Source organism: Streptomyces hygroscopicus subsp. hygroscopicus, from assembly GCF_030269125.1.
Taxonomy (GTDB): Bacteria; Actinomycetota; Actinomycetes; order Streptomycetales; family Streptomycetaceae; genus Streptomyces; species Streptomyces hygroscopicus_C.
Map to the genome: position 1 here is coordinate 344073 of NZ_BSSM01000006.1, position 54341 is coordinate 398413.

Consider the following 54341-nt stretch of genomic DNA (forward strand, 5'->3'; position numbering starts at 1 on the left):
GCCACGGCGGAGCTGGTCGAGGACCCGCCGCCGTACCGGCAGAACGCGATGCTGCGGGGGCCGCGGCACCTGTCGCTGCGGCTCTGAGCGCCGCTGTCCGGGGAGTCGCTGTTCCGACGGCCCGTCCTCCGGCGCCGCGGGGCCGCGGGGCCGCGATGATCGGCCCATGGCTGAGATCGTCTTGATGTCGGACCCGAGGGTCGCCGCGGTGCCCGTGCGGGAGTGCGGCGAGCGGCTGGTGGATGTGCGCCGCGGCGGCCGGCTGCCCGTCGACGGGCGGAAGGCGGACGCCGACGGCGCGTTCGCCCATCTGCGGCAGGGCGTGCTGGAGCGGCTGCTCAAGGCACAGGAGACGCTCCCGGAGGGACTGCGCCTGCTCTTCGTCGAGGGGTACCGCCCCCCGGCCCTCCAACGGCGCTGTTTCGACGGCTACGGCGCCGAGTTGCGCGCCGCCCACCCCGGCTGGCCGGACGAGCGGATCCGCTCCGCGGCGAGCCGCTACGTCTCACCGCCCGGCATCGCGCCGCACAGCGTCGGCGCGGCCGTCGACCTGACCCTCGTCGACGCCGACGGCCGAGAGCTGGACATGGGAACGCCGTTGAACGCGAACCCGGAGGTCAGCGCGGGCGCCTGCTACACCGGGGCCACCGGCATCAGCGCCGAGGCCCGCGCCAACCGGCGAGTCCTCGGTACCGCGCTCGGGAACGCCGGGCTGGTGAACTACCCCACGGAATGGTGGCATTGGTCGTACGGCGACCGGTACTGGGCCCTGGTCACAGGGGCGCCGGCGGCGCTCTACGGCCCGAGCGAACCGGTCCGACGGGACGGACGGGCCTAAGCCGTCAACCGCTGCCGCAGGAGCTGGGACAGTTCGGCGATCCGGTCGGTGAGGTAGAAGTGGCCGCCCGGGAAGACCTTGAGGTCGAAGGGGCCGGTGGTGTGGGTGCGCCAGGCGCGGGCCTCGTCGGGGGTGACACGGGGGTCGGTGTCGCCGGTGAGGGCGGTGATGGGGGTGGTGACGACGGTGGAGGGGGTGGCGCGGTAGGTCTCGATGGCGGTGTAGTCGCTGCGGAGGGCCGGGAGGACCATGCGGAGGACCTCCTCGTCGTCCAGCAGACGGGCGTCCGTGCCGCTGAGGCGGCGCATCTCGGCGATGAGGCCGTCGTCGTCGCGCCGGTGGACGTTCTCGGACGCGGCGGCGGACGGGGCGCGGCGCGCGGAGGCGAAGAGGTGGACGGGGGCCTCGCCGTCGCGTTCGAGGCGGCGGGCGACCTCGAAGGCGACGATGGCGCCCATGCTGTGTCCGAAGAGGGTCAACGGGCGGTCCGCGTAGGGCAGCAGGGCCTGGTGGGCCCGGTCCGCCAGCTCCGCGATGGTCTCGATGCCCTTCTCCTGGTGCCGGTCCTGCCGCCCGGGGTACTGCACCGCGACCACGTCGGCCGTACCGCGCAGCGCGGCGGACAGGGGGAAGTAGAAGGTCGCCGAGCCGCCGGCGTGGGGGAAGCACACGAGTCGGGCGGACGCCCGCGGCGCGGGATGGAAGCGGCGCACCCACGGGTCGCCGGTCGGGCTCGCTGTCGTCATGGTGTGGTCCAAGAGTCCGGGAGAGGGGTGGGGGCAGGGCGGCCGAGGGCCCTCGGCAAGACCCTGTCAGGCGGTCAACCAGCCTTTTTCCCGGGCCAGTTCCACGACCCGCTCCCTGACCTGGCGGATCTGCGCGGCCGTGAGGGTGTCGACCGAGGTGACCAGCACCTCGGTCAGCTCGGTGCGGAAGCGGCCCGTGCTGGTGCCCTCGGCGGACGGGGCGGCGGGGCGTTCGGCGGCGGAACCGTCGGAGAAGACCGGGCGGTTGGGGAGGCGGTGCGAGGAGGGCTGGTAGACCAGCCGGATCTGGGACGCCTTCGGGCCCTTCTCCCCCATCTCCATGTGGAACTCGACCTCGCTGCCCTCGTGGTAGAGGTACTTCTCGTCCAGCAGGTCGTTCGCGTGCATGAAGACGTCCTCGCCCGGTTCCGAAGGGGCGATGAACCCGTATCCGCGGACCTCGTCGAAACGCAGCACCTTGCCGGTCATCAGCACAGCCCACACACCTCCAACAACACCAGCACAACGACGACGCAGGTCGAACTTACACAGCTTCGGCGGCGGATTCGACCCCGCGGGAGGCGATCACGGCGGCCGGCGCGGCGGCGGTGCCTGCACGCCGGCGCGGAACTTCGGAATCCGCACGGTGACCCTCGTGCCCGCGCCGATCCCCGTCTCCACGACGAGGCCGTGGTCGTCGCCGTAGACCCGGCGCAGCCGGCGGTCCACGTTGCTCAGGCCGATGCCGGCCGACGGTCCGGCGGTGCCGCGCAGCACGGCGCGCAGGTGCTCGGGGTCCATGCCGACGCCGTTGTCCTCGATGACGACCCTGGCCTCGGTGCCCTCGTCCTCGGCGGTGATCGTGACGGTGCCGCGCTCCACGGACTCCTCCAGGCCGTGCTTGAGGGCGTTCTCCACCAGGGGTTGCAGAGACAGGAAGGGGAGGGTCACGGGCAGCACCTCGGGGGCGATGCGCAGGGTCACCCGCAGTCGGCGGCCGAAGCGGGCGCGGGCCAGTTCCAGGTACTGCTCGATGGAGCGCAACTCCTCGGCGAGCGTGGTGAAGTCGCCGTCGCGGCGGAAGGAGTACCGGGTGAACTCGGCGAACTGCTGGATGAGTTCGCGGGCCCGCTCCGGATCGGTGCGGACGAAGGAGGCGATGCTCGCGAGGGAGTTGTAGACGAAGTGCGGGGAGATCTGCGCGCGCAGGGCCCGCATCTCCGCCTCGCGGACGTCGGCGCGGAGCCGGTCGAGTTCGGCGAGTTCGAGTTCCGCCGTCAGTCCCCGGGCGGCCTCACCCGCCGCCCGGACCAGGGCGGTCGACCCGGCCGCGGCGAACACCGCGAGCGCGCCGACGGTCACGCCGTCCACCCTGAGGGGGACCAGGACGGCCCAGTGGAGCGGGCAGCCGTTCACGTCGCAGTCCGGCGCGATGGTGCGGAGGCGGCCCAAGTCGTCCAGCTGGACGAGGAGTTCGTCGCGGTGGTGGGCTCCGGTGCCGTCCCAGGCCAGGACGGACTCCGGGCCGGTGAGTGCCACGGCCGGGGTGCCGAGCAGCGGGCGCAGCCGTCGTACCGTCCTGCGGGCCGTGTCCGGGGTCAGGCCGGCGCGCAGCGGGGCCGCCGCGGTGTGCGCGGCGCGCGGGCCCCCGGCGCCCGTGGTGTGCTCCAGCTGACGGCGCGCCGCGCGGTGCCCGAGGGCCGCGCCGAGCGCGAACAGGGCGAATCCGGCCAGGACGAGGGCCGTGACGGCCAGCACGGTCATGATCGGCGGCCCGCGGAGGTGCGGCCCCCGCGCACGGGCTCTTCCGGCGGGTTCGGCCCGGGTTCGGGCCGGTGCAGCCGGGCCAGCGTGGCTGCGGTGCCGGGCGGCACCCGGTCCCGGGTGGCCAGGGAGGTCAGGACCATCGCGGCGAAACCCAGGGGCACCGACCAGACCGCGGGCCAGGCCAGCAGTGTGTGCGGCCAGCCCGAGCGGGCGCCGCCCGCGAGGGTGAGCGTCACCGCGGCGAGCGCCGAACCGCCGCCCAGCACCAGGCCGGCGAGCGCGCCGGGCGCCGTCAGGCCCCGCCACCAGATACCGAGGACCAGCAGCGGGCAGAAGGAGGAGGCGGACACGGCGAAGGCGAGTCCCACCGCGTCGGCCGCCGGGAGGTCGCCGGCCACCGCGCCCGCCGCCGCGGGCACCGCGACGGCGGGCAGCGCGGCGAGCCGTACGTGCCGGACGCCGAGGGCGGGCAGCACGTCCTGTGCGAGCACCCCCGCGACCGACAGGGTGAGCCCGGAGGCCGTGGACAGGAACGCGGCGCAGGCGCCCCCGGCCACCAGGGCGCCGAGCAGGTCCCCGGTGACGCCGCCGACCAGCCGTTGCGGCAGGACCAGGACCGCGGCGTCCGTGTCGCCGGTGAGCAGCAGGTCGGGGGCGTAGAGCCGGCCCAGCACGCCGTACAGGGGCACCAGCACGTAGAAGGCACCGAGCAGACCGAGCACGATCACGGTGGTGCGGCGGGCGGCGCGGCCGTCGGGGTTCGTGTAGAAGCGGACGACCACATGCGGCAGGCCCATGGTGCCGAGGAAGGTGGCGAGAACCAGCCCGTAGGTGGCGTACAGGCTGTGCGTCTCGCCGCTCGACGGCGGCGCTTCCGCCCCCTCCGAGGGCGTGGTGCGCCGGGGCGAGCGGTCGGAGAGGGGGACGCGGGCGCCGGCCGGGAAGCGCAGGGTGGCGGGTGCGCCGATCCGGTGGCGGCCCTCGGCGAGGTTCAGCGAACCGCCGTGCGCGGCGACGCCGTCGACGATGCCGGACGCGGTGACACGGACCGGCTCGCGCACGGTGAGGGTGAGCGGCCGGTCGACGCGTACGGTGGTGGCGCGGTGGAAGACGGGGCGTTCGTCCCAGGCGGGGACCGGGGCGTGGTCGGCCCGCCAGGCGAGCAGCAGGAAGGCCGCGGGCACCAGAAGGGCGGCGAGTTTCAGCCAGTAATGGAACGCCTGCACCAGGGTGACGCTGCGCATCCCGCCCGCCGCCACGGCCGCGGTCACCACGGCGGCCACCACCAGCCCGCCGAGCCATCCGGGGACGCCGGTGAGCAGCCGCAGGGTGAGTCCGGCGCCGCGCAACTGGGGCAGCAGGTACAGCCAGCCGATGCCGACGACCAGCACCCCGGCGGTGCGGCGGACGGCACGGGACTCCAGCCGGGCCTCCGCGAAGTCCGGCAGGGTGTAGGCGCCGGAGCGGCGCAGCGGGGCGGCGACGAAGACCAGCAGGACGAGGAAGCCCGCGGTGTATCCGACGGGGAACCAGAGCATGCCGGCGCCCTGGGCGAGGACCAGCCCGGCGACGCCGAGGAAGGAGGCGGCGGACAGGTACTCGCCGCTGACGGCGGTGGCGTTGAGATGGGGCGCGACGGTGCGGGAGGCGACGTGGAAATCCGATGTCGTCCGGGAGACGCGCAGCCCGAGCGCGCCGACGAGGACCGTGGCGAGGACCACGGCCGTCACGCCCGCGACACCGTACGTCTGGTTCAACGGGTCGCCCCGGCGGGGGTGCCGGCATCGGCACAGGCTGTTCCCACGGCTGCTCCGCGCCTGCTCAGCGGCGTCCCGCGCCCAGGGAGCGGTGGCGGCGACGCATGTCCACGTGCGGCTGACGGTATATCAACCGGCTTGCGGCAAAGGTTAGTTGGTCGCGGACGTGACGCGCGCCGGACGGCGGCGCCGCGCGGCCGGTCCCGCCCCGGGCGACGGCCTCTTCGCGGGGGGACGGGTTCCGCCTCCCTCACACGCTCCCGGACACCGCGCCGCTCACCCGGTGTGCGGGCGAGTGTACGCGCCCTGGGCGAGCAGGTCGCGTACTTCGCGGGCGTTGCGGCGGCTCACGGCGAGCAGCCGGTCGCCGACCCGCACGGTCAGGTTGCCGCCGTCCACGCGGAGTTCCTCGATGCGGCCGAGGGCGACCAGGCGGCTGCGGTGGATGCGCACGAATCCGTGCGGACGCCACTGCTCCGCCAGCGCGGACAGCGGGATGCGCACCAGGTGGCTGCCGTCGCGGGTGTGCAGTCGCGCGTAGTCGCCCTGCGCCTCGGCGTAGGCGATGTCGGCGACGGGCACGAACCGGGTCACCCCGCCGAGTTCCACCGGCACGTGGTCGCCGAGGACGGTTCCGGTGCCGGGGCTCGCCGGGCGGGGCCCCTGCCCGGCGCCGACCAGTTCGGCGACCCGTCGTACGGCCTCGGCGAAGCGTTCCTTGCCCAGGGGCTTGAGGAGGTAGTCGACGGCCTTGAGGTCGAAGGCGCGGACGGCGTAGTCCTCGTGGGCGGTGACGAAGACGATCAACGGCGGTGCGGTGGACTCGCCGAGGGTCCGGGCCAGTTCGAGGCCGCCGAGTCCGGGCATGCTGACGTCCAGGAAGGCGACGTCCACGGCGTCCCGTCCGGCCGGGTCCGCCCGTCCGGCGCGGCCGAGCCGGTGCAGCGCCTCGGTGGCGGTCGAGGCGGGCACCACCTCGCCGACCCGCGGGTCCTCCCGGAGCAGGTACAGCAGTTCCGCCAGCGCGGGTTCCTCGTCGTCCACCGCAAGGGCCCGCAGCGGGGCCGTGTGAGCGCGCAGGGGCACGGCGGACAGCTCCTTTCTCCTTCAACCAGGTGCATGGTGACCCCGCGGGCCCGCCGCCGTCGAGTGGCCGGACCTCACTCCGGGAGCACCAGCCGCGCCGTGCGCCCCGGTCGCACCGGCACCACCCGGTCCGGCAGCCGTACGTCGACGGGCTCCCGGTCGGATTCGGGCACGGCGATCTCCAACTGGCGCCTGGCCAGGCGGACGGCGATGCCCCAGTGGCCCAGGTAGCGGATCGAGAAGCTGTAGGAGGAGACCGCGGGGAGCGGCACGGGGTCCAGCCAGAGGGCGCCCACGCGGGTCTCCAGGCCGGTCAGCCCGCGCTGCACGAGGTCGAGGGTGCCGGCCATCGCGCCGAGGTGGATACCCTCGCCGGTGGTACCGCCCTGCACGTCGGCGATGTCGCCGCGCAGGGTCTCCTGGACGAACCGCCAGGCGTCGGCGCGGCGGGCGCGGGCCAGGATCCAGCCGTGGACGAGGCCGCTGAGGGTGGAGCCGTGGCTGGTGCGGCCGAGGTAGTAGTCGACGTTCGCGGACCAGGCGTCCTCGTCGACGTCGTGACCCAACTGCCGGAACAGAGCCCGCAGTTCGCGGGGTGAGAAGAGATAGCGGAGCATCAGGAGGTCCGCCTGTTTGGAGGCCTTGTAGCGGTTGGCCGTGTCACCCTCGGCCTCCAGGATCCGGTCCAGGCGCCGGATGTCGCCGTAGCGCTCGCGGTAGGCGCCCCAGTCCAGTTCGGCGAGGTCTCCGTACCCCGCGAACTGGCTGATCATCCCGTCGTGCCGAGGCACGTGGAGGGTGTGCGCGACCTCCTCCCAGCGGTCGGTCTCGCCGGGTTCGAGGCCCGCCTTCTCGGTGAGTTCGCGGCGGCGCGGCTCGGGCAGGCAGCTCAGCAGTTCCAGGGTGCGGGCGAGCACCCAGGCGGCGGTGACGTTGGTGTACGTGTTGTCGTCCAGTCCCGGCCGGTCCGCGCCGGGATAGGCGTCGTGGTACTCGTCGGGGCCGACCACGCCCCGGATGCGGTGCCGGCCGAGGTGGTCGTCGTACTCCGCGGAGTCGGCCCAGAAGCGGGCGATGTGGAGGAGCATCTCGGCGCCCTCGCCGGCGCGGAAGGCGCTGTCGCCGGTGGCCTCGCAGTACTGCCACACGTTGTAGGCGACCGCGGAGCCGACGTGGTGCTGGAGGTGGGAGTGGTCGGGCAGCCAGCGGCCGGAGCGGGGGTTGAGGTGCAGTTCCTGGGTCTCCTCGTGGCCGTCGCTGCCGCTCTGCCACGGGTAGCACGCGCCGCGCCGGCCGAGCCTCGCCGCGGCGCGCCGGGCCGCGTCCAGGCGGCGGTGCCGGTAGCGGAGCAGGCCCCGGGAGACCTCGGGAAGGTGGAGGTTGAGGTAGGGCAGCACGAAGAGTTCGTCCCAGAAGACATGACCGCGGTACGCCTCGCCGTGCAGTCCGCGCGCGGGCACGCCGACGTCCAGGTCGGCGGTGTGCGGGGAGAGGGTCTGGAGTACGTGGAAGAGGTGCAGGCGCAGGATCCGCCCGGCCTCGCCGGGGACGTCGAGCACGGTGTGCCGCCACAGCATCTCCCAGGCGGCGCGGTGGGATTCCCGCAGGTCCGGGAAGCCGGGCGCGTCGGTGAGCCGGGCGAGGGCCGCGCGCAGCGGGTCGCCGATGGCCGGGTCGTGGGAGGTGTGCAGGGCGATGGTCTTGTCGACGGTGGCGGTGCGGCCGGGAGGCAGGGTGAGGCGCAACGTCTGTACGGCGCGGCGGGGCCCGGGGGCGGCGGTGGCCCTGGCCGCCGGGGCGGTGGCGTCGGCGGTCCCCGGGGTTTCGGCGGTGAGCCGTCCCGCCAGCGCGATCCGGATGTCGGAGGTGCGGGTGCGGCAGTGCAGCCACACGGTGTCGGCGCCGGCCGCTCCGGTGCGGACGTCGGTGAGGTGGCGGCCGTCCAGGTCGCGATAGCGGGCGACGCCGCAGTTGGTGACGTCGCCGTCGAGCGCGGCCTCGACGTCCAGCTCCAGGGCGCCGCCCTCGGCGGTGAACTCCGTGCGCAGGGCGGCGAGATGGGGGTCGCCGAGGTGGACCAGGCGCAACTGCCGTACGCCGAGGGCCCGGTGCGGGCCGAGGGCGTAGCGGGTACGGCGCTCCAGCAGGCCCGCGTCGAGGTGCAGGGTGAGGTGGTGCTCGGCGACGGTGGCGGTGTCCGGGGTGAGCCAGTCGGTGCTGTCGGCCGCCGGACGGAAGCGCAGGGGCAGCCAGTTGGGCAGGTTGACCATGTCCTCGTTCTCGACGCGGCGGCCCGCGACCTCGGAGGTGAGCCGGTTGTAGCAGCCGGCCGCGTAGGTACCCGGGTAGTGGATGTCGTCGGCGGTGCACTCGGGCAGCGCGCCGCGGGTGGCGAAGTAGCCGTTTCCCAGGGTGCACAGGGACTCCCGCAGGCGTTCCTGCCCCGCCTCGTATCCGTGGTACTCCCAGGTCGGCCCGGCCACGGTCACCCCGCGGCGGGCAGACCGGCGAGGATCCGGTCGGGGGTGAGGGGCAGTTCGCGGCAGCGCACACCGGTGGCGTGGTGGACGGCGTTGCCGATGGCGGCGGCGGTGCCGACGATGCCGATCTCGCCGATGCCCTTGGCGCCCATGGGGTTGAGGTGGGTGTCGTCCTCCTCGATCCAGTGGGCCTCGACGGCGGGCACGTCGGCGTTCGCGGGTACGTGGTAGGAGGCGAGGTCGCACTCGGTGAAGTCGCCGAAGGCGGGGTCCAGGGTGCTGCTCTCGGTGAGGGCCATGCCCAGGCCCATGATCATGCCGCCGGTGAACTGGGACCGGGCGGTACGGGGGTTGAGGATGTGCCCGGCGGCGAAGACGCCGAGCAGCCGGCGCACCCGGGTCTCGCCGGTGACGGTGTCGACGGCGACCTCGGCGAAGTGGGCGCCGAACGCGTGCCGCGCGTAGGGGACTTCGGCATCCGCCTTCCCCGCGGTGTCGGCGTGGGCGTCGAGACCTTCGGCGGGCAACGGGCCGGTGTGTGCCGCGAGTCGCGCGGCGAGATCGGCGCAGGCGTCGTGCACGGCCCAGCCCCAGGAGGCGGTGCCGGTGGAGCCGCCGGCCAGCCAGGCCGGGGGCAGGTCGCTGTGCCCGATCTCGGTCCGCACCCGGTCCAGGGCGGTGCCGAGGGTGTCGGCGGCGATCTGGGCGAGGACGGTACGGGCCCCGGTGCCGATGTCGGTCGCGTTGATGCGCACCGTGAAGGTGCCGTCGGGCAGGGCGCGGGCGGTGGCGGTGGCCGGGACCGCGGAGGACGGGTAGGTGGCGGCGGCGACGCCGGTGCCGAGGAGCCAGGGGCCCTCGCGGCGCGAGCGCGGGCGCGGATCACGCTCGTCCCAGCCGAACCGGCGGGCCCCTTCGCGCAGGCACTGCACCAGATGCCGGCTGCTGAACGGCTTGCCGGTGCCCGGCTCGTGCACGGGCTCGTTGCGGATGCGCAGCCGGATCGGGTCCATGCCCAGCGCCTCGGCGAGTTCGTCCACGGCGGACTCCAGGGCGTACATGCCGGGCGACTCGCCGGGGGCGCGCATCCAGGAGGGACTCGGCACGTCCAGGGCGACCACGCGGTGGACGGTGCGCAGGTTGGGCGTGGCGTACATGACGCGGGCGGGCACCGCGGCCTGCTCCACGAACTCCTTCACGCGTGAGGTGTGGGTGGTCACCTCGTGCACGACCGCCGTCAGGCGGCCGTCGGGGGCGGCGCCGAGGCGCAGCCGGTGCAGCGTGGGGGCGCGGTGGCCGACGACGGTGGGCAGGTACCGGCGGGGGTAGGCCAGGGTGACCGGGCGGGCGGTCCGCAGGGCGGCCATCGCCGCGAGCACCAGGTCGGGGCGCGGGGTGCCCTTGGAACCGAAGCCGCCGCCGACGTGCTCGCTGACCACGGTGACGTGATCCTCGGGCAGCTCGAACATCTGGGCGAGCACGGAGCGCGCCGTCGTACCGCCCTGGCTGGAGGTGTACACCGTGAGCCGGTCGTCGTCCCAGTGGGCCGTGGTCGCGTGCGGCTCCATGGGGTGATTGTGCAGCGGCGGCACCCGGTAGGCGACGTCGACACGAGTGGGCGCGGCGGCGAACGCGCCCTCGGGGTCGCCGTGCTCGACCCGGCCGGGCAGCCCGGCGTTGGCCACGTCCGGCTCGTGGGCATCCGGGTGGTCCTCGGTCAGTTCGACGTCGTACGGCTCGCTGTCGTAGCGGACGCGCACCAGTCGGGCGGCGGCCCGTGCGGTCTCCGGGGTCTCGGCGACGACGAGCGCGACGCACCAGCCCCGGTGCGGGACGCGGGGTTCCTGGAGCACGGCGAGGGTGGCGTCCTCGGGTTCGGCGAGCCTGGGCGCGTCGCCGGGGGTGAGCACGGCGAGGACGCCGGGCAGGGCGCGGGCGGCCGAGGTGTCCACCTCGGCGACCCGCCCGCGGGCCACGGCGGCGGGCACGGGCCAGGCATGGGCGCGGCCGGGCAGTGGGTACTCGGCGGCGTAGCGGGCGGCGCCGGTGACCTTCTGCCGCCCCTCCAGGCGCTCGGCGGGGGCGCCGAGGGCGGTGTCGGTGTGGGGCATGGGTCCTCCTGTGTCACCGGGTGGGGTGCGCGGCCGGGCCGCGGACACGCGGGTCAGACCGCGGCGGGGGCCGGGGTGAGGCGGCCGAGGACGTCGAGCGCGAGATTGCGGGCGAGGGGCACCTTGAAGGCGTTCTCGCCGAGCGGCCGGGCCGCGGCGAGTTCGAGGTCGACGGCGCGTTCGAGGGCGGCCGGGGTGGGCGCGGCACCGCGCAGGGCCTCCTCGGCGCGGCGGGCCCGCCAGGGCTTGTGCGCGAGCCCGCCGAAAGCGAGGCCCACGTGCTCGATCACGCCGTCCGCGAGCCGCAGTACGACGGCCACGGAGGCGAGGGCGAAGGCGTACGACGCCCGGTCCCGGGCCTTGCGGTAGGCGGAGGGCAGCCCGGCGGTCGCGGCCGGCAGGAGCACGCCGGTGACGATCTCGCCGGGGCGGATCTCGCTGTCCCGCTCGGGGTGGTCGCCGGGCAGCCGGTGGAAGTCGGCGGCGGGCACGTCGCGCGTCCCGTCGGTGCCGTACAGCTCGACCCGGGCGTCCAGCGCGGCGAGGGCGACGGCCATGTCGGACGGGTGGGTGGCGATGCACTGCTCGGAGTGGCCGAGGACCGCGTGGTCGCGGTGGACGCCCTCCAGGGCGCCGCAGCCGCTGCCGGGGTCGCGTTTGTTGCAGGGTTTGCCGACGTCCTGGAAATAGGGGCAGCGGGTGCGCTGGAGGAGGTTGCCGCCGGTGGTGGCGGCGTTGCGGAGCTGGCCCGATGCACCGGCGAGGAGGGCCTGGGACAGCGCCGGGTAGCGGTCGCGCACACGCGGGTCGGCGGCGAGGTCGCTGTTGCGGACCGTGGCGCCGGCCCGCAGGGAGCCGTCGGGCAGCTCCTCGATGCCGTCCAGGGGCAGCCGGCCGACGTCCACGAGGAAGGCCGGCCGCTCGACGCCGAGCTTCATCAGGTCGACCAGGTTGGTGCCGCCGGCCAGGTAGCGGGCGCCGGGGTGGGCGGCGTACGCCTCGGCGGCCTCCTGGAGCGTGGCGGGCCTGAGGTATCCGAAGCCGTTCACCGGATCACGTCCTCCACCGCCTCGACGATGCCCGGGTAGGCGCCGCAGCGGCACAGGTTGCCGCTCATGCGCTCGCGGATCTCGGGCCGGTCCAGCGGGACGGGGCGACCGGAGGGGGCCGCGGGGTCCGTGACGTGGGAGGGGTGCCCGGCGGCGGCCTCGGCGAGCATACCGACGGCGGAGCAGAGCTGGCCCGGGGTGCAGTAGCCGCACTGGAAGGCGTCGCGGTCGAGGAAGGCCCGCTGGAGCGGGTGCGGTTCCTCGCCGTCGCCGCCCAGGCCCTCCACGGTGGTGACCTCGGCGCCGTCCAGGGTCACCGCCAGCAGCAGACAGCTGTTGAGCCGGCGCCCGCCGACCAGCACGGTGCAGGCCCCGCACTGGCCGTGGTCGCACCCCTTCTTGGCGCCGGTGAGCCCGAGGTCCTCACGGAGCAGGTCCAGGAGGACGCGGCGGTGGTCGACGTACAGGGTGTGCGGCTTGCCGTTCACCCTCAGGGTGATCTCCGATCCCGGGGCGGGCGCGTTCTCACTGGTCATGTCAGGGGTGCCTTCCGGACGGACCGTGTGCCGTGCGCTCCGCGTATCCAGGTTGGCGAGGCTCACACGCGCTCCGTGTACGGGGGCGGAGGGAGAACCGGTGGCTCAGGTCCCGCCGGGCCGGTCTCCCTGGCGGCCGCCCCTCGGGCGCCTCGCGTCCGGCGGCTCACGTCCGGTGGCTCCCGCGCGGTGGCTTATGCCCGGCGGCTCACGTCCGACGGCTCGTGCGCGGTGGTCACGTCCGGTGGCTCACGCCCGGCGGCTCACGTCCGCTGGCCCGAGCGCGGTAGCTCACGTCCGGCGGCTCACGCCCGACGGCTCGTGCGCGGTGGCTCACATCCGGCCCCTCCCGCCCGACGGCTCACGTCCGCTGGCCGTGCGCGATGGCTCACGTCCGGCGCCTCCCGCCCGGCGGCTCACGTCCGCTGGCCCGTGCGCGGTAGCTCACGTCCGGCGGCTCACGCCCGACGGCTCGTGCGCGGTGGTCACGTCCGGTAACTTGCGCCCGACGGCTCACGTCCGCTGGCCCGAGCGCGATGGCTCACGTCCGGTAGCTCGCGCCCGGCGCCTCGTGCGCGGTGGCTCGTGCGCGGGCGGCGCGCTCGCCGGCGGCCCGCTGCCCCGGCCGCGGGCCCGGCCGCCTCGCGTGATGCGCCCATCGGGCCGGGCCGTCGTACTGCCGTCGGTCCGGCGGCCCAGGACGGTGCGCGACCGAGCGAGGCCGACGCGTGCCGCGAGCACACGCCGCGCATTCCGCCGACGAGGGCGGCCGGCTGCCGCCCGCTTCCGGTGGGGGGGGCGGGGAGGCGGCGGAGGGCGGAGAGGGCGGCGGAGGTGGTACGGCAGGCCGCCGGACATGAACCTCGGCGGCGCCCGGGGACCGGCCTGTCCGCCGGTCCCCGGTTCACGGCTCACGGCTCACGGCTCACGGCTCACGGCTCACGGCTCACGGCTCACGGCTCACGGCTCACGGCGGAGGCCCACCCCTCCCCCGGCCGCTCCAACCGCGTTTCCCGTACCGGAATCCGCCTCCAACCATCCCCCGCCCCGGCCCCGCCGGGGCCGCGGTGAACCCCGTCCCCTGGCCCCTCAGACCGCCCCCACCGCCGCGCCTTCCCCGTCCCGCTGCGCGAACTGCGTCCGGTACAGCTCGGCGTACCGCCCGCCCGCCGCCAGCAACTCCTCGTGCGTGCCCCGCTCCGCGATCCGGCCGGACTCGATCACGAGGATCTGGTCGGCGGCGCGGACGGTCGACAGGCGGTGGGCGATCACCACGGCGGTGCGTCCCTCCAACGCCTCGGTGAGGGCCTCCTGGACGGCCGCCTCGGAGGTGTTGTCCAGGTGAGCGGTGGCCTCGTCGAGGATGACGACACGCTGGCGGGCCAGCAGCAGCCGGGCGATGGTCATCCGCTGGCGCTCGCCGCCGGACAGCCGGTAGCCGCGCTCGCCGACGACCGTGTCGAGGCCGTCCGGCAGGGACCGTACGACCTCGGCGAGGCGGGCGCGGCCGAGGGCGTCCCACAGCTCCTCGTCCCCGGCCTCCGGGCGGGCCAGCAGCAGGTTGGCGCGGACGGTGTCGTGGAAGAGGTGACCGTCCTGGGTGACCATGCCGAGGGTGGCCCGCAGCGAGGCCGCCGTCACGTCGCGGACGTCCACCCCGCCGACCCGGACGGCGCCCGCGTCGACGTCGTACAGGCGCGGCAGCAACTGGGCGATGGTCGACTTCCCGGCGCCGGAGGAGCCGACCAGGGCGATGGTCTGGCCGGGTTCGGCGCGGAAGGAGACGCCGTGCAGGACCTCGGTGCCGCCACGGGTGTCGAGGGCGGCGACCTCTTCGAGGGAGGCGAGGGAGACCTGGTCGGCGGCCGGGTAGGAGAAGTGGACGTCGTCGAACTCGACGGCCACCGGGCCCCGCGGGATCTCGGCCGCGTCCTCCTTCTCCGCGATCAGCGGCTTCAGGTCGAGCACCTCGAAGACCCGCTCGAAGCTGACGAGCGCGCTCATCACCTCCACCCGCGCCCCGGCCAGCGCGGTGAGCGGGGCGTAGAGCCGGGTCAGCAGCAGGGCCAGCGAGACGACCGCGCCGGGCTGCAGGGTGCCGTGGAGCGCGAACCAGCCGCCGAGGCCGTAGACGAGTGCCAGCGCGAGGGCGGAGACCAGTGTGAGGGAGGTGATGAACACCGACTGCGCGGTGGCGGTGCGCACCCCGATGTCCCGGACCCGGGCGGCGCGCACGGCGAACTCCGCCGACTCCTCCTCGGGACGGCCGAACAGCTTGACCAGGGTGGCGCCGGGCGCCGAGAACCGCTCGGTCATCCGGGTGCCCATGGCCGCGTTCAGCGCCGCCGCCTCCCGCTGCATCCGGGCCATCCTGCTGCCCATCCGGCGCGCGGGCAGCACGAAGACGGGCAGCAGTACCAGCGCGAGCAGGGTGATCTGCCAGGACAGGGTGAGCATCACGGCGAGCGTGAGCAGCAGGGTGACCAGGTTGGTCACCACGCCGGACAGGGTGTTGGCGAAGGCCCGCTGGGCGCCGATCACGTCGTTGTTGAGCCGGCTGACCAGCGCTCCCGTGCGCGTGCGGGTGAAGAAGGCGACGGGCATGCGCTGGACGTGGTCGAACACGGCCGTTCTGAGGTCGAGGATGAGTCCCTCGCCGAGCGTCGAGGACAGCCGCCGGCCGAGGATGCCGAGCCCGGCCTCGGCGAGGGCGACCAGGGCGATCAGCAGGGACAGGCGGACCACGGTGCCGGAGTCGTGCCCCGACACGATGGCGTCGACGACCCGCCCGGCGAGGACCGGGGTCGCCACGGCGAGCAGCGCGGTCACCACCCCGAGCAGGACGAAGCGGACGATGCCCGCGCGGTGCGGGCGGGCGAAGGCGGCGATGCGGCGCAGCGTGGCGCGGGCGAGGGGACGGCGGTCGGCCTGCGCGTTCATCACGCTGTGCAGCTGCGTCCATGCGGTGGTCTCCATGCTCATGAAGAGAACGTAGAACCTCAAGCTTCGTTGAGGTCAATGTCCGAGGCATTTCACCCGCTCCGGCGTCCCGGAACCAGGGCGTCCCGACGAACCCGGTGACCCCCATGACCCCGATGACCACTCCCCGTAAGCCCCCGTCCGGCGCGACGCCACCCGCCGTTGGGACGGCGCCGAGACGCTCTGCGGATGTGACCGCCGTCCCCACTCCCCCGCTCCCCCGGGCACGACTCCCCCGTCGCGTGCCCGTCCGCCAGGCGCTGTGCCTGCTGCCGCTGCTGCTGTTCGGCGTGGCCGCCGTGCGCAACCGCTCGCTGCTCGCCGAGGGCTTCGGCCAGCTGCGCACCGCCTCCTGGCCCTGGCTGCTCGCGGCGGCCGGGGCCACCTGTCTGACCTGGGTGGCGGCGGCCGTCACCCGGCAGGGCGCGGTGATCCAGCCGCTGCCCAAGGCGCGGCTGCTGGCGACCCAGTTCGCGGCCGCGTCGGCCAACCATCTGCTGCCCACCGGGCTCGGCGCGGGCGCGGTGAACCTGCGGTTCATGACCGTGTGCGGGGTGCCGCTGGCCCGCTCCTCGGCCGCGCTCGCGCTGTACCTGCTCGCGGAGAGCGCGGGCCGCCTCGGTCTGCTGGCCGGCCTGCTGCTCGCCTTCCCGGACGCGCTGCGGCTCGGTCCGCTGCTGCCGGACGGTTCGGCGGTGCCGCTGCTGGGCGCGGCCGGGCTGCTGGTGGCGGTGGCGGGTGCCGGGGCGCTGGTACGACCGCTGCGCACCCGTGTCTCCGCGTTCGTCCGGGAGGCCCTGGGCGAGGCACGGTCGGTGCACACCCGGCCGGTGCGCGCCCTGGCCCTGTGGGGCGGTTCGCTGGCCTTTCCCGCGCTCCAGGCGGCGGGGCTCGCCGCGGTCGGCCGGGCGCTACGACTGCCGGTGCCGCCCGCCCATATGGCGCTCGCCTATCTCGCGGCGACGGTCGCGGTGGCCCTGGTGCCCACCCCGGGCGGGCTCGGTTCGGTCGAGGCGGCGCTGATCGTGGCCCTGGTCGCGGTGGGCGGCCCGGCGGCGCCGGCCACGGCGGTGGTGCTGGCCTACCGGATCATCACCGTCTGGGCTCCGCTGCTGCCGGGAGCGTTGACCCTGGGGGCGCTGGTGCGGCTGAAGGTCATCTGAGGCAGAGTGGCCCTCCCAGCCGCCTGGAGAGGGAGAGCCCGTCGTGCCGGTCCGTGTGGAGCGCGAGGAGTACGTCACCACCGTCGTCCTGTCCCGGCCCGAGGCCCGCAACGCCGTGGACGGCCCGACGGCCGCGGAACTCGCCGCGGCCTTCCGGGAGTTCGAGGCGGACGAGAACGCCCGGGTGGCGGTGCTGTGGGGCGAGGGCGGCACGTTCTGCGCGGGGGCCGACCTGAAGGCGATCGGCACCGAGCGGGGCAACCGGGTGGCCGAGGAGGGTGACGGGCCGATGGGCCCGACCCGGCTGCGGCTGTCCAAGCCGGTGATCGCCGCCGTCGCCGGCCACGCGGTGGCGGGCGGACTGGAACTGGCCCTCTGGTGCGATCTGCGGGTGGCGGAGGAGGACGCGGTGTTCGGCGTGTTCTGCCGCCGCTGGGGAGTGCCGCTGATCGACGGCGGGACCGTACGGCTGCCCCGGCTGATCGGCACGAGCCGGGCCATGGACCTGATCCTCACCGGCCGTCCCGTTCCGGCGCAGGAGGCGTACGCGATGGGGCTCGCCAACCGCGTGGTGCCGGCCGGCTCCGCCCGCACCGAGGCGGAGGCACTGGCCGCCGCGATCGCCCGCTTCCCGCAGGCGTGCCTGCGCAGCGACCGCGCCTCGGTGCTCGACCAGGAGGGGCTGGCCGAGGCGGCCGCGATGCGCGGTGAACTCCACCACGGGATGGGCGTGCTGGCCGAGAGCGCGGAGGGCGCCGCCCGCTTCTCCTCGGGCGCGGGGCGGCACGGCTCGTTCCGTTGAGCAGGGCGTGCACGGGTACGCCCGTCAGGGTCACTCCTCGGAAAGTCCGGCATAGGCGCGCAGCGCGTCGCGTGGAGTGGGCAGGCCCCAGGAGCGGACGATGCCCCAGAGGTTGGCCCACTGCCAGGTGGCCTTGTCGAGTTCGGCGAGGACCCGGACCAGGCGGCGCTGGGGCTCGGCCAGTTCCGTGAAGGCGCCGGGGCCGTCGGGCCCCGGCTCGCCGAAGGCCAGCCGCAGCGCGGCCGTGGCCAGGGGGAAGCTCTCCGGGCCGCTGGTGGCGGCGAGCCCGCCGGTCACCGCGTCCAGGGCCTCGGCGGGGAACCGGCCGGCGAGCAGGGTGAGGGAGGCGGCGGAGTATCCGCGCAGGTCGCCCTCGTGGAACACCACCCGGGGCGTGTCGGACCCCGGCTCCTCGGCCACGGCCACCAGTTCGGACAGCACCTCGGCACTCACCGCCGCCTCGACGCCCCTCCCGCCGAGACGGGCCAGCGCGGTGGCCGCCGCCCATCGCACCACCGGCTCTCCGGCGGTGAGGAACTCCCGTATTCTGGCGGCGAGTTCAGCGCCCGGTTCGCCATCACCCAGCAGTCCGACGGCCACCAGCAGGGTGGCCAGGACCACGGGCTCGCGCTCCTCGTCCAGCAGCGGCACCAGGTGCGGCAGGCTCTCCCCGGCCGCCTCCGGGAACCACGCCAGCAGGTACGCCACGCCCGCCCGGACCGCCGCCTCGCGGTCGCCCGACAGCGGCAGCAGCGCGGGCAGTGCGCCGCGCACCGCGTCGTAGGCGCCCAGTTCCGCGGCCATGGCCTCCAGCTGGCGGTCGTGGTCGTACAGGTCGCGGCGCATCGCCCGCAGCCGCCGGTCCTTCTCGTCGGTCGCCGCCTCCACCCAGGCGTCGTACTCGGCGCGTATCGCCTCGGGGTCCTGCGCGCGGACCTTCTCGACGTCGGCTCGCCAGTCGGCCACCGCGACGCCGCCGGGCAGATGGGCCTCGTCGTAGCCGATGGCGAGAGCGGCCAGCAGCTCCAGGTGCTCGGCCCGGCCGGGCAGCGCGGGATCCGCCGCCATGCGCGCCAGGAACGGCACCACGGCGGCCGTGGCCGGGTACCGGCTGCCCTGGTGGAAGATGTTGCCGTACAGCGCGTCCAGGGCCGCCGCCCGCTCCTCCGGGTCCCCGGAACACCGGGCCAGCAGCAGGCCGGGCACGTCTTCGGCGGGGCCGTAGGCATGCGTCAGCGCGGACCAGTCGACGGCGTCGAGGCCGGACAGCGCGAGGGGCACCGAAGTGTTGATCTCAGTCACATCGGAACTGTCGCACACGGCACTGACAACGCCCGGCTCGGCCGGGATCACGCCACGCAGCCGACCAGCCCGGAGCCCCCCAGTAGTGCCGCGGGTCGGGCGACAGCGGTGATCTCCGGGAGGCGTTCCCCGGTAGAGGCCCCGGATGTACTGCCCTGTGAGGTCGAGGGCACGGGACGACCACCGGACGCGGTCGAGGTCGAGGAGCCCGGTACGCCCGGCCGTGGCGGCGGCCGGGTACACCCGGCCGAGGCGGCGCGGGTGAGGCGGTGCGCCGGCCAGGAGCCGGAGGTGGTGACGACGCCCTCGCGGGTGAGGTGGCCGCGGATCCAGGCCATCCTGGGCGCGGCGGGACAGGGGTCCGGGGGCAGGCCGGCGAGGTGCCGACTCGTCGGCGTGATCAGTCACTTCTCCGCAGACGGACTCGGCGCTGCGGTCCTGCCGGACCAGGACGCCGGCGAGCGGCCGACCGACCCGTCGCGGGGTCCCGGGCGAGGACGGTCTCGCCCCGGTCGGCGAGACCCGGGGCCACGACGCGCTCCCCGGCCTCGGCGAGCGCCCTCCGGCCGGCGGCGGGCACGGAGTCGTACAGCTCGTCGGGGCCGCCTCGACCGGCCCGCCGGGCCGGTGACTCGGACGGACCTCGGCGTACCGGGTGCCGAGGACGCCGCGCTCCGGGCGGACCACGAGTGCCTTGGCGCCGGAGGTGCCCTGGCCGACGGCGAGCACCGGCCCCGCCGTCACGCCGGTCCCCTCATCGCGCCGCGCTCCCTCGCCGCACCGGCCCTGTCATCGCGTCGACCCCGTCAGCCGCGCCCGACCGCGCCGGAGATCACCGCGTCAGCCCGCCGCCACGCGAAACCGGCGCCAAGCCGACCCGGGCAGGCCGGCGATCTCCCAACTCCCCTGCCTGACCTACTGAGTTGGCAACAACAGTGGGGCGCAACCACCACCCCTGTGGTGGCCGCCGACCATACGCACCCCCCAGGGGAGGGCTGTTGCCAGGGCATCATCCGATCCGGGGTTCCGGGCTTCCCCGGCCCCGGTGGTAGGGCGCGTTCCGGATACGGCAGGATGAACGCTCGTGCCGGTCACCGGAGTTCCGGGGCCGGCACGTTCGTACTCCCGCACATCGAGCAGGTGACAACGTGACGAGACCTCACAGACGGCACACCGCAGGAACCCTGCGCGGCGGAGGTGACCGGTGAACCGCGCGCTGACCCTGGACGACGCCGTGGTCGCGGGCATCGCGATCGCGGCGGGCCTGCTGGCCGCCTTCCTCTCCCGTTCGCTGCTGCGCTGGCTGGCCAAGCACGCCAAGCGGACCCGCTGGAGCGGCGACGACGTCATCGTGGACGCGCTGCGCTCGATCGTGCCCTGGGCGCTGATCGCGAGCGGCGTGGCGGCGGCGGCGATCGTCCTGCCCCTCACCAAGACGGTGCAGCACCACACCGACCAGGTGCTGGAGGTGTGGCTGATCTTCGTGGCCACGCTGTCCGCGGCCCGGGTGATCACCGGGCTGGTGCGCACGGTCACGCAGTCCCGCTCGGGCGTGGCGGGCTCGGCGACCATCTTCGTCAACATCACCCGGGTGCTGGTCCTGGCCATCGGCTTCCTGGTGGTGCTCCAGACCCTCGGGATCTCCATAGCACCGCTACTCACCGCCCTGGGCGTGGGCGGTCTCGCGGTGGCCCTGGCCTTGCAGGACACACTCGCCAACCTCTTCGCCGGCATCCACATCCTGGCCTCCAAGACGGTGCAGCCGGGCGACTACATCCAGCTGAGCAGCGGCGAGGAGGGCTACGTCGTCGACATCAACTGGCGCCAGACGACGGTCCGCCAGCTGTCCAACAACCTGGTGGTGATCCCCAACGGCCAGCTCGCCAAGGCCAACATGACCAACTACACCCGGCCCGAGCAGCGGCTCACGGTGCCGGTGCAGGTGGGCGTGAGCTACGACTCCGACCTGGAGCAGGTGGAGCGGGTGACCGCCGAGGTGGTCGAGGAGGTGATGCACGAGGTCAGCGGTGCCCTGCCGGACCACGAGCCCGCGATCCGCTTCCACACCTTCGGCGACTCGCGCATCGGCTTCACGGTGATCCTCGGCATCGGCGAGTTCAGCGACCAGTACCGCATCAAGCACGAGTTCATCAAGCGCCTGCACCGCCGCTACCGCGCGGAGGGCATCCGCATCCCCTCCCCCCTCCGCACGGTCGCCATCCAGCAGGGAACGCTCCCGATACCGCCGCAGCGCAGCGGGGAGGACGTCCCGCGGGGGGCCGTGGAGTAGGGGCGGGACGGAAGGAGGGCCCGCCCCAGGAGCGGGCCGGGGGTCGAGGGACCGCGCCGGGTGGCGGCCCACGGGCCGGGGATCGCGACCCCCAGGCCGGGGTGATCCCGTGGCGAAAGGCCGGGAGGTGGTCCCCGGGGGTGGGTCCGGAACGGTCCCGGGGCCGTCCGGGGTGGTCCCGGGACGGGGACCGGGGAACGCCCCCAGAGCCGGGCGCGGTGATCACGAGAGCCGCGGATGCCCCCCGGGACCGGGCCGCGGAACCGACGCACCCGCAAACACCGGACCACCACGAACGAACCGGTCGCCCACGCACCGTCCGAGCGGCCCCGAGACCGGACCGCACCCCCGAGCAGATCCCGCGAACGACCCCGAAGCGGCACACCCGGCGGCCCCGGGGCGGAATCCGGTGGTCGCCGGAGGGGACCGGCTGCGGGCAGAAGCCGGGGCACACGCAGGACGAAGACGGAAAGCCAGGGGCGCCCCCACGGCCAAGACGGAAGACCGGGGCGATCCCCAGGGCCGAAAGGCCGGTGATCGCCGGACCGAAAACCGCGGAGGACCGAAAACCCGGCCGCGGAACCGACGCACCCGCAAACACCAGCACCACGCCGGACCACCACGAACCAACCGGTCACACCCCCCCCGCACCGCCCGAGCGACCCCGGAGACCGGACCGCGGCCCGAGCCGGAGACCCCCCCGAGGCAAGGACGGGAAGCCGGGGACGCCCCCCGAGGCCGAAGACGAGAAGGCGGGGACGCCCCCCGAGGCCAAGGACGGGAGGCCGAGGGCGCTCCCCCCGGACAAGGCGGCGGACGTTCGCCCAGAGGAAAGCCCCGGGTGACCACGCAGACCGGGTCGGAGAGGCATCGAACCACCGGCGCGAGCGCCCCGGGCGATCGCCGGCTCCCCGTATGCTCGTACCGAGATGACCGTTTCACCCGATCCCCGCCCCCTCGACCGGCGGCTGGACGCCATCGCCCGTCAGCCGTTCCGGGCGAAGTTCCGGCTGCGCGGGCGGGAGCGGGTCACCGCGGAGACGAAGGGGCCGGCCACGATCCGGTGGCACGCGTACGACCTGATCGCGAGGCGCCTCGCCCCGGCAGCGCCGTACAAGGACGGCAAGCAGACGCCGTACCGGGGCCATCCCGTCTTCGTCGCCCAGCACGCGACCGCCACCTGCTGCCGGGGCTGCCTGTCCCGCTGGCACGGCATTCCCCAGGGGCACCGGCTCACCCGGGCCGAACACCTGTACGTGGTGGAGGTGATCTGCCGCTGGATCGAACGCGAGCTGACCGACGAGCCCGGGGAAACAAGCGAACGCGAATGACCAGCCGGGCGGCCGGTCGGCGGAAAACAGCGGCCCCGGGCGCCACCCCTGTCGATCCCGCATCCGGCACGAGATATCTTGATGTCGAGCAATGTTGCAGACGTGGAGCGGAGCACCCGGTGACTGACTCGACCATCATCTACACGTACACAGACGAGGCCCCGGCCCTGGCGACGCATTCGTTCCTGCCGGTGGTCCGGGCGTACGCCTCGCAGGCCGGCGTGCCCGTGCAGACCCGCGACATCTCGCTGGCCGGGCGCATCATCTCCGTCTTCCCGGAGTACCTGAACGAGGACCAGCGCATCGCGGACGCGCTGACCGAGCTGGGCAACCTGGCCAAGACCCCCTCGGCCAACATCATCAAGCTGCCGAACATCTCGGCGTCCATCCCGCAGCTCAAGGCCGCCATCGCCGAGCTGCAGGGCAAGGGCTACGCGCTGCCGGACTACCCCGACGACCCGAAGACCGACGAGGAGCGCGAGATCCGCGCCCGCTACGACAAGATCAAGGGCTCCGCGGTCAACCCGGTACTGCGCGAGGGCAACTCCGACCGCCGTGCCCCGGCGTCGGTGAAGAACTACGCCAAGACCCACCCGCACCGCATGGGCGCCTGGACCCCCGAGTCCAAGACCAACGTGGCGACCATGGGCGAGAACGACTTCGCCACCACCGAGAAGTCCGCGGTGATCGCCGAGGACACCACCCTGCGCTTCGAGCTGGTCGGCGCCGACGGCACGACCACCGATCTGCGCGCGCCGCTGCCGGTCATCGCCGGTGAGGTCGTGGACGCCGCCGTGCTGCGCGTCGCCGCGCTGCGCGAGTTCCTCACCGCGCAGGTCGACCGCGCCAAGCAGGACGGCGTGCTGTTCTCCGTGCACCTGAAGGCCACGATGATGAAGGTCTCCGACCCGATCATCTTCGGTCACGTGGTGCGCGCCTTCTTCCCGAAGACGTTCGCGAAGTACGGCGAGACGCTCAAGGCGGCCGGCCTCTCCCCGAACGACGGCCTCGGCGGCATCTTCAAGGGCCTGGAGAACCTGCCCGAGGGCGCCGAGATCAAGGCGTCCTTCGACGCCGAGCTGACCGAGGGCCCGGCGCTGGCCATGGTCGACTCCGACAAGGGCATCACCAACCTGCACGTCCCCTCGGACGTCATCGTGGACGCCTCCATGCCCGCGATGATCCGCACCTCGGGCCACATGTGGGGCGCGGACGGCCAGGAGCACGACACCCTCGCGGTGCTGCCTGACTCCAGCTACTCCGGGGTCTACCAGGCCGTGATCGAGGACTGCCGCGCCCACGGCGCCTTCGACCCCTCGACCATGGGCTCGGTGCCGAACGTCGGCCTCATGGCGCAGAAGGCGGAGGAGTACGGCTCCCACGACAAGACCTTCGAGATCCCGGCCGACGGCACGGTCCGCCTGGTCGACGCGGCCGGCAACGTGGTGCTCGAGCAGGCCGTGGCCCAGGGCGACATCTTCCGCGCCTGCCAGACCAAGGACGCGCCCATCCGCGACTGGGTGAAGCTGGCCGTCACGCGCGCCCGCGCCACCGGTGACCCGGCCGTGTTCTGGCTGGACGAGAACCGCGCCCACGACGCGCAGCTGATCGCCAAGGTGAAGCAGTACCTGCCGGAGCACGACACCGAGGGCCTGGACATCCGCATCCTGTCCCCGATCGAGGCCACCAAGCTGTCGGTGGAGCGCATCCGCCGCGGCGAGAACACCATCTCGGTCACCGGCAACGTGCTGCGCGACTACCTGACCGACCTGTTCCCGATCCTGGAGCTGGGCACCAGCGCCAAGATGCTGTCGGTCGTCCCGCTGATGGCGGGCGGCGGCCTGTTCGAGACCGGCGCGGGCGGCTCCGCGCCCAAGCACGTCCAGCAGCTGCTCAAGGAGAACTACCTGCGCTGGGACTCGCTCGGCGAGTTCTTCGCGCTCGTGCCCTCCCTGGAGCAGTACGCGACGGCCACCGGCAACACCCGTGCCAAGGTGCTCGCCGACACCCTGGACCGCGCCACGGCGACCTTCCTCAACGAGGACAAGTCCCCGACCCGTCGCCTCGGCGGCATCGACAACCGCGGCAGCCACTTCTACCTGTCGCTGTACTGGGCGCAGGAGCTGGCCGGGCAGACCGAGGACGCCGACCTGGCCGCGGCCTTCGCGCCGCTCGCCGAGACCCTCGCGGCCGACGAGCAGAAGATCGTGGCCGAGCTGAACGGCGTCCAGGGCAAGCCGGCCGACCTCGGCGGCTACTACCGGGTCGACCAGGAGAAGGCGGACGCGGTGATGCGCCCGTCGGCCACCTGGAACGAGGCGCTGGCGTCCTTCGCCAAGTGACCCAGGGGTTCCTGGAGCCGCTCACCTGAGTGCCCCGCCGCCCCGGCCGGTGTCCCCGGCCGGGGCGGCGTCGTGTGTCGGCGGCATTGCGGCCGTGTGTCGTCCCGCGAAGTCCTCGTGTCGTCCCGCGCGTAGACCTGTCGGCCGAGGACCCCGCGTGGTTGCCTCGTGCCACGTCACCGCCTCCCGCGCACGAGGAGCCCGCACCATGAGCACGCAGCCCGGTACCGCCGCCTGGTCCTTCGAGACGAAGCAGGTCCACGCGGGGGCCGCCCCCGACCCCGCGACCGGCGCACGGGCCACACCCGTCTACCAGACCACCTCGTTCGTCTTCCGGGACACCCGGCACGCGGCCGACCTGTTCTCGTTGGCCGAGCCCGGCAACATCTACACCCGGATCCACAACCCCACCACGGACGTGTTCGAGCAGCGGATCGCCGCGCTGGAGGGCGGGGTCGGGGCCGTCGCGGTGGCCTCGGGGCAGGCCGCGGAGACCCTGGCGATCCTGACCCTGGCGGGCGCGGGCGACCACGTCGTCTCCAGCGCGGCGCTGTACGGCGGCACGTACAACCTGTTCCGGCACACGCTGGCGCGCCTCGGCATCGAGGTGTCGTTCGTGGCCGACCCGGACGACACGGAGGCCTGGCGGGCGGCGATCCGGCCGAACACCAAGGCACTGTTCGCCGAGTCGCTCGGCAATCCGCGCGGCAACGTGCTGGACGTACGGGCGGTCGCGGACGTGGCGCACGCCGCGGGGGTGCCGCTGATCGTGGACAACACCGTGCCGACCCCGTACCTGCTGCGGCCGATCGAGCACGGCGCGGACATCGTGGTGCACTCGGCGACCAAGTTCCTGGGCGGGCACGGCACCGCGGTCGCCGGTGTGGTGGTGGACGGCGGCACGTTCGACTTCGGCGCGCACGCGGACCGGTTCCCGGACTTCAGCGAGCCGGACCCGAGCTACCACGGGCTGCGTTACTGGCCGGCGCTCGGTCCGGGCGCGTTCGCGGTGAAGCTGCGGGTGCAGCTGCTGCGCGACCTCGGCCCGGCGCTCGCCCCGCACTCGGCGTTCCTGCTGCTCCAGGGCGTGGAGACGCTGAGCCTGCGCCTGGAGCGGCACACGTCCAACGCGCAGGCGCTCGCCGAGTGGCTGGAGGGGCGGGACGAGGTGGCGGCCGTCCACTACGCCGGCCTCGCCTCCAGCCCGTGGTACGAGGCCGGGCGGACGTACCTGCCGCGCGGCGCCGGGGCCATCGTCTCCTTCGAGCTGCGCGGCGGCATCGAGGCGGGCAAGCGGTTCGTGGACGCGGTGGAGCTGTTCAGCCATCTCGCCAACATCGGTGACGTGCGCAGTCTGATCATCCACCCGGCGTCCACCACGCACAGCCAGCTCACCGAGGAGGAGGCGTCGGCCACCGGCACCACGCCGGGTCTGGTGCGGCTGTCCGTCGGCATCGAGAACCTGGCCGACCTCAAGGCGGACCTGGAGGCCGGCTTCCGCGCGGCGAAGGGCGCGTAGGTGGACACCGTCACGGCGACCGGGCAGGTGCGGGCCACCGGGGCCTGGCGGGAGGGCGATCCGCCGGGCCGCCGCCTGTGGCACCAGGCCGCGCGGCCGCTACGGCTGGAGGGGGGCGGGGAACTCCCGGGTCTGCGGCTGGCGTTCGAGACGTGGGGACGGCTCGCGCCGGACGCGTCCAACGCGGTGCTGGTGCTGCACGCGCTGACCGGCGACAGCCATGTCGCCGGCCCGGCCGGCCCCGGGCACCCCACGCCCGGCTGGTGGGAGCCGCTGGTCGGTCCCGGGCGGCCGCTGGACACCGACCGGTGGTTCGTGGTGGCCCCCAATGTGCTGGGCGGCTGCCAGGGCAGCACGGGGCCCGCCTCGCCCCGCCCCGACGGTCGCGGGACGTGGGGCGGCGCCTTCCCCTTCCTCACCCAGCGCGACCAGGTCGCGGCGGAGGCGGGGCTCGCGGACGCGCTCGGCATCGACCGCTGGGCGTTGGTGGTGGGCGGCTCGATGGGCGGGATGCGGGCGGTGGAGTGGGCGGTGTCGTACCCGGAGCGCACCGGGGCGCTGCTGCTGCTCGCCACGACGGCGGCGGCGAGCGCGGAGCAGATCGCCTGGGCGGGCGTGCAACTGCGCGCCATCCGCGCGGACCCGCACTGGCAGGGCGGCGACTACCACGACACCGCCCACGGCCCCCTCACCGGCCTCGGCCTCGCCCGCCGCCTCGCCCATGTCACCTACCGCAGCGAACCCGAACTGGCCACCCGCTTCGGCCGCGCCCCGCAAGCCACCGAGCACCCCTGGCAGGGGGGCCGCTACCAGGTCGACTCCTACCTGGACCACCACGCCGCCAAACTGGTGCGACGCTTCGACGCGGCGAGCTACGTCGTCCTGACGGAGGCCATGAACGCCCACGACGTCGCCCGCTCACGCGGCGGCCTCCCCTCCGCCCTGTCCCGCGTCACCGCCCCCACCCTGGTCGCGGGCGTCGACTCCGACCGCCTCTACCCCCTCGCGCAGCAGCAGCGGCTGGCCGCGCTGATCCCGGGCGCGGACCGGGCGAGGGTTCTGGAATCGCCCTACGGACATGACGGGTTCCTGATCGAGACGGAGCAAGTGGGGTCGCTGGTCGCGGAGTTGCTGGGCTGACGGTCGGCGCCACCCGTGGGTGAGCCGGCGGGGCGCGCAGAGGCCGGCGGCCGCTCGGCCGCCGGGAATGTATGTTCCTTCCCACCTGTTCCCGCGCCCGCCGCCGACCACGCCCGGAGCCGCCGATGCCCGCCTTCGAACTCCTGCCCGGCGCGCCCGAGTCGCCGGTGCTGCTGCACGTACCCCACTCCGCCCGCGCGATCCCCGGCGACGTGCGCGCCGGGATCCTGCTGGACGACGCCGCGCTGGAGCGGGAGTTGGATCACATCACGGACGCGCACACGGCGGAGCTGGCCGAGCGGGCGGCGGGGCTCGCGGAGCTGGCGCCGTGGCGGTTCGTGAACCGGTTGTCGCGGTTGGTGGTGGATCCGGAGCGGTTTCCGGACGAGCGGGAGGAGATGCTCGCCGTCGGCATGGGCGCCGTGTACACGCGGACCACGCACCGGGAGGAGCTGCGGCCCGGTGACACCGATCCGGGACCGCTGGTGGAGCGGTACTTCCGGCCGTACGCCGAGGCCATGACCCGGGCCGTGGCCGAGCGGCTCGCGGCGACCGGACGGGCCGTGGTCGTCGACGTGCACTCGTATCCGGCGAGGGCGCTCCCCTACGAGCTGCACGGCGGCGGCCCGCGCCCGCCGGTGTGCCTGGGCACCGACCCGTTCCACACCCCGCCGAAGCTGCTCGACGCCGCCCGCGCGGCGTTCGCGGCGTACGGGGAGACGGGGCTGGACAGCCCGTTCAGCGGGGCCTACGTGCCGCTGGAGCACCACGGCACCGATCCCCGCGTCGAGGCACTGATGATCGAGGTCCGGCGGGACACCTACATGAGCGAGCCCGGCGGCCCGGCCGGACCCGGCCTCGACCGGCTCGCGGCCGCCCTGGGCGCCCTGGTCGACGCGCTGTAGCCGGGGCCCCGCCCCAACGCCGGCCGGCGCGGCGGAGCCGGGCCGCGATGCCCGCGCCGGGCGACGCCCCGATAGCAGCCTCGTGACGGCGCCGCCGAGCGACACGCCGTGGCCGCGCCGTCCCAGTCCCCGCCTGGAGCAGTCCCGCACGACACCCGGCACGCCCCGTCCCATCGTGGAGGGCATGACGACCTTGGAGACCAGCGCGCCCACCGGTCAGGAACCGCCCCCCGTCCGGGACTGGCCCGTGCTCGACCTGGACGGCACGGAGTTCGACCCGGTGCTCGCGGGACTGGTGCGCGAGGGGCCGTTGACGCGCATACGGCTGCCGTTCGGCGAGGGCTGGGCCTGGCTGGCCACCCGCTACGAGCACGTGAAGCTGATCACCAACGACCCGCGCTTCAGCCGCGCGGAGGTCGCCCGTGGCCAGGTCACCCGGCTCGCGCCCAACTTCGCGCCCCGCCCCGGCTCGCTCGCCTGGGCCGACCAGCCGGACCACAACCGGCTGCGCAAGCCCATCGCCGGCGCCTTCACGGTCGGCGCGATGAAGCGGCTGCGGCCCCGCGCCCAGGAGATCCTGGACGAGCTGGTGGACGGGATGGTCCGCGAGGGGCCGCCCGCCGACCTGGTCGAGCGGGTGCTCGAACCGTTCCCGCTGTGCGTCGTCAGCGAGGTGATGGGCGTCCCCGACACCGACCGGGAGCAGGTGCACGCCTGGACCCGGCAGATCATCTCCCTGTGCGGGGGCGCCGAGGCCGCCGACCGGGCCAAGAACGGTCTGTACGGCTGGATCACCGACATCGTCCGGGCCCGCGCGCGCAGCGCCGGCGAGGACGTCTACTCGATGCTCGCCGGCGCCGTGGCGCGCGGCGAGATCGGCGAGGAGGAGGCCGTCGGGCTCGCCGGTCCGCTGCAGATCGGCGGCGAGGCGGTCACCCACAACTGCGGGCAGATGCTGTATCTGATGCTGACCCGGCCGGAGCTGATGGAGCGCATGCGGTCGCGGCCCGCGGAACGCGGCCCGGTGTTCGACGAGTTGCTGCGCTGGATCCCGCACCGCAGCACGGTCGGGCTCGCCCGGATCGCCCTGGAGGACGTGGAGATCGCCGGGCACCGGATCGCCGCGGGCGAACCGGTCTACGTCTCCTATCTCACCGCCAACCGGGACCCCCGGGTCTTCACGGACCCCGACCGCATCGAACCGGACCGGGATCCCAACCCGCACCTCGCCTTCGGCAACGGCCACCACTACTGCACCGGCGCGGTGCTGGCCCGCCTCCAGCTCGAACTGCTGGTGGACACGCTCCTCGACCGGCTGCCCGGCCTCCGGCTCGCCGTGCCGGCGGAAGAGGTCCGGTGGCGGCAGCAGACGATGATCCGGGGCCCGCAGACCCTGCCGGTGACCTGGTGAGCCGGGGCCCGGTCAGGCGCGCAGCCACTCGGTGACGATCACCTCCGTGCCGGTGCTCAGCCGCAGGGCGAAGGGGCCGGACGGCGGGGTGTCGCTGGTGAAGCGGCCGAGCGTGTCGACGGCGACCGGGCGGGCGGCGCCCGGACCGCCGAGTACCTCGATCCGCGCCGGGCCGGGCGGCAGCACCTGCCCCATCAGTCCGTCCCCGGTGACCTCGATGTCGACGGTGAGCGGCCCCGCGCGGAAGGTCAGCATGCGCGGCACGTCCGTGACCCCGCGCACCGGCAGCGCGTCCACCAGCGAGTCGAAGGTCAGCTCGGCGATCTTCGCGTCCAGGTCGTGCAGCGCGTAGGCGTCCAGGGCGATTTGGCACAGTGTCTCGGGGACGGGGTCGAGGACGGCCGCCGCCTGGCGCAGCTCCTCCTCCAGCAGCGCGTCCGCCGCGAGCGCGTCCTCGGCGAGGACGCGCTCGGCAGGGGCGTCCCCTGGCGGAGTCTCCCCCGCGAAGGAGTCCTCCGCCCCGTCGCTGTTCCCGTCCGCCCCGTCGTACGGGAACCCGTTGTCCTCGTTCATGCCGCACCCCGTTGGTCCATCCGGGCCCGCAGCCGGCGCAGACAGCGCTGGCGCAGGGGGCCGATGCTGCCGACCGCGATGCCGAGCGCGGCCGAGATCTCCACATAGCTGGGCGGCGGTGAGGCGATCAGCACGCGCAGCAACTGGCGGCAGCGCGCGCCCAGTCCGTCCAGCTCCTGCCACAGCCGGCGGACCCGCTCGGCCCGGTCCGCCGCCTCCTCCGAGTCGATCAGTGTCTGTTCCGGCGTGCGGTCGTCGCTGGCCCGGTCCAGGACCTGCGGATCATCCGTGAGGGTGAGCCGCGTCATGCCCTTGATCACCTTCAGGCACTCGTGCCGGGCCGTGCTCGCCAGCCAGGCGCCGGTCTTGTCGGGTTCCCGGATCCGCCCCAGGTGCTGGGCGAAGCGGAACCACACGGTCTGGTAGACCTCGTGCCCGTCGGCGTCGGAGAGCCGGTGCGCGCGCACCACCGACCACACCAGCGGGCTCATGCCTTCGACCAGCGCCTTCCAGGCCGCGGCGTCCCCGTCGACGGCGGACCGGACGAGCGCGCCGACCTCTGTTCGGTCCACGGCTCCACCCCTCGTATAGGGCTCGTCATGGTACGCCGTGGAGCGGAGGGTTCCGGCGCTCACGCCGGCAGCGCCGGGGCCGGGACCGGGACCGGCCGCCAGGTCGGCGGTCGCAGCGCGCGGACCTTCGCCCCGCGCACGTCGGTGCGGTGGGTCGCCTCCGCCAGCAGCCGGGCACCCGCCGTACGCGGGTCGCGTTCGCGCTCGGCCGTCATCAGGGCGGCGACGAGTCCGGCGGCGACCGGGGTGGCGAAGGAGGTGCCGCTCCACTGCGCGAGCCCGTCGAACATGACCTGCTCCGGCTTGCTCCCGGTGTTCTCCCTGTTCTCGCTCAACTCACCGGTGTGGCGCGGGAACTGGCAGGTGCAGGAGTAGTCGAAGCCGAACCGGCAGTCGTCGTAGGTGGAGTGCTGGTAGAGGTACGGCACCGGGGTGCCGAAGCCGGTGAGGGCGCTGGTGAGGCGCTCGCCGGGGGCGAAGACGCGCACCCAGCGGCCGTGGTTGCTGAAGCACGCGGGGCCCTCGCCGTCCGAGCGCAGCGCGCCGACCGAGACGACGCTGTCCGCGTACTCCGGCAGGGCCGCGTAGGCGGCGGGCCAGAACGGGACGTCGCTGCCGTTGTTGCCCGCGGCCGCGACCAACAGGGTGCGCTGCCTGCGCAGTTCACGCATGAAGGCGTCCAGGCCCAGCAGTCCGTGCCGGCCCGCGACGGGGCTGCCCGCGGAGAGGCTGATCACGTCGGGCCAGCCGCCCCGGTCGACGGCCTCGAAGAGCCGGCCGCCGAACTCCGACTCCAGTACGGCGCCCGCGTCGTTCAGGGTGCCGCGCACGGTGATGTCGGTGTTGGGCGCGACGGCCGCGAGGATGCCCGCGATGAACGTGCCGTGGCCGACGTACTGGCGCAGCACCCCGCCGTCGTCGGTCTCGGCCGCCTGGACGTCGCCGGTGGTGTGGGCGAGCAGCGGGTAGGCGTGGTGGTCGTGCACCAGACCGGTGTCGACCACCAGGACGCGGACGGCGGTCGCCGGGTCGTGCCCGGTCCCGGCGGCGGCCGGGTTGGGCTGCCCGGTGCGCGCGACGGGCACCGGTTCGTCGCCGGGGCAGGCGTTGACCGCGATGTGCACCACGTGGTTGCGGCCGGCCAGCGGGCGCCCGTGCCGCTCCTCGGCCGACCGCAGGGCGCCCAGGGCGTGCGGCACGGGGTCCTCGCCGAGGTCGGGCGCGCCGACCCGGATGCGGGTGACGCCGCCCCGGCCGGTCTCCGGCCCGTCGCGGCGCACGTGTTCGGGCAGCAGCCCCGGGGTCTCGGTGAAGTGGGCGCGCACCGCGTCCTCGACGGCACGGGCCTCCTCCCCGGAGCGGGCGAGGACGACTCCCTTCTCGTACAGCGGATGTGCCTCGTCGTCCGGGCCCATGGCCAACGGGACGTCGGGCATCGAGCGCTGGATGTGGTCGAACTGCTCGCGGTATCGCTTGAGTGCCATGCCGTGTCTCCCCCTGGAAAGGCGGTGTACGAGAGTGAGAGCCGCCGGTCCGCCGTCTGATACAGGCCACTACCATGCGAGGCGTGACAGCGGGAAGCGAACCGGCCCTCCAACTGCTGCCCCTGGTGTTCGCCGACCCCGGCGAGGCGCGGGCGCGCGCCGAACTGCTGCTGGAATCCGCCCCGGCACCGCTGTCCGCCAGCATCGCCCACCAGGTCCTCGGCATCTGGCAGCGGGACTTCGGCGATCTGCGGATCGCGCTCACCCACCTGCGCCGGGCCCGGGACCTGGCCGCGCGCGCCGACTCCGCCGACCGCGAGGCGGACGTGCTGGCGACGCTGGGGGTCGCACTGGTGCACGCGGGGCGCACACGGCAGGGGCTCGCCGCCTTCGAGCGGGGCGCCGCGCGGGGCACCGGGCACACCCGGGCCCGGGTGCTGTACCGGCGGGCGTACGTCTGGTGGGTGCTGGGGCACCACCCGGAGGCGCTGGAGGACGTGCGGCGGGCGCTGCCGGTGCTCAGGCAGCTGCGCGACGACATCTGGACGGCGCGGGCGCTCACCCTGCGGGCCACCGTGCACCTGGCGCTCGGCGCGGTGGAGCGGGCCGACGCGGACTTCACGGCGGCGGAACGGCTGTGGGACACCACGGGCCAGGAACACGACAAGGCGGACGCGGTGGAGAGCCGGGGTCTGGCCGCGTTCCGCTCCGGGGACATCCCCGCCGCGCTGCGCCTCCTGGACGAGGCCGAGGAGCGGTACGCGAAGCTCGGCACGCCCACCTACATGCTGTCGGTGCGGCGCTGCGAGGTGCTGATGGCCGCGGGGCTCGCCCCGGAGGCGCTGTCCGAGGCGGACGCGGCGATCGCCCTGCTCGACCGCATCGGCGGCCAGTCGACGCGCAAGGCGGAGCTGCTGCTGGCCGCCGCGCGGGCGGCCCGTTCGGCCGGGGACGCGCACACCGCGATCGCCCGCGCGGCCGTCGCCGTACGGCTGTTCGCGGCGCAGCGGCGGCTGTGGTGGGAGACGCACGCCCGGCTGGTGCTGATCGAGGCGCGGGTGGCGGCCGGGCGCCGCTCGGGGCGGCTGGTCGGGGACGCGGCGGCGGTGGCCGAGCGGCTCGCCTCCTTCGGCTCGCCCGCCGCGCCCGAGGCGTCGCTGCTCGCGGGCCGCATCGCGCTGGCCCTCGGCTGGACGGCTGACGCGGAGCGGCACCTGGCGGTCGCGGCCCGCGGCCGCCACAACGGACCGCCGCCCGCCCGGATGACCGGCTGGGCGGCGCAGGCGCTGCGGTCGCGCGCGGCCGGGTCCCGGCGGGGCGTCCTCGAGGCGTGCCGGCGCGGCCTGGACGTCCTGGACGACCACCGGATGACGCTGGGCGCCTCGGAGCTGCGTGCCCATGTGACCGCGCAGGGCGCCGAACTGGCCGCGCTGGCCCAGGAGGTGAGCCTCACCCACGGCGGCCCGCGACGGCTGCTGGAGTGGAGCGAACGGTGGCGGGCGACCGTGCTGTCCACGCCGCCCACCCGGCCGCCCGCCGACCCGGCACTGCTCAGCGGGCTCACCGCGTACCGGGAGATCGCGGCGCGCGCGGAGGAGGCCCGGATGGAGGGCCGACCGGTGCCGGCCCTGGAGCGTGAACAGCGGCGCCTGGAACGGGAGATCCGCTCCCGCACCCGCCACATCCGCGGCTCCGCTCCGCACGAGGGGGCGCGCTTCGACGTGCCCCGGCTGCTCGACCGGCTCGGCGACGGCCGGCTGGTCGAACTCGCCGTCGTCCAGGGACGGGTGCACGTCCTGCTGTGCGGGCGGGGCAAGGTGCGGCGGTTCGTCGGGGGCCCGCTGGCGGACGCGGTGGCCGAGGCGGAGTACGTCCAGGCGGGGCTGCGACGGCTCGCGCACCCGGGGGCGGAGGCGCGGCTGCCGCTGGTGGAGGCGGCCGGCGCCCGGCTCCAGGAGCTGCTGCTCGCCGGGGCCGTGCCGCATCTGGGCGGGGGCCCCGTGGTGATCGTGCCGCCGGGGGCGCTGCACCGGGTGCCCTGGGCGCTGCTGCCCGCGCTGCGGGAGCGGGTGCTCAGCGTGTCGCCGTCGGCGGGCAGCTGGCTGCGGGCCCGCGAGACGGAACCGCCGCGCGAGGGCCGCACCGTGCTGGTGCGCGGCCCCGGCCTCGCCACGGGCGGCGCGGAGGTCCCCGACCTCGCGGGGCGCTACGGCACGGCGACGGTCCTGGAGGGCGACGACGCCCAGGTTCCCCGTGTCCTGGCCGAGTTGGACGGTTCGTGCCTGGCCCACCTCGCCGCCCACGGCACCTTCCGGGCGGACAGCCCGCTCTTCTCCGCCCTGCGCATGGCCGACGGCCCCCTGATCGTCCACGACTTCGAACGCCTGGCGCGCAGCCCCTACCGCATCATCCTCTCCAGCTGCGACACCGCCCGCCTCGCCTCGGTCGGTGCCGACGAACTCCTCGGCCTGGTCACGGCGTTGCTCCCGCTGGGCACGGCCGGGGTGGTGGCCAGCAGCGCCCCGGTGAACGACGCGGCGGTGATCCCCCTCATGCTCGCCCTCCACAAGGGCCTCACCGCCGGACTCTCCCTGGCCGAGTCCCTCCGCGACGCCCGGACCACCCTGCCCTCCGACACCGTCCACCAGGCAACGGGCTGGGCCTTCGCGGCATTCGGCGCGGCGTGAGCCGGACGGCCGGAAGGCCGGGACGTCCGGTCATGCCGGTTCGTCGAGCAGACAGGGCAGCGCCCCCCGGTCGCCCGTGCCCAGCCGCGTGTACGCGCTGTACAGATGGTTCCCCACCGTCCGCACGGACAGCGTCAGCCGCTCGGCGATCTCCCGGTTGCTCAGCCCCGCCGCGGCCAGTGCCACGACCTGCCGCTGCCGCGCGGTGAGTTCGCCGAGCACCAGCCCCGCCAGCGCCGGCGTGCGCGCGCCCTGGCAGCGGCGGGCGAGGGCGAGCGCCCGCGTCCGGGAGCGCCGCGCGGCACGCGGGTCGCGATGGACTCCGACGGCCTGTGCGTACGCCTCCGCGGCGAACAGCAGGAACCCCCGCTCCTCCAGCGCCGCCGCGGCGAGATCCAGCGCACCCCCGTCCCGCCGCACCAGTGCCTCGGCGTGCCGCGCCAGCACACTGCCCGCGGGCAGCGGACCGGCGGGGTGACCGAGGCGTACGGCGCCGTAGCGCGCGTACACGTCACCCGCCGCGAAGCCCCGCCCCGACTCGTCCGACTCGGCCTCGGCCAGCTCCAGTTCCGCACCGCACCCCGCGTCACCCGGCGCCCACCGCATCCCCTCCCGCGCCCAGGCGGCGGCGTCCCGCACCGCGCCCCCCAGCCGCGCGAACCGCGCCCGTACGGCCGCGTACCCGGCCGGCACCGGGCCCCCCTCGGCCACCACCCAGTCCCCCACCGGCGTGGCCACCGGCCGCACGTCCATCTGTTCCAGGCGCTTGGTGAGGAAGCGCTGTTCGGCATCGAGCGCGGCAGCGTGGCCGTCCGCGTCCCGGCTCAGCCGACGCGCCCGCAGCCGCCCGGTCGTCGCCCGCAGCGCGGCACCGTGCAGCGGGTCGGCCAGCACGACCCCGCCCGCTTCGTCCACGGTGATCAGTCCCGCCGCCTCCAGCCGTTCGAGGACGTCGAGGTCGAGGTCGTGCGCCGGAAGCCGCCCCGGCTCGGCGAAGGCGAGGCGTTCGAGGATCTCGCGCTCGCCGGGCGCGGAGCGCTCCAGCACGGGCGCGAGGTGTTCGCGGACGACCGGGGTGACCGGCAGCGGGCCGCGCCAGGCGCGCTCGCCGGTGCCGGGCACGGGGACGAGGCCGTCACCGGCGCCGAGCGCGGCCACCAGCAGGCGCAGCAGCCGCAGATCGCCCCGGCACAGCCGGTGCAGCCGCCGCACGGTGAGCGCTTCGAGTCCGGCCGCGCCGAGAAGCGCGGCGGTGTCCTCGGCGGGCAGCGGCGCCAGGGCCAGCCGGGGCAGCAGCTCCCCCGTCCACAGCCGGGACACCGCGCCGGGCGCCGCCGCCCCCTCGGTCGCCGCGACGACCAGCCGGGTGCGCCCGTGGGCGGCCAACTGGTGGACCAGCGCGGCCGAGTCCTCGTCCAGCAGATGGGCGTCGTCCACGACCAGGAGCCGGACGCCGGCCAGGGCCCGCACCGCGCCGTGCAGCGAGCCGGTGTCGGGCAGCAGGTGCGCGAACGCCGCGAACGGCAGGTGGCGGGCCTCGGGAGTGCCGGTCACCGTGGCGTGGTCCGTGCCCCGGACCGCCTCCGTGATCAGCCGGGTCTTGCCGCGCCCCGCCGGGCCGGTCACCACGATGCCGCGCCGGCCCGAGGCCGTAGCGCCCCGCACCAGGTCCAGTTCGTCCTGCCGGCCGGTGAACGGCCAGGGCAGTTCGAGAGTCTTCGCGTCCTGTTCGTAAGTCCTCACACCATCCAGAGCATGCGTACTCAGGTTTGATACAGGGCGACTTGAGTAGCCCCCGACTCAGGCGCCGGTCCGGGCGGCCGGGCACGCTGGCCGCATGACCCGACGCCTGTGCTCGCTTTCGCGGCAGCCGGCCCCGTCCTTCGGACCGGGGCTGACCGCCGAACGGCAGGCCGCGCTGCTCGCCGGGCGGCGCATGTGGGTCAACGGCACGGTGCTGCACTACTGCTTCCTCGACGCCGACCACGACGCCTCGGTGATCCCGGTCCCCGGGACCGGGGAGCTGCGCCGGGTCGCGTGGGCGGGCGGCAAGGAGCAGCAGGACGTGGTCCGCGAGTGCTTCGCGCAGTGGGAGGCACTCGGCATCGGCGTCGCCTTCGCGGAGGTCGGCGACCGGGGGGAGGCCGAGCTGCGGATCGGGTTCCAGGCCGGCGGGGGCTCCTGGTCGGCGGTGGGCCGCGAGGCCCTCGCGGTCGGCCGGGGCGAGCGCACCATGAATCTCGGCTGGGACGTGACCGCGCAGGGGGAGCGTGGCACGGTCCTGCACGAGATCGGGCACGCGCTGGGCCTGGTGCACGAGCACCAGAACCCGTGCGCCGGGCTGCACTGGGACGACGAGGCCGTCTATGCGGAGTTGGCGGGCCCGCCGAACCACTGGAGCCGGGAGACGGCGTACACCAACGTCCTGCGGTCACTGGACGCCGGGGAGTCCAGGGGCGCGGTGTGGGACCCGCGCTCGGTGATGGCCCTGCCGTTCGGTCCGGGGCTGGTGCTGGAGCCGGAGCAGTACCGCGGGGGGCTGCGTCCGGCCGACCGGCCGTCGGACCGGGACCGGGAGTTCGTCCTGCGCTGGTACCCGCCGGGTGCCGCGTCCGGGCCCGACCCGCTGGTGCCGTTCCGTTCGGCACCGCTGGGCCTGGGGCCGGGCGAGCAGGCGGACTTCGCCGTCGAGCCGACGGAGACCCGCGACTACACCGTGGCGACCTTCGGCGACGCCGACACCGTGCTCGTGGTCTTCGAGGAGCGGGACGGGGAGCCGCGTTTCCTCGCCGGCCACGACGACGGCGGCACCCCGGACAACGCCTCCGTGCGGGTACGGCTCGTCCGGGGCCGCCGCTACTTCGTCCGCGTCCGCCTCTACTCCGCGTGGGGGTCGGGAAGGACGGCGGTGATGTGCTGGTGAACGGCACACGCGGACGGCACGGCCCCTAGTCCGGCACCGGGGGAGCGGGCGCGTACGTCACCCACGGGGGAGGTGACGTACGCGCCCGCGCCGGTGTCCGCCCCCGTCCTACGAGGCGGCCCGCTCGGCCGGGGCGGCGGAGTCGGGGTGGGCCAGGCCCAGGTGGTCGCGCAGGGTGGTGCCCTCGTAGTCCGCGCGGAAGACGCCCTGTTCCTGGAGGAGCGGGACGACCTTGTCGGCGAACGGGTCGAGGCCGCCCGGGGTGATGTGCGGGACGAGGATGAATCCGTCGGAGGCGTCCGCCTGCACGAACTCGTTGATGGTCCGGGCGACGGTGGCCGGGGCGCCCACGAAGGTCTGCCGGTTTCCGGTGTTGATCACCAGATCGCGGATGGACCACTTGTTGGCCTCCGCCAGCTCCCGCCATTCGCGCGCGATGGCGAGCGGGTCCCGGTACATCCGCACCTGGGCACGGCCCCGCGAGATGTGCTCCTCGCCGACCAGCGGGTCGACGTCGGGCAGCGGGCCCTCCGGGTCGTACGCCGACAGGTCGCGGTTCCAGACGAGTTCCAGGTGCTTGAGCGCGGTGGCGCCGCTCACCTGCTGCCGGCGCACCTCCAGGGCGAGTTCGGCGGCCTCGGCGTCCGTGTCGCCGAGCACGAAGGTCGCGGCGGGCAGGATGAGCAGCTGGTCGGGGCGGCGGCCGTACTTGGCGAGTCGGCCCTTGACGTCGGCGTAGAAGGCCTGCCCCTCCTTCAGGTGGGAGTACCTGCTGAAGATGGCGTCCGCGCCGGCGGCGGCGAACTCGCGGCCCTCGTCGGAGTCGCCCGCCTGGAAGATCACCGGGCGGCCCTGCGGGGAGCGCGGCACGTTGAACCGGCCCCGGATGTCGAAGTGCTGCCCCCGGTGCACGAAGGCGCCTGCCCGTGCGTCCCGCAGGAAGGCGCCGCCGGCCTGGTCGGCGAGGATCTCGTCGGCGCCCCAGGAGTCGAAGAGTTCGTGGGCGGTCGCGAGGAACTCCTTGGCGCGCGCGTAGCGTTCCTCCTGCGGCAGGAAGCCGCCGCGGCGGAAGTTCTCCCCGGTGAAGGCGTCCCACGAGGTGACGACGTTCCACGCGGAGCGGCCGCCGGAGAGGTGGTCGAGGCTGGCGAACTGGCGGGCCACCTCGTAGGGCTCGTTGAACGTGGAGTTGATGGTGCCGGTCAGGCCGAGCCGGTCGGTGACGGCGGCCAGCGCGGCCAGCACCGTGAAGGTGTCCGGACGGCCGACCACGTCCAGGTCGTATATCTTGCCGCCCTGTTCACGCAGGCGCAGGCCCTCGGCGAGGAACAGGAAGTCGAACTTGGCGCGTTCGGCGGTCCGCGCGAAGTGCGCGAAGGAGCTGAACTCGATGTGGCTGCCGGCGGCCGGGTCGCTCCACACGGTGGTGTTGTTGACGCCGGGGAAGTGGGCGGCCAGATGGATCTGCTTCAGCGGCTTGCTCATGGTCGTACGGTCCTCCGGCTCAGACGGCGGTGGCTGCGGCAGGGGCGGTGGCGGAGTAGCGGTTGGCGGGGCGGGCGAGGCCGAGCAGGCCGCGCAGGGTGTCCGCCTCGTAGGCGGTGCGGAACCGGCCCCGGCGCTGGAGTTCGGGCACCAGGTCGCGGCCGACGCGGGGCAGGTCGTGCCCGGCGACGGCGGGCCGCAGCCGGAATCCGGTCAGCCCGGCGCCCGCCGACTCTTCCAGCAGATCGGCGAGTTGAGCCGCCGTACCGGTGAAGATCCGGGCGTCGCCGGTGTACGGCTCCCCCGCGAGCGTGTCCAGCCGATCCCGCCGCGCCTCGGCCTCGGCCTGGCTGTCGTCCAGGAAGACCACGAGGTCCCCGAAGACGTGCAGAGTCTCTCCCGACCGCCCGGCCGCCTCCTGCTCGGCGCGGATCTCGGCCACGATCGCGCGGGCGTGCGCCGTGTCGCGCGGGGTGACGTATCCGACGTCGGCCTGGCGGGCCAGCAGCCGGTACGGCACGGTGCCATGGCCGAGTGCGGTGACCAGCGGCTGCCCCTGGGGCGGGCGGGGCGTGATGGAGGGACCCTTGACGCTGAAGAAGCGCCCCTCGAAGTCGATGTGGTGCAGCTTGTCCCGGTCGACGAAGCGGCCCGTCGCGCGGTCGCGGATCTCGGCGTCGTCCTCCCAGCTGTCCCAGAGCCTGCGCACCACCTCCACGTAGTCCGCGGCCTCGTCGAACAGGTCGGTGACCAGTCCCTGGGCGGCCGGGCTGTCGTACGCCTCGATCCGTTCGACGGCGCGGCGGCCGAAGTGGTCCGCCTCGTTCGGCCGGGCGGTGATCTGCACCCGAAGGCCCGCGCGGCCGGTGCTGACGTAGTCGAGGGTGGCGATCGCCTTGGAGATGTGGAACGGCTCGGTGTGCGTGGCGACCACGGTCGGGACCAGACCGATGTGCCGGGTGAGCGGCGCGACGCGGGCGGCGACGAGGACCGCGTCCAGCCGGCCCCGGACCTGGTCGGTGCGGTCGTCCGGATCGAGCGGGTGCGAGGACTGCGGCCCGAGGCCGTCCTCGATGGTCACGAAGTCGAGCAGACCCCGCTCGGCCTCGGCGACCAGGTCGGCCCAGTATCCGGCGGTGAGCAGGTCCCGGGGTCGGGCGACCGGCTCCCGCCAGGAGGCGGGGTGCCAGCCGGTGCCGTCCAGGGCGACGGCGAGGTGCAGGTGGTGGTGCTCGGAATGGTCGAAAGGAGTGGCAGGGGACACGAGTCGGGCGCCTTCCTGGGTGTCCGTACGAGGGTGTGCCGGGCCGCGCCGGTGGCGGGGCACGGCGACGGGCGGGCGCGGCGGGACGAGAGATCCGCGCGGCCGAAGAAACCGGGGCTGAACAGGGGGAGCGTCAGGGGCGACAGAGTGCGCCGGCCACGCGCTGGAGGTCGATGTGGGGCCGGGAGTGCAGCACGGCGGAACGGGCGGTCCGCAGGACGCGCGCGCACGGGAGGCGCCTGGGGTCCTCGGTCATGTCCGCCACCTCCGTCCACCGCTGCCGACGTGCTCGGCGGGCCGCGTGTGCGGCGCCGCGCGCATTTCGTCGTGAGTCACAACGTCCCGGCCCCACCCGGGTGTTCCCGGCCGCGCTCCGCGGGTCCGGGAATTTCGGCGTTCGCCGGTCAGGAGTCGCCGAGCGGCAGTCCGGGCGGGTTGACCCGGGACGTGGACACGGCCTCGGTGGAGAGGTTGTAGGCGGCCAGCCATTTCGCGTACTGCCCGTTCTCGATCAGGTGGTTGACGGCGTCCGCGATGGGCCGGGCCAGGCCGCTGTTCTTCTTCGTGGTGGCCGCGATCAGACCCTGGAGGCTCGCGCCCGCGCCGGAGTAGGTGCCCGCGCCGCGGGTGGGGTTCGGCGACTTCGCGGTCTGGGTGACGTGGTAGGCGACGCCGGGGTTCGCCCCGAAGTAGGCGTCGATCCGGCCGCCGGTCAGCGCGAGGTAGGTGGCGTTCTTGCTCGCGTAGTGCTTGACGGTGAGGGCCTTGCCCTGCGCCCTCAGCTTGCGCTGCCACTCCAGGAGGATCTTCTCCTGGTTGGTTCCGCTGTCGACGGCGACGGTCTTCCCGGCGAGGTTCTCGTAGTTCCCGGCGAAATTCCAGGTGCTCTTCTTCAGCACCTCGAAGCCCACGTTGTCCTTGCGGTACGAGGCGAAGTCGTACTTCTTCTTGCGTTCCTCGGTGTCGGTGATGTTCGCGAAGCCGACGTCGGCCCTGCCGCTGTCGATGCCGACGAACATGTTCTCCCAGGTGGCGTTGGACAGTCGGGGTTCGAGTCCGAGGACCGCGGCGACCAGTCGGCCGATGTCGGGCTCGGCGCCGGTGAGGGTCTTCTGGTCGCCGCCGGTGTAGGCGAGCGGCGGGAAGCCGTCGGGCAACGCGCCCACGACGATGTTCAGGGTGCCCCTCTCGCGGACGGCGGCGGGCAGCTCCGCGTTGAGGGACTTCACCTCGGAGACCTTCAACTCGGTCGGCGTGGCGGCGCCGTTGGACACCCTGCCCACGGTGACGGTGCCGGCGGCGTCGGTCGTGGTGACCGCCTGGCCGTTGCCGCCGCAGGCGGCGAGGGAGCCGGTGAGGGAGGTGACCAGGGTGGCCGCGGTCAGGCCGCGTATCAGGCTGCGTCGGGTGCGGTGGCTGGGCATGGCTGTCCTTGTCGTTCGGTGGTGCGGTGAGGGGGGGTTCACAGGACCCTGGCGAGGAAGTCCCGGGTGCGTTCGTGCCGCGGTCGGTCCAGCACCTCGGCGGGCGGACCCTGTTCGACGATCCGCCCGCCGTCGATGAAGACGATCCGGTCGGCGACCTCGCGGGCGAAGCCGATCTCGTGGGTGACGATGACCAGGGTGGTGCCGCTGGTGGCGAGGTCCTTGATGACGGAGAGGACCTCGCCGACGAGTTCCGGGTCGAGCGCGGAGGTCGGCTCGTCGAAGAGGATGATGCCAGGGCGCAGCGCGAGGGCGCGGGCGATGGCGACGCGCTGCTGCTGTCCGCCGGACAGCTGGCGCGGGTAGGCGCCGGTGCGGTCGCCGAGGCCGACCCTGGTGAGCAGTTCCCGTGCGAGACCACGGGCTTCGGGCCTGCCGAGGCGTCCGGTGGCGACGGGCGCCGCGGCCACGTTGTCGAGGGCGGTCAGGTGCGGGAAGAGGTTGAAGTCCTGGAAGACGAATCCGATCCGGCTGCGCTGGGCGAGGATGGCGCGTTCACCGAGTTCCTTCAGCCGGCCGCCGGTGCCGCGTCTGACGCCGATCAGTTCGCCGCCGACGCTGACATGGCCGATCTCGGGCTTCTCCAGGTGGTTGACGACCCGGAGCAGGGTGGACTTGCCGGAGCCCGAGGGCCCGATGACGACGGTGACCTCGCCGGGGCGCACGGTCAGGTCGATGCCGTCCAGCACGCGGTGGGTGCCGTACCACTTGTGGACGTCGCGCACCTCCAGCGCGGCCGGGACCGTCTCGGGGGTGGTGGGCGCGGTCATACGGCGGCCTCCCCGCGCAGCCGGGCCCGGAATCCGCCGAGTCCCGCGCGCGCCTTCTGCAGCGGGGTCGGCGGGAGGGCGCGAGTGGCTCCCCGCGCGAAGTACCGCTCGACGTAGAACTGGACGACGGACACGGCGCTGGTCAGGATCAGGTACCAGACGGTGGCGACGAGCAGCAGCGGCACGATGTCGCCGGGGTAGGTGCTGCCCATGCTCTGCACGGAGCCGAACAGGTCGAGCAGGGACACGTAGAACACCAGGGAGGTGCTCTTGACCAGGCCGATCAGCTGGTTGACGTAGTTGGGCGTGATGGAGCGCAGCGCCTGCGGCAGGACGATCCGGGTGAACCGGTAGCCCCTGGGCAGGCCGAGCGCGGCGGCCGCCTCGTGCTGGCCCTGGTCGACGGAGAGCAGCCCGCCGCGCACCACCTCGGCCGCGTACGCCGCCTCGTTGAGGCCGAGTCCGATGACGGCGACCGTCATGTCGGTGGCGATCCTCGACTCGTCGAAGGTGACGAAGGCGGGGCCGAACGGGATGCCGAGGCTCAGCGTCCGGTACAGGGCGCTGAAGTTGTAGAGGAAGATCAGGACGACGATCAGCGGCACCGAGCGGAACAGCCAGGTGTAGGTCCAGCTCACGGCGCGCAGCACCGGGCTGCCGGACTGCCGCGCGAGGGCCAGCAGCACGCCGCCCACGAGGCCCGACACGGCGCTGAGGGCGGTGACTTCGAGGGTCACGAGGAGACCGTCGAGGAGGGTGGGCCGCAGGAACCAGTACCGGAACCGGTCCCACTGGTAGAAGGGGTTCGTGGCGAGGCCGTGCACGATCTGCGCGGCGACCACCAGGACGAGGGCGGTGGCGATCCACCGGCCGGGTCGGCGCAGCGGCTGAACACGCTGTGCCTCAAGGCGTTTCGGTGGCTCTTGGGCGGGCGGCGCGGCGGCGAGCGAGACGGCGGCGCCTGGGGATTGACTCATGGCGGGCTCCGGCGAAGGACGGGGCATCCCGGGTACGACGGACCGGGCGCGGACCGCCGCGGGCTCGGGGCACACGGCGGGACGCGTCGGAACGCGCGGGAGCGGAAACGGAGTTGGTCCGGAAAGCGGGAACGGGCGGACCGGCTGCCGCAGAGGCGGCGAGCCGGTGCGCGGGCCGCGGCAGGCGGGGCGGGAAGGTGAAGGTCAGCCCCGCGAGCCGTGGGCCGCGCCCGGCGCGGTACACAGCGCGCTGCTGACGCGCAGCAGGTCGACGGCGCGGTCCGCGACCAGGGCGGCGCACGGCGGTACGCAGCGCCGGGAGCGGCTCGGGGCCGTCCTGGAAGCTGCGTACATGGCGTCACCTGTCACTGTTCGGGCCCTGGGGGCCGCGCGCTTACCGAAGTCGTCGTCCGGTCCGGTCGTCACCTGGGGCACCCCACCGCGTCGCGAGGGTTGCCGGTCAGCGAGCCAGGGCTTGGCGCTGACACTCATGACCGCATCTGAGCCGCAAGTAAGGCAGTCGGCGCCGCGAATGTCAACGGCTGTCCGTCACATGGACAGTCGCGGGCCCGATCTCACCTGCGGGAAGCGTCCGGCGAATCAGCCGCGTGGGCCTCCCAGTCCAGGATCTGGACGGCGGCTCCGGCGGCCTCCAGACCCCGGCACCGGGCCCGGTGGCGGCGGGCGATGCCGTCGAGGTCGAGGTGGCGGCCGAAGGCGGGGTGGGCGGTGAGCCGCCGGGCACAGGCCCACAGCGCCCGGTGCTCGGCGATCCGCTGCACGGCGGAGGCGTCGAGGTGGCAGCGGTGCACGGTGTCCAACCGCACGAGCGACACCCACAGTTCGATGTCGGCCGCGGTGAGCCGGCCGTCGGCCAGGTAGTCCTCCCCCGTCAGCCGCCGCTCCAGGCGGCCCAGGGTGTCCAGCAGCACGTCGAGGGCGGCGGCCCGCTCGGCCGGTCCCGCGCCGGCGTGTCCCGCGCGCTGGGCGGCCTCCTCGATGCCCTCGGCGCACATCCGCTCGACGGCTTCGAGCACGGACTCCAGGCCGGGCGGGAACAGCGGCCCTCGGCCGGTGCGCGAGAAGCGGTCGAGATCGCGCAGGATGTCGGCCGCGTGGGTGCTGACGATGCGGCCGGACCAGTCGTCGCTGAGCACCGGCGCGAGCGCCGGGCCCCGGTAGTGGTGGGCGCTCGCCTCGTACAGCGGGCGCAGTTCGGCGTGGCCGCCGTCGTCGTGGCCGTCCGGGAGGGCGGGCAGGAAGGTGACCGGACAGCTGTCGTCCAGGCCGAGGAGGGTGTGGCCGACGGCGAGGCGGAGCCCGTCGGGACAGGCGGTGGACAGATGGAGGCGGTAGCGGTGGGGCACGGCGTAGTGGCCGCTGCGCGCGTCCCGGCCGAGCCTGCCCCGGAAGACGGGCGCGGCGGTGCGGTGGGCGGACGGCACGGCGGCGAACGGAGTGATGGTCATGCGTCTCCCCGGGTCATGGGCGTATGAGGGGCCGCGCCGGCGGGAGCCGCCGGGCGGGGGTCGGGAGGGCCGGCCGAGGTGGGCGCCGGGACTGGTCCCACGCGTAGGCGGAGCCCGGTCCGGCACCAGGCGGAGCCCGGTCCGGCGCCGGGTGGGCGCCGGGTCCGGCGCCGGGTGGGCGCCGGGTCCGGCGCCGGGTGGGCGCCGGGTCCGGCGCCGGGTGGGCGCCGGGTCCGGTGCCGGGTGGGCGCCGGGTCCGGTGCACGGAGCCCGGTCCGGCGCGGGGCCGGGCGGGCGCCGACCGGGTCAGCGAGGGGCGCGCGGGGTCCCGGACCTCAGCGCGGGCCGCCCAGCGCGCTGCAGACGCGCAGCAGATCGATGTGCCGGCGGGAGGTGAGCAGGGGGGTGCCGGGCGAGGTGCGCGACGGTGTCCGGCCCGCTCGGCCGGTGACCGCTTCGAGGCGCGCCATGATTCCCTACCTGTTCACTAGGATTCCCTGCCAGGAGTCTCGATCCCCCCTCGGCCCGGCGTCAAGAGGGTGTCCACCGTCAGGGACGGGGACCCGCTCCTCAGGGCTCCCGGTGCTCGTGCGCCGCCCGTTCCAGTTCCTCCGCCTCCGCCCGTGCGAGCCGCGCCTCCGCCTCGACGTCGAGGGAACGGGTCAGCCACCAGTACAGGAGCGCGGAGACGGGCAGCCCGATGAACAGGGAGATGTCCGCACCGCCGAGCGCCTTCGCGGCGGGGCCGGTGTACAGGGTGCCGACGGAGAAGAACGGGACCATGACGGCGAAGCCGACCAGGTAGGAGATGATGCCGTGCCAGCCCCAACGGCCGTAGACCCCGCGGGGGTTGAAGATCTCCGCGACGGCGTAGTGGCCGCGGCGCACCACGTAGTAGTCCATGAGGTTGACCGCGGTCCACGGGATGAACAGATAGAGCACCAGCAGCAGGAAGTCGTTGAAGTCGGCCAGGAAGTGCGCGGTGGCGGCGAGCGCGCCGACCACGGACAGCGCGGCGGTGAGGGCGAGGGTGAGCAGCCGCACGGCGAGCGTCGGCCGTACCCGCCGCACCGAGTCGATGGCGCTGATGAGCGTCAGCGAACCGCCGTACATGTTGAGCGCGGTGACGGAGACGAGGCCGAGCGCGGCGAAGAGCAGCACGATCGCGCCGAAGCCGTCGAAGACCTTGTCGCCGGCGGTGTCGATGGAGGCGATGGTCTCGAAGTGCCCGCCCGCCCAGGCCGCGAGCAGCGCCCCGAGGACCATCATCCAGATGCCGCCGAGCGCGGAGCCGAGGTAGGTCCAGTAGAAGGTCTTGCGGACGGTCACGTCCGGCGGGAGGTAGCGGGAGTAGTCCGAGACGTAGATGGCCCAGCTGATCTGGTAGCCGGCGACCACGCCGAACTGGGCCAGGAACGGCGTCCACTCGAAGGCACCGAGGTCGAAGGAGCCCGCCGGGTAGTGCAGGGTGAGCAGGATGCCGACGGTGAAGATCCCGAAGACCACCAGGAAGACGTAGGTCAGGATCCGTTCCGCCCGGTGGATGATGTCGTAGCCCACCAGGGCGATCACGAGGGCGACCACGGTGACCGCGAGGACCCAGGGCTTCACCCCGCCGTGCAGCGTGGTGTGCAGGGCGTCGGCGGCGAGGATGCTGTTGAAGACGTTGAAACCGGCGTACTGCACATAAGCGAAGAGCCACACCAGGAGGGCGCCGACATAGCCGAACTGGGGCCGCGACTGGATCATCTGCGGCAGGCCCAGCTGGGGGCCCTGGGCGGAGTGGAAGGCCATGAAGAAGGTGCCGAGGACGGTCCCGGCGACGATGGCCAGCAGCGACCAGACGAGGTTGCCGCCGCCGGTGACGCCGATCAGCCCCACCGCGAGGGTGGCGATCTGGGCGTTGGACATGAACCACAGGGGCCCCAGGTGCCACAGCTTGCCGTGCCGCTCGTTCAGCGGGACGTAGTCGATGGACCGGACCTCGATCCCGGACACCCCGCCCTGCGTGGGCATGCTCATGTCGCCTCCCGAGCCCGCTCGGCCCCTCTGGTCACATGGTGCACCGGCGGGGGTCCGCTGACGAGGGCACGGACGAGGGCGCCGGAGATATCGCGGCCCAGGAGGTCCCGCGGCTCAGTTTTTGCGTGTACGGAATGCCCGGACGAGACAAGAAACGGCGATTTTGCGACAGGTAGGGGCATCGCCGACCATGGCGGGGTCCCGGCGATCCCGGGACATCGGCTTGATGAGAGGCGCACCACCCATGCACGTCACCGGAACCGCTCCCCTGCCGGCTCCGGCCCCCTCGGAGACCCTCGCGGCCCCCGTCGAGGACCCCCAGGGCTCGCCCGGCCGGCACGCGCGCCGGTTCGGGCTCCCCGTGGCCACCGCGCTGGTCATGGGCAACATCATCGGCGGCGGCATCTTCCTGCTCCCCGCCTCCATCGCTCCCTACGGCACGGTCAGCCTGGTCGCCTTCGGCGTGCTGACCATCGGCGCCATCGCCCTCGCGCTGACCTTCGGCAAGCTCGCCGCGCGCGATCCCCGCACCGGCGGCCCGTACGTCTACGCCCGCGAGGCGTTCGGCGACTTCGCGGGCTTCCTCGCGGCATGGTCGTACTGGATCACCACCTGGGTGTCGAACGCCGCGCTCGCCGTGGCCGCCGTCGGCTATCTGGACGTGCTGGTCCCGGTGGGCGGACACCACTGGACCGCGTGTCTGGCCGCGCTGGTGATCCAGTGGCTGCCCGCGCTCGCCAACTTCGCCGGCACCCGCTACGTGGGCGCCGTGCAGCTGGTCTCCACGGTGCTGAAGTTCGTGCCGCTGCTGCTCGTGGCGGTCGGCGGGCTGTTCTTCTTCGACCCCTCGCGGCTCGGTCCGTTCAACTCCAGCGGCCATGGCGCGATCGGCGCGGTGTCCGCCTCCGCGGCCCTGCTGCTCTTCTCCTACCTCGGCGTGGAGTCCGCCGCGGTGAGCGCCGGTGAGGTCAGGAACGCCCGCCGCAACGTGGGCCGCGCGACCGTGATCGGCACCGCGGGCGCCGCGCTGGTGTACCTGCTGGGCACGCTGTCCGTGTTCGGTACGGTCCCGCACCACCGCCTCGTCGACTCCACCGCGCCCTTCTCGGACGCCGTGAACGCGATGTTCGGCGGCAGCTGGGGCGGCTGGGCGGTGGCACTCGCCGCGCTGGTGTCGATGGTCGGGTGCCTGAACGGCTGGACCCTGCTCAGCGCCCAGACCCCGTACGCCGCCGCGCGCGACGGACTCTTCCCGGCCGCCTTCACCCGGCGCCGCCGGGGCGTGCCGACGGTCGGCGTCGGCGTCACCGTGGTCCTCGCCTCCCTCCTCACCGCCTACAACTACCTCTCCGGCTCCGGCAAGGTGTTCGAGGTCCTGGTCCTCGTCACGACCTTCACGGCGACCGTCCCCTACCTGCTGGCCACCGCCGCCCAGCTCTTCCACCTCGTCTCCGGCCGCGCCGACTCCGTGAACCGGGCCCGTCTGGTCCGCGACTTTGTGATCACCGCCGTCGCCGCCGGCTTCTCCCTCTGGCTCATGGCCGGCGCCGGCTACGCCGCCGTCTACCAGGGCGCCCTCTTCCTCTTCGCCGGCGTCATCGTCTACGCCGTGATGACGGCACGCCGCAGCCGCGGCACGACGGCGGAGCCGGCCGTCGGCGAGCCGGTGACCGCCGGCCGGCACGGCTGACGGTCGGGTCGCACGACGCGTCGCCCCGTACTCCCCACGGGGTGCGGGGCGACTCTCGGCCCCGGCGGGCGCCGTCACCCCGGTCTGCCGGTCACCGCTCGCCCGGTATTCCGCCGGGAGGGCTACCTTGTCCGGTATGGCAGGCAGATTCTGGCGCCCCGGGCGGCTGCGCCGGCACACCGGTTTCGACGGGCGGGCCGGACAGGCGGCCTTCGAGGCGCTGCACCGTACCTCCCTGGCGGCGCCGGCGTTGCGCGGCGGGCTGACCGAGGCGTCGGCCGGTGCGGCCGCACGCCATCTGCGCGAGCTGCTGGGTGCGCCGGGGCTCGCGCTCACCGACACCGAGCGGGTGCTGGCCTGGGACGGTGCCGGGCGGCACCACGGCGCGGGCGCGGCGGACCTGGCGGGGGACGTACTGGCCCGCGGGGGGAGTGCCGTGCTGAAGGCGGACCGGGTGTGGTGCGGCGACCTGGACTGCGAGCTGCGGGAGGCGGTCGTGGCGCCGCTGGTCGTGGAGGACCGGATCGAGGGCGCGCTGCTGGTCTACGCCCCGGGTGTGTCGGCGGGCCTGGTCCGGGCCGCCGGCGAGGTGGCGCGCTGGACCTCCGGTCAGCTGGAACTCGCGGAGATGCACCGTTCCCGTACCCGCCTGGTGGAGGCCGAGCTGCGGGCGCTGCGCGCGCAGATCTCCCCGCACTTCTCGTGCAACGCGCTGACCGCGATCGCCTCGCTCGTGCGCACCGATCCGCAGCGGGCACGTGAACTGCTGCTGGATTTCGCCGACTTCACGCGCTACTCCTTCCGCCGCCACGGCGAGTTCACGACGCTGGCGGAGGAGTTCCGCTCGATCGGCCAGTATCTGGTGCTGGAGCAGGCACGCTTCGGCGACCGGCTGCGCGTCGACGTCCAGGCGGCCGTGGAGGTGCTGCCGGTGGCGGTGCCGTTCCTGTGCGTGCAGCCACTGGTCGAGAACGCGGTGCGACACGGCTTCGAGGGCAGCACCGGGCCGGGGCGGATCACGGTGCTCGCGGGCGACGTGGGCGCCGAGGCGCACATCACGGTGGAGGACGACGGGGCCGGCATGGACCCCGAGAAGCTGCGACGCATCCTGGTCGCGGGTGGGACGGCCGCGTCGGGCGGCGGCGGTTCGGGCGGCGTGGGCCTCGGCAACGTCGACGCCAGACTGCGACGGGTGTACGGGGACGCGTACGGGCTGGTGATCGAGACCGCGCCCGGCGCGGGCACCAAGGTGCGGCTGCGGATCCCCAAGTACCGGGCGGGGGTGACGGCCCCGCCGACCGCCGGGGGCGGGCAGTCGTCCGGGCACGCGTGAGGCACTCGACCGACCGAAATCCCCTTACTCTTGTGGCCAAGCCCACACGGCCCAAGAGATTGACCAGTTATGTGCGCAATGCTCAGATTTGCGCATGCTGCGCATCCTGGTGGTCGACGACGAGCCACACGCCCGCGACGAGCTGGCCTACCTGCTCGGGCTGAACCAGGGCGTCGGCCCCGTCGAATGCGCGGCGGACGGCGCCGCGGCGCTGCTGGCGCTGGACCGCGCGCTGGCTCACCGCCAGGCCGTGGACGCGGTCTTCCTCGACATCCGCATGCCGGGCCTGGACGGGCTGGAGGTGGCCAGGGTCCTGTCCCGCTTCGCCGAGCCGCCGCCGGTCGTGTTCGTCACCGCGTACGACGACTTCGCGGTGCCCGCCTTCGAGGTACGAGCCCTCGACTACCTGCTCAAGCCCGTCCGCGCCGAGCGGCTCGCGGAGACCGTCCGGCGGATCGCCGAGCGGCGGACGCCACCCTCCCCGTCCCGGGAACCCGCCCCCGTGCCACCGCCCGCGCCCGCGCCACCACCCGCGCCCCCGGCGGAGCCGGCCGCGGCCGACGAGACGATCCCCGTGGAGATGTCGGGAGTCACACGTTTCGTGCAGCGCTCCGAGGTGCGGCACGTGGAAGCGTGCGGCGACTACGTGCGTCTTCACCTCGAATCCGACAGCTGTCTGCTGCGGACCCCGCTGTCCAGCCTGGAGGAGCAGTGGCAGGACGCCGGGTTCGTGCGGGTGCACCGCCGCTACCTCGTCGCCACCGGCCACATCGAGGAGCTGCTGGCCGACTCCGGGCGGCTGTCGGTGCGGGTGGCCGGCACCGTGCTCCCGGTCAGCCGTCGCAGCAGCCGCCGGCTGCGCGAACTGATGCTGCCCGCTTCCGGCCTCCCGCGCGGCGGACGGGCCGCCCATGGGTGACCCGTCCAGGCGTGTGAGCGTCACCCATCCCCGTACCCGCGCCGCCCGGCCCGGCCGGCGGGATACGGCGGTGCGCGACATACACGAGCAGACCCCGCTCGGCGAGGTGTACATGAAGGCGCTGATGCGCACCCAGCTCCGGCTGGGGCTGCTGGTGTGCGCCGCGGTCTTCCTGCCGCTGGCCGCCCTGCCGCTGCTGCTCGGGCGCGTGCCGGTGCCGCACTGGGCCCGGCCGTGGGGCGCCGGGTTGCCGTGGCTGGTCCTCGGGCTGCCCGTCTACGCGCTGCTGGTCGTGGCAGGGGCCTGCTACGTCCGCCGGGCCGAGCGCAACGAACGCGACTTCGACGAACACGTCCGCCGCTCGTGAAGCCATGTCGATGAACGCACCGGCGAACCTGACGGCCGTCCTCCTCGTCGTGGCCGTGACCGTGGGCATCGGCGGCTACGGCCTGCGGTCCCGTTCCACCTCGGACTTCTACGTCGCGTCCCGCACGGTCTCGCCGCTGCGCAACGCGGCCGCCGTCAGCGGCGAATACGTCTCGGCCGCCTCCTATCTGGGCATCGCCGGGCTGCTGGCGACGTACGGAAGCACCATGCTCTGGTACGGCATCGGGTACACGGCCGGCTATCTGGTGCTGCTGGTCCTGGTGGCCGCCCCACTGCGCCGGTCGGGGGCCTACACCGTCTCCGACTTCGCCGAGGCACGCCTCGGCTCGATGGCGGTGCGGCGGACGGCCACCGTGTTCGTCGTCCTCATCGGGTTGCTCTACCAGGTGCCGCAGCTGCTGGGCGCGGGACTCGCCCTGCAGGCGGCCCTCGGCGCGCCCGCCTGGTCGGGCACCGTGCTGGTGACCGCGGTGGTGCTGGTGAGCGTGATCACCGGGGGCATGCGCAGTGTCACGCTCGTCCAGTCCGTCCAGTACTGGTTGAAGCTGACCGCGCTCGCCGTCCCGGCCCTGGTCCTGCTGCTCGTCTGGCGCGGCGTCTGGCACCCGGCCGGCAGCCCGCCCCCCGTCGCCCCCGCGCATCCGGCGGCCGGGCACAGCGGCGGACAGGAGCTCTACGGCGTCTACTCGCTGATGGTGGCCACCTTCCTCGGGACGATGGGCCTGCCGCACGTCACCGCCCGCTTCTACACCAACCCGGACGGCCGCGCGGCCCGCCGTACCACGGTGGGCGTCCTCGGCCTGCTCGGTGTCTTCTACCTGCTGCCCGAGGTGTACGGCGGGCTCGGCCGGCTCTACGCGCCGGGTCCGGCCGCGGGGAACCGGGTGGACACCGAGGTGCTGCTGCTGCCCGGACGGCTGGTTCCGGGCGGCACGGGGCAACTGCTCACGGCGCTGGTGGTCGCGGGTGCCTTCGCCGCGTTCCTGTCGACCTGTTCCGGGCTGGCCCTGTCCGTGGCCGCCGTACTGTCGCAGGACCTGTTCGGCGGGGACGTGCGGGGCTTCCGCCGGGCCGCCGCGCCGGCGGTCCTGGTGCCCTGCGGGATCGCGCTGCTGCTGTCGGGGAGCGGCATGTCCGTCGCCCACGAGGTCGGCCTGATCTTCTCCGTGGCCGCCTCCACGTTCTGTCCGCTGCTGGTGCTGGGCATCTGGTGGCGGCGGCTGACCGCGGCCGGAGCCGTCGCCGGGATGCTGGTCGGCGGAGGGCTGTCGGCGGCGGCCCTGACGCTCACGCTGCTGGGGGCGGGCGGCCCCGGCTGGGCGGGGGCCCTGCTCGCCGAGCCCGCGGCCTGGAGCGTTCCGGCGGCGTTCCTGACCATGGTGGGCGTCTCCCTCCTGACCCCCGGCAGGGTGCCCGCGGCGGCCTCCGTGATGCTGGCCCGGCTTCACCTGCCGGAGGCGCTGGCGGCGGGCACGGCCGGCCGCTCGGCAGCCGGTGGCGACCGTTCGTCCCCGGACCCCGTCCGTTCGTCGCGCAACGGCCACCGCTGATCGACAAGTCGCGTACGAGGGCTCCCCGTCAGGGCAGGTGTGCCGCACAGTAACCGACCAGAGAAAGGCACCGGCAAGGCCCGGCCGGCCGTACCCCCCGACCGGGACCGGCAGCCGGACCTGCCCTGTCCGTCCGCGCACTCGCGCCCCGGACCGACCCGTGGCCCGACGCACACCACTCCTGCGTGCCGTCGTGTCTGCGCCCGCACCGCCTCGCTCCCGGACCCGTGTCCGAGCCCTCTTCGACCAAGGACCGCACCATGACCGACACCCAGACGCCCGGCACCGACGAGCGGACCCCGGGGGGCCCCGCAGCCCCGCAGATCGCCGACCCCGGTCCCCTGGGCCTGGCGGCCTTCGCCCTCACCACCTTCGTGCTCTCCGTCTTCAACGCCGGCCTGATCAAGGACGGCGCGCTGGAGGGCGTGGTGCTGCCGCTCGCCCTGTTCTACGGGGGCATCGCCCAGGTGCTCGCCGGAATGTGGGAGTTCCGCAAGAACAACACCTTCGGCGCCGTGGCCTTCACCTCCTACGGAAGCTTCTGGCTCTCCTTCGCGGCCTACGCCCACTTCATCGCCCCGAAGCTGCCGCCGGCCCACGCCTACCAGGCCACCGGCCTGTTCCTGCTCGCCTGGGCCGTCTTCACCGTCTACATGACGATCATCACGATCCGGCTCAACGGCGTCCTGCTCGCCGTTTTCACGGTGCTGTCGGTGACCTTCGTCCTGCTCGCCGCCGGCGCACTGGGGCAGAACACGGGCGTGTCGCACGCCGGCGGCTGGGCGGGCCTGCTCACCGCGCTGCTGGCCTGGTACGGCTCGTTCGCCGGAGTGGCCAACGCCACCTGGAAGGGCAAGTCCCTGCCGACCTGGCCGCTCGCGGGCTGATCCCGCCACCGCCGCACACCCGACCGACGACGACGGAGTCCTGATGAGTGACAAGAGCCTGGCCAACCTGCTGAAGGAAGAGCGCAGGTTCGCGCCCCCCGCCGACCTGGCCGCGCACGCCAACGTCACGGCGGAGGCGTATGAACAGGCCAGCGCTGACCGGCTCGGCTTCTGGGCCGCCCAGGCCCGCCGGCTGACCTGGGCGAAGGAACCGACCGAGACGCTGGACTGGTCGAACCCCCCGTTCGCGAAGTGGTTCAAGGACGGCGAACTGAACGTCGCCTACAACTGCGTGGACCGGCACGTGGAAG

At 74.2% G+C, this 54341-nt stretch carries 45 protein-coding genes, 1 pseudogene and 1 riboswitch (1 of these 47 only partly in view); of the genes and pseudogenes, 20 read left to right on the forward strand and 26 right to left on the reverse strand.

The features are described from left to right. Both QSK45_RS16785 and QSK45_RS16790 read left to right on the forward strand, forming a co-directional pair. Positions 1-87, forward strand: partial view of a cytochrome P450 gene (locus QSK45_RS16785; RefSeq protein ID WP_285557605.1) — the 3' portion only. The gene continues 1095 nt to the left of window position 1, outside the view; the window shows 87 of its 1182 coding nt (coding positions 1096-1182); its start codon lies beyond the left edge, outside the window; the stop codon is at positions 85-87. Between the two features lie 79 nt (positions 88-166). Beyond that, a complete protein-coding gene (locus tag QSK45_RS16790) occupies positions 167-838 on the forward strand; it encodes a M15 family metallopeptidase (protein ID WP_285557607.1) in 672 nt (223 codons plus the stop codon). On the opposite strand, the gene QSK45_RS16795 is transcribed toward QSK45_RS16790, so the two are convergent. From QSK45_RS16795 to QSK45_RS16840, 10 genes are all read right to left on the reverse strand, one after another. Next, the gene (locus tag QSK45_RS16795) at positions 835-1584 is read right to left on the reverse strand and encodes a thioesterase II family protein (RefSeq protein ID WP_285557608.1); all 750 of its coding nucleotides are present in this window, start codon (positions 1582-1584) and stop codon (positions 835-837) included. The two genes, QSK45_RS16790 and QSK45_RS16795, sit on opposite strands and share 4 nt — an antisense overlap. Before the next feature lie 66 nt (positions 1585-1650). Beyond that, the gene (locus QSK45_RS16800) at positions 1651-2079 is read right to left on the reverse strand and encodes a cold shock domain-containing protein (RefSeq protein WP_285557610.1); all 429 of its coding nucleotides are present in this window, start codon (positions 2077-2079) and stop codon (positions 1651-1653) included. A 90-nt stretch (positions 2080-2169) separates the two neighbouring features. Beyond that, positions 2170-3348: a sensor histidine kinase gene (locus QSK45_RS16805; RefSeq protein WP_285557612.1), complete on the reverse strand. Its 1179-nt coding sequence runs from the start codon at positions 3346-3348 to the stop codon at positions 2170-2172. Continuing rightward, positions 3345-5108, reverse strand: coding sequence for a sodium/solute symporter (locus tag QSK45_RS16810; protein ID WP_285557614.1), 1764 nt, complete (start codon positions 5106-5108; stop codon positions 3345-3347). Before QSK45_RS16810 ends, QSK45_RS16805 begins: the two co-directional genes overlap by 4 nt. A 276-nt stretch (positions 5109-5384) precedes the next feature. Further along, positions 5385-6188, reverse strand: a complete 804-nt coding sequence (locus QSK45_RS16815; protein WP_285557708.1) for a LytR/AlgR family response regulator transcription factor — start codon at positions 6186-6188, stop codon at positions 5385-5387. Positions 6189-6268: 80 nt separating this feature from the next. Beyond that, positions 6269-8683: a glycoside hydrolase family 65 protein gene (locus QSK45_RS16820; protein ID WP_395484483.1), complete on the reverse strand. Its 2415-nt coding sequence runs from the start codon at positions 8681-8683 to the stop codon at positions 6269-6271. Further along, positions 8680-10785 (reverse strand): xanthine dehydrogenase family protein molybdopterin-binding subunit, encoded by a 2106-nt coding sequence (locus QSK45_RS16825; protein ID WP_285557619.1) that lies wholly within the window; start codon positions 10783-10785, stop codon positions 8680-8682. Before QSK45_RS16825 ends, QSK45_RS16820 begins: the two co-directional genes overlap by 4 nt. Before the next feature lie 53 nt (positions 10786-10838). Beyond that, complete coding sequence (locus QSK45_RS16830; protein ID WP_285557621.1) at positions 10839-11834, reverse strand: FAD binding domain-containing protein; 996 nt, start codon at positions 11832-11834, stop codon at positions 10839-10841. Next, complete coding sequence (locus QSK45_RS16835; RefSeq protein ID WP_285557623.1) at positions 11831-12370, reverse strand: (2Fe-2S)-binding protein; 540 nt, start codon at positions 12368-12370, stop codon at positions 11831-11833. Before QSK45_RS16835 ends, QSK45_RS16830 begins: the two co-directional genes overlap by 4 nt. Positions 12371-13459: 1089 nt before the next feature. Continuing rightward, complete coding sequence (locus QSK45_RS16840; RefSeq protein WP_285557709.1) at positions 13460-15346, reverse strand: ABC transporter ATP-binding protein; 1887 nt, start codon at positions 15344-15346, stop codon at positions 13460-13462. A 245-nt stretch (positions 15347-15591) separates the two neighbouring features. Between QSK45_RS16840 and QSK45_RS16845 the strand changes: the two genes are divergently transcribed. Together QSK45_RS16845 and QSK45_RS16850 are read left to right on the forward strand one after the other, a co-directional pair. Beyond that, the gene (locus tag QSK45_RS16845; RefSeq protein ID WP_285557625.1) at positions 15592-16512 is read left to right on the forward strand and encodes a lysylphosphatidylglycerol synthase transmembrane domain-containing protein; all 921 of its coding nucleotides are present in this window, start codon (positions 15592-15594) and stop codon (positions 16510-16512) included. Positions 16513-16555: 43 nt separating this feature from the next. Continuing rightward, positions 16556-17314, forward strand: coding sequence for a crotonase/enoyl-CoA hydratase family protein (locus tag QSK45_RS16850; protein ID WP_285557627.1), 759 nt, complete (start codon positions 16556-16558; stop codon positions 17312-17314). Between the two features lie 30 nt (positions 17315-17344). On the opposite strand, the gene QSK45_RS16855 is transcribed toward QSK45_RS16850, so the two are convergent. Together QSK45_RS16855 and QSK45_RS16860 are read right to left on the reverse strand one after the other, a co-directional pair. Beyond that, positions 17345-18616: a hypothetical protein gene (locus tag QSK45_RS16855; protein WP_285557711.1), complete on the reverse strand. Its 1272-nt coding sequence runs from the start codon at positions 18614-18616 to the stop codon at positions 17345-17347. Positions 18617-18769: 153 nt separating this feature from the next. Then, a pseudogene (locus QSK45_RS16860) lies at positions 18770-19360 on the reverse strand (FGGY family carbohydrate kinase); the annotation flags it as partial. 460 nt (positions 19361-19820) lie between these two features. Between QSK45_RS16860 and QSK45_RS16865 the strand changes: the two are divergent. From QSK45_RS16865 to QSK45_RS16895, 7 genes are all read left to right on the forward strand, one after another. Then, positions 19821-20906: a mechanosensitive ion channel family protein gene (locus QSK45_RS16865; protein ID WP_285557629.1), complete on the forward strand. Its 1086-nt coding sequence runs from the start codon at positions 19821-19823 to the stop codon at positions 20904-20906. A gap of 929 nt (positions 20907-21835) precedes the next feature. Continuing rightward, on the forward strand, positions 21836-22237 hold the full coding sequence (locus tag QSK45_RS16870) for a DUF4186 domain-containing protein (protein WP_285557631.1): 402 nt from the start codon (positions 21836-21838) through the stop codon (positions 22235-22237). A 119-nt stretch (positions 22238-22356) separates the two neighbouring features. After that, a complete protein-coding gene (locus QSK45_RS16875; protein WP_285557633.1) occupies positions 22357-24579 on the forward strand; it encodes an NADP-dependent isocitrate dehydrogenase in 2223 nt (740 codons plus the stop codon). A gap of 208 nt (positions 24580-24787) precedes the next feature. Continuing rightward, on the forward strand, positions 24788-26098 hold the full coding sequence (locus tag QSK45_RS16880) for a bifunctional o-acetylhomoserine/o-acetylserine sulfhydrylase (protein ID WP_285557636.1): 1311 nt from the start codon (positions 24788-24790) through the stop codon (positions 26096-26098). After that, entirely contained in the window at positions 26099-27238 is a 1140-nt protein-coding gene (gene metX, locus QSK45_RS16885; RefSeq protein ID WP_285557639.1) for a homoserine O-acetyltransferase MetX, read from the forward strand. 125 nt (positions 27239-27363) lie between these two features. Further along, entirely contained in the window at positions 27364-28143 is a 780-nt protein-coding gene (locus QSK45_RS16890; RefSeq protein ID WP_285557641.1) for an N-formylglutamate amidohydrolase, read from the forward strand. Positions 28144-28327: 184 nt separating this feature from the next. After that, on the forward strand, positions 28328-29554 hold the full coding sequence (locus QSK45_RS16895; RefSeq protein WP_285557644.1) for a cytochrome P450: 1227 nt from the start codon (positions 28328-28330) through the stop codon (positions 29552-29554). A gap of 12 nt (positions 29555-29566) precedes the next feature. On the opposite strand, the gene QSK45_RS16900 is transcribed toward QSK45_RS16895, so the two are convergent. From QSK45_RS16900 to QSK45_RS16910, 3 genes are read right to left on the reverse strand one after another with little or no spacing between them, the layout of a single operon-like run. Then, positions 29567-30127, reverse strand: coding sequence for a hypothetical protein (locus tag QSK45_RS16900; RefSeq protein WP_285557646.1), 561 nt, complete (start codon positions 30125-30127; stop codon positions 29567-29569). Further along, the gene (locus QSK45_RS16905; protein ID WP_285557647.1) at positions 30124-30699 is read right to left on the reverse strand and encodes an RNA polymerase sigma factor; all 576 of its coding nucleotides are present in this window, start codon (positions 30697-30699) and stop codon (positions 30124-30126) included. The genes QSK45_RS16900 and QSK45_RS16905 overlap by 4 nt, the downstream gene beginning before the upstream one ends. 59 nt (positions 30700-30758) lie before the next feature. Beyond that, positions 30759-32183, reverse strand: a complete 1425-nt coding sequence (locus tag QSK45_RS16910; protein ID WP_285557649.1) for a S8 family peptidase — start codon at positions 32181-32183, stop codon at positions 30759-30761. A gap of 74 nt (positions 32184-32257) precedes the next feature. Here QSK45_RS16910 and QSK45_RS16915 point away from each other — a divergent pair, with 74 nt between their 5' ends. Beyond that, positions 32258-34870: a CHAT domain-containing protein gene (locus tag QSK45_RS16915; protein ID WP_285557651.1), complete on the forward strand. Its 2613-nt coding sequence runs from the start codon at positions 32258-32260 to the stop codon at positions 34868-34870. A 30-nt stretch (positions 34871-34900) separates the two neighbouring features. On the opposite strand, the gene QSK45_RS16920 is transcribed toward QSK45_RS16915, so the two are convergent. Next, the gene (locus tag QSK45_RS16920; protein ID WP_285557653.1) at positions 34901-36613 is read right to left on the reverse strand and encodes a LuxR family transcriptional regulator AbsR2; all 1713 of its coding nucleotides are present in this window, start codon (positions 36611-36613) and stop codon (positions 34901-34903) included. Between the two features lie 94 nt (positions 36614-36707). Between QSK45_RS16920 and absR1 the strand changes: the two genes are divergently transcribed. Then, positions 36708-37793, forward strand: a complete 1086-nt coding sequence (gene absR1, locus QSK45_RS16925; protein WP_285557656.1) for a beta-glucuronidase AbsR1 — start codon at positions 36708-36710, stop codon at positions 37791-37793. Positions 37794-37901: 108 nt separating this feature from the next. Here absR1 and QSK45_RS16930 read toward each other — a convergent pair whose 3' ends face one another. The 10 genes from QSK45_RS16930 to QSK45_RS16970 form a co-directional block, all read right to left on the reverse strand. Beyond that, entirely contained in the window at positions 37902-39278 is a 1377-nt protein-coding gene (locus tag QSK45_RS16930) for an NtaA/DmoA family FMN-dependent monooxygenase (RefSeq protein WP_285557658.1), read from the reverse strand. 19 nt (positions 39279-39297) lie between these two features. Continuing rightward, positions 39298-40542: an LLM class flavin-dependent oxidoreductase gene (locus QSK45_RS16935; RefSeq protein WP_285557660.1), complete on the reverse strand. Its 1245-nt coding sequence runs from the start codon at positions 40540-40542 to the stop codon at positions 39298-39300. A 133-nt stretch (positions 40543-40675) separates the two neighbouring features. Then, a complete protein-coding gene (locus tag QSK45_RS38540; RefSeq protein ID WP_395484471.1) occupies positions 40676-40798 on the reverse strand; it encodes a putative leader peptide in 123 nt (40 codons plus the stop codon). A 148-nt stretch (positions 40799-40946) separates the two neighbouring features. Then, entirely contained in the window at positions 40947-41966 is a 1020-nt protein-coding gene (locus QSK45_RS16940) for a transporter substrate-binding domain-containing protein (RefSeq protein WP_285557662.1), read from the reverse strand. Between the two features lie 38 nt (positions 41967-42004). Further along, positions 42005-42796 carry an amino acid ABC transporter ATP-binding protein gene (locus QSK45_RS16945; protein ID WP_285557664.1) on the reverse strand — a complete coding sequence of 264 codons (792 nt, stop codon included), beginning with the start codon at positions 42794-42796 and terminating at the stop codon, positions 42005-42007. Then, a complete protein-coding gene (locus QSK45_RS16950) occupies positions 42793-43773 on the reverse strand; it encodes an amino acid ABC transporter permease (RefSeq protein WP_285557666.1) in 981 nt (326 codons plus the stop codon). Before QSK45_RS16950 ends, QSK45_RS16945 begins: the two co-directional genes overlap by 4 nt. 204 nt (positions 43774-43977) lie before the next feature. Then, the gene (locus QSK45_RS16955; RefSeq protein WP_285557667.1) at positions 43978-44127 is read right to left on the reverse strand and encodes a hypothetical protein; all 150 of its coding nucleotides are present in this window, start codon (positions 44125-44127) and stop codon (positions 43978-43980) included. A gap of 31 nt (positions 44128-44158) precedes the next feature. Then, a riboswitch (SAM riboswitch) is annotated at positions 44159-44269 on the reverse strand. 79 nt (positions 44270-44348) lie between these two features. Next, complete coding sequence (locus tag QSK45_RS16960; RefSeq protein WP_285557668.1) at positions 44349-45242, reverse strand: glutathione S-transferase C-terminal domain-containing protein; 894 nt, start codon at positions 45240-45242, stop codon at positions 44349-44351. 335 nt (positions 45243-45577) lie between these two features. Next, on the reverse strand, positions 45578-45712 hold the full coding sequence (locus QSK45_RS16965) for a putative leader peptide (RefSeq protein WP_285557669.1): 135 nt from the start codon (positions 45710-45712) through the stop codon (positions 45578-45580). A 100-nt stretch (positions 45713-45812) separates the two neighbouring features. Then, entirely contained in the window at positions 45813-47264 is a 1452-nt protein-coding gene (locus QSK45_RS16970; RefSeq protein WP_285557670.1) for a purine-cytosine permease family protein, read from the reverse strand. Positions 47265-47508: 244 nt separating this feature from the next. On the opposite strand from QSK45_RS16970, the gene QSK45_RS16975 reads away from it, so the two are divergent. The 7 genes from QSK45_RS16975 to QSK45_RS17005 form a co-directional block, all read left to right on the forward strand. Next, positions 47509-48954, forward strand: coding sequence for an amino acid permease (locus tag QSK45_RS16975; RefSeq protein WP_285557671.1), 1446 nt, complete (start codon positions 47509-47511; stop codon positions 48952-48954). A 136-nt stretch (positions 48955-49090) separates the two neighbouring features. Beyond that, positions 49091-50287, forward strand: coding sequence for a sensor histidine kinase (locus QSK45_RS16980; RefSeq protein WP_285557673.1), 1197 nt, complete (start codon positions 49091-49093; stop codon positions 50285-50287). Between the two features lie 94 nt (positions 50288-50381). Continuing rightward, positions 50382-51206, forward strand: coding sequence for a LytR/AlgR family response regulator transcription factor (locus QSK45_RS16985; RefSeq protein WP_285557675.1), 825 nt, complete (start codon positions 50382-50384; stop codon positions 51204-51206). 70 nt (positions 51207-51276) lie between these two features. Then, positions 51277-51573: a hypothetical protein gene (locus QSK45_RS16990; protein ID WP_285557677.1), complete on the forward strand. Its 297-nt coding sequence runs from the start codon at positions 51277-51279 to the stop codon at positions 51571-51573. Positions 51574-51583: 10 nt separating this feature from the next. Beyond that, positions 51584-53143, forward strand: coding sequence for a sodium/solute symporter (locus QSK45_RS16995; protein WP_285557678.1), 1560 nt, complete (start codon positions 51584-51586; stop codon positions 53141-53143). 260 nt (positions 53144-53403) lie between these two features. Then, positions 53404-54030, forward strand: coding sequence for an acetate uptake transporter (locus QSK45_RS17000; protein ID WP_285557680.1), 627 nt, complete (start codon positions 53404-53406; stop codon positions 54028-54030). Between the two features lie 43 nt (positions 54031-54073). Further along, positions 54074-54341 (forward strand): acetyl-coenzyme A synthetase N-terminal domain-containing protein (locus tag QSK45_RS17005; protein ID WP_285557681.1); only part of this gene is annotated, 268 nt, incomplete at its 3' end.

What these genes read in the sequence shown, in the direction of transcription:
- QSK45_RS16790 (WP_285557607.1), top strand. Translation starts at nt 167, where the DNA reads ATGGCTGAGATCGTCTTGATGTCGGACCCGAGGGTCGCCGCGGTGCCC.
- QSK45_RS16915 (WP_285557651.1), top strand. Translation starts at nt 32,258, where the DNA reads ATGCGAGGCGTGACAGCGGGAAGCGAACCGGCCCTCCAACTGCTGCCC.
- QSK45_RS16890 (WP_285557641.1), top strand. Translation starts at nt 27,364, where the DNA reads ATGCCCGCCTTCGAACTCCTGCCCGGCGCGCCCGAGTCGCCGGTGCTG.
- QSK45_RS16900 (WP_285557646.1), bottom strand. Translation starts at nt 30,127, where the DNA reads ATGAACGAGGACAACGGGTTCCCGTACGACGGGGCGGACGGGAACAGC.
- QSK45_RS16965 (WP_285557669.1), bottom strand. Translation starts at nt 45,712, where the DNA reads ATGGCGCGCCTCGAAGCGGTCACCGGCCGAGCGGGCCGGACACCGTCG.
- QSK45_RS16980 (WP_285557673.1), top strand. Translation starts at nt 49,091, where the DNA reads ATGGCAGGCAGATTCTGGCGCCCCGGGCGGCTGCGCCGGCACACCGGT.
- QSK45_RS16840 (WP_285557709.1), bottom strand. Translation starts at nt 15,346, where the DNA reads ATGGAGACCACCGCATGGACGCAGCTGCACAGCGTGATGAACGCGCAG.
- QSK45_RS16960 (WP_285557668.1), bottom strand. Translation starts at nt 45,242, where the DNA reads ATGACCATCACTCCGTTCGCCGCCGTGCCGTCCGCCCACCGCACCGCC.
- QSK45_RS16930 (WP_285557658.1), bottom strand. Translation starts at nt 39,278, where the DNA reads ATGAGCAAGCCGCTGAAGCAGATCCATCTGGCCGCCCACTTCCCCGGC.
- QSK45_RS16895 (WP_285557644.1), top strand. Translation starts at nt 28,328, where the DNA reads ATGACGACCTTGGAGACCAGCGCGCCCACCGGTCAGGAACCGCCCCCC.
- QSK45_RS16950 (WP_285557666.1), bottom strand. Translation starts at nt 43,773, where the DNA reads ATGAGTCAATCCCCAGGCGCCGCCGTCTCGCTCGCCGCCGCGCCGCCC.
- QSK45_RS16835 (WP_285557623.1), bottom strand. Translation starts at nt 12,370, where the DNA reads ATGACCAGTGAGAACGCGCCCGCCCCGGGATCGGAGATCACCCTGAGG.
- QSK45_RS17000 (WP_285557680.1), top strand. Translation starts at nt 53,404, where the DNA reads ATGACCGACACCCAGACGCCCGGCACCGACGAGCGGACCCCGGGGGGC.
- QSK45_RS16975 (WP_285557671.1), top strand. Translation starts at nt 47,509, where the DNA reads ATGCACGTCACCGGAACCGCTCCCCTGCCGGCTCCGGCCCCCTCGGAG.
- QSK45_RS16880 (WP_285557636.1), top strand. Translation starts at nt 24,788, where the DNA reads ATGAGCACGCAGCCCGGTACCGCCGCCTGGTCCTTCGAGACGAAGCAG.
- QSK45_RS16955 (WP_285557667.1), bottom strand. Translation starts at nt 44,127, where the DNA reads ATGTACGCAGCTTCCAGGACGGCCCCGAGCCGCTCCCGGCGCTGCGTA.
- QSK45_RS16910 (WP_285557649.1), bottom strand. Translation starts at nt 32,183, where the DNA reads ATGGCACTCAAGCGATACCGCGAGCAGTTCGACCACATCCAGCGCTCG.
- QSK45_RS38540 (WP_395484471.1), bottom strand. Translation starts at nt 40,798, where the DNA reads ATGACCGAGGACCCCAGGCGCCTCCCGTGCGCGCGCGTCCTGCGGACC.
- QSK45_RS16940 (WP_285557662.1), bottom strand. Translation starts at nt 41,966, where the DNA reads ATGCCCAGCCACCGCACCCGACGCAGCCTGATACGCGGCCTGACCGCG.
- QSK45_RS16970 (WP_285557670.1), bottom strand. Translation starts at nt 47,264, where the DNA reads ATGAGCATGCCCACGCAGGGCGGGGTGTCCGGGATCGAGGTCCGGTCC.
- QSK45_RS16945 (WP_285557664.1), bottom strand. Translation starts at nt 42,796, where the DNA reads ATGACCGCGCCCACCACCCCCGAGACGGTCCCGGCCGCGCTGGAGGTG.
- QSK45_RS16805 (WP_285557612.1), bottom strand. Translation starts at nt 3,348, where the DNA reads ATGACCGTGCTGGCCGTCACGGCCCTCGTCCTGGCCGGATTCGCCCTG.
- QSK45_RS16985 (WP_285557675.1), top strand. Translation starts at nt 50,382, where the DNA reads ATGCTGCGCATCCTGGTGGTCGACGACGAGCCACACGCCCGCGACGAG.
- QSK45_RS16795 (WP_285557608.1), bottom strand. Translation starts at nt 1,584, where the DNA reads ATGACGACAGCGAGCCCGACCGGCGACCCGTGGGTGCGCCGCTTCCAT.
- QSK45_RS16870 (WP_285557631.1), top strand. Translation starts at nt 21,836, where the DNA reads ATGACCGTTTCACCCGATCCCCGCCCCCTCGACCGGCGGCTGGACGCC.
- QSK45_RS16995 (WP_285557678.1), top strand. Translation starts at nt 51,584, where the DNA reads ATGAACGCACCGGCGAACCTGACGGCCGTCCTCCTCGTCGTGGCCGTG.
- absR1 (WP_285557656.1), top strand. Translation starts at nt 36,708, where the DNA reads ATGACCCGACGCCTGTGCTCGCTTTCGCGGCAGCCGGCCCCGTCCTTC.
- QSK45_RS16825 (WP_285557619.1), bottom strand. Translation starts at nt 10,785, where the DNA reads ATGCCCCACACCGACACCGCCCTCGGCGCCCCCGCCGAGCGCCTGGAG.